This is a genomic window from Alpinimonas psychrophila (assembly GCF_014137865.1).
GTDB lineage: Bacteria > Actinomycetota > Actinomycetes > Actinomycetales > Microbacteriaceae > Alpinimonas > Alpinimonas psychrophila.
Map to the genome: position 1 here is coordinate 1 of NZ_JACGWU010000005.1, position 57,671 is coordinate 57,671.

53 protein-coding genes and 3 tRNA genes (1 of these 56 running past the window's edge) are annotated in these 57,671 nt (G+C 58.9%); 16 read left to right on the forward strand and 40 right to left on the reverse strand.

Annotation, left to right across the window (positions count from 1 at the left end):
• Positions 1–1,001: 1,001 nt before the first annotated feature.
• From FB555_RS07680 to FB555_RS07690, 3 genes are all read left to right on the forward strand, one after another.
• The gene (locus FB555_RS07680; protein ID WP_182484900.1) at positions 1,002–1,307 is read left to right on the forward strand and encodes a hypothetical protein; all 306 of its coding nucleotides are present in this window, start codon (positions 1,002–1,004) and stop codon (positions 1,305–1,307) included.
• Positions 1,308–1,878: 571 nt separating this feature from the next.
• Positions 1,879–2,169 (forward strand): antibiotic biosynthesis monooxygenase family protein, encoded by a 291-nt coding sequence (locus FB555_RS07685; protein ID WP_182484901.1) that lies wholly within the window; start codon positions 1,879–1,881, stop codon positions 2,167–2,169.
• 187 nt (positions 2,170–2,356) lie between these two features.
• Positions 2,357–2,893: an NAD(P)H-dependent oxidoreductase gene (locus FB555_RS07690; protein WP_220475908.1), complete on the forward strand. Its 537-nt coding sequence runs from the start codon at positions 2,357–2,359 to the stop codon at positions 2,891–2,893.
• A 308-nt stretch (positions 2,894–3,201) separates the two neighbouring features.
• On the opposite strand, the gene FB555_RS07695 is transcribed toward FB555_RS07690, so the two are convergent.
• Positions 3,202–3,360, reverse strand: coding sequence for a hypothetical protein (locus tag FB555_RS07695; protein ID WP_182484902.1), 159 nt, complete (start codon positions 3,358–3,360; stop codon positions 3,202–3,204).
• 106 nt (positions 3,361–3,466) lie between these two features.
• Between FB555_RS07695 and FB555_RS07700 the strand changes: the two genes are divergently transcribed.
• Entirely contained in the window at positions 3,467–4,420 is a 954-nt protein-coding gene (locus FB555_RS07700; protein WP_182484903.1) for a GlxA family transcriptional regulator, read from the forward strand.
• 318 nt (positions 4,421–4,738) lie between these two features.
• On the opposite strand, the gene FB555_RS07705 is transcribed toward FB555_RS07700, so the two are convergent.
• From FB555_RS07705 to FB555_RS07740, 8 genes are all read right to left on the reverse strand, one after another.
• Positions 4,739–5,674: an EamA family transporter gene (locus FB555_RS07705; RefSeq protein ID WP_182484904.1), complete on the reverse strand. Its 936-nt coding sequence runs from the start codon at positions 5,672–5,674 to the stop codon at positions 4,739–4,741.
• A gap of 269 nt (positions 5,675–5,943) precedes the next feature.
• Positions 5,944–6,522, reverse strand: a complete 579-nt coding sequence (locus FB555_RS07710) for a hypothetical protein (protein WP_182484905.1) — start codon at positions 6,520–6,522, stop codon at positions 5,944–5,946.
• Positions 6,523–6,524: 2 nt separating this feature from the next.
• Entirely contained in the window at positions 6,525–7,100 is a 576-nt protein-coding gene (locus tag FB555_RS07715; RefSeq protein ID WP_182484906.1) for a helix-turn-helix domain-containing protein, read from the reverse strand.
• Positions 7,101–7,298: 198 nt separating this feature from the next.
• Positions 7,299–7,372: transfer RNA gene (locus FB555_RS07720), tRNA-Met, on the reverse strand.
• A 37-nt stretch (positions 7,373–7,409) separates the two neighbouring features.
• Positions 7,410–7,481 (reverse strand) — tRNA-Thr (locus tag FB555_RS07725).
• 95 nt (positions 7,482–7,576) lie between these two features.
• On the reverse strand, positions 7,577–8,785 hold the full coding sequence (locus tag FB555_RS11105) for a peptidoglycan DD-metalloendopeptidase family protein (protein WP_182484907.1): 1,209 nt from the start codon (positions 8,783–8,785) through the stop codon (positions 7,577–7,579).
• Positions 8,786–8,879: 94 nt separating this feature from the next.
• On the reverse strand, positions 8,880–9,740 hold the full coding sequence (locus tag FB555_RS07735; protein WP_182484908.1) for an inositol monophosphatase family protein: 861 nt from the start codon (positions 9,738–9,740) through the stop codon (positions 8,880–8,882).
• A 34-nt stretch (positions 9,741–9,774) separates the two neighbouring features.
• Positions 9,775–10,701 carry an N-acetylglucosamine kinase gene (locus FB555_RS07740; protein WP_246323661.1) on the reverse strand — a complete coding sequence of 309 codons (927 nt, stop codon included), beginning with the start codon at positions 10,699–10,701 and terminating at the stop codon, positions 9,775–9,777.
• A gap of 104 nt (positions 10,702–10,805) precedes the next feature.
• Between FB555_RS07740 and FB555_RS07745 the strand changes: the two genes are divergently transcribed.
• Complete coding sequence (locus FB555_RS07745) at positions 10,806–11,780, forward strand: aldo/keto reductase (protein ID WP_182484909.1); 975 nt, start codon at positions 10,806–10,808, stop codon at positions 11,778–11,780.
• 79 nt (positions 11,781–11,859) lie between these two features.
• Entirely contained in the window at positions 11,860–12,654 is a 795-nt protein-coding gene (locus FB555_RS07750; protein ID WP_182484910.1) for a DUF1932 domain-containing protein, read from the forward strand.
• Here FB555_RS07750 and FB555_RS11110 read toward each other — a convergent pair.
• From FB555_RS11110 to FB555_RS11115, 8 genes are all read right to left on the reverse strand, one after another.
• The gene (locus tag FB555_RS11110) at positions 12,651–13,628 is read right to left on the reverse strand and encodes a Gfo/Idh/MocA family oxidoreductase (protein ID WP_182484911.1); all 978 of its coding nucleotides are present in this window, start codon (positions 13,626–13,628) and stop codon (positions 12,651–12,653) included. The two genes, FB555_RS07750 and FB555_RS11110, sit on opposite strands and share 4 nt — an antisense overlap.
• A gap of 2 nt (positions 13,629–13,630) precedes the next feature.
• Positions 13,631–14,479 (reverse strand): class III extradiol dioxygenase subunit beta, encoded by an 849-nt coding sequence (locus FB555_RS07760; RefSeq protein ID WP_182484912.1) that lies wholly within the window; start codon positions 14,477–14,479, stop codon positions 13,631–13,633.
• Positions 14,479–14,877, reverse strand: coding sequence for a protocatechuate 4,5-dioxygenase subunit alpha (gene ligA / locus FB555_RS10985; RefSeq protein ID WP_182484913.1), 399 nt, complete (start codon positions 14,875–14,877; stop codon positions 14,479–14,481). The genes FB555_RS07760 and ligA overlap by 1 nt, the downstream gene beginning before the upstream one ends.
• Before the next feature lie 2 nt (positions 14,878–14,879).
• The gene (locus FB555_RS07770) at positions 14,880–15,770 is read right to left on the reverse strand and encodes an amidohydrolase family protein (RefSeq protein WP_182484914.1); all 891 of its coding nucleotides are present in this window, start codon (positions 15,768–15,770) and stop codon (positions 14,880–14,882) included.
• On the reverse strand, positions 15,767–16,798 hold the full coding sequence (locus tag FB555_RS07775; protein WP_182484915.1) for an amidohydrolase family protein: 1,032 nt from the start codon (positions 16,796–16,798) through the stop codon (positions 15,767–15,769). The genes FB555_RS07770 and FB555_RS07775 overlap by 4 nt, the downstream gene beginning before the upstream one ends.
• Positions 16,795–17,895 (reverse strand): 4-oxalomesaconate tautomerase, encoded by a 1,101-nt coding sequence (locus FB555_RS07780; protein ID WP_182484916.1) that lies wholly within the window; start codon positions 17,893–17,895, stop codon positions 16,795–16,797. Before FB555_RS07780 ends, FB555_RS07775 begins: the two co-directional genes overlap by 4 nt.
• On the reverse strand, positions 17,892–18,590 hold the full coding sequence (locus FB555_RS07785) for a 4-carboxy-4-hydroxy-2-oxoadipate aldolase/oxaloacetate decarboxylase (RefSeq protein ID WP_182484917.1): 699 nt from the start codon (positions 18,588–18,590) through the stop codon (positions 17,892–17,894). Before FB555_RS07785 ends, FB555_RS07780 begins: the two co-directional genes overlap by 4 nt.
• A 91-nt stretch (positions 18,591–18,681) precedes the next feature.
• Positions 18,682–19,452: an IclR family transcriptional regulator domain-containing protein gene (locus FB555_RS11115; RefSeq protein WP_182484918.1), complete on the reverse strand. Its 771-nt coding sequence runs from the start codon at positions 19,450–19,452 to the stop codon at positions 18,682–18,684.
• 151 nt (positions 19,453–19,603) lie between these two features.
• Here FB555_RS11115 and FB555_RS07795 point away from each other — a divergent pair, with 151 nt between their 5' ends.
• Positions 19,604–21,316 carry an ABC-F family ATP-binding cassette domain-containing protein gene (locus FB555_RS07795; protein ID WP_182484919.1) on the forward strand — a complete coding sequence of 571 codons (1,713 nt, stop codon included), beginning with the start codon at positions 19,604–19,606 and terminating at the stop codon, positions 21,314–21,316.
• Between the two features lie 66 nt (positions 21,317–21,382).
• On the opposite strand, the gene FB555_RS07800 is transcribed toward FB555_RS07795, so the two are convergent.
• From FB555_RS07800 to FB555_RS07820, 5 genes are all read right to left on the reverse strand, one after another.
• On the reverse strand, positions 21,383–23,119 hold the full coding sequence (locus FB555_RS07800; RefSeq protein WP_182484920.1) for an amidohydrolase family protein: 1,737 nt from the start codon (positions 23,117–23,119) through the stop codon (positions 21,383–21,385).
• Between the two features lie 109 nt (positions 23,120–23,228).
• Complete coding sequence (locus tag FB555_RS07805; protein ID WP_182484921.1) at positions 23,229–23,936, reverse strand: FUSC family protein; 708 nt, start codon at positions 23,934–23,936, stop codon at positions 23,229–23,231.
• Between the two features lie 9 nt (positions 23,937–23,945).
• Positions 23,946–24,785: an ABC transporter permease gene (locus FB555_RS07810; protein ID WP_182484922.1), complete on the reverse strand. Its 840-nt coding sequence runs from the start codon at positions 24,783–24,785 to the stop codon at positions 23,946–23,948.
• Positions 24,782–25,762: an ATP-binding cassette domain-containing protein gene (locus FB555_RS07815; protein WP_182484923.1), complete on the reverse strand. Its 981-nt coding sequence runs from the start codon at positions 25,760–25,762 to the stop codon at positions 24,782–24,784. The genes FB555_RS07810 and FB555_RS07815 overlap by 4 nt, the downstream gene beginning before the upstream one ends.
• A 231-nt stretch (positions 25,763–25,993) precedes the next feature.
• Positions 25,994–27,397 (reverse strand): MFS transporter, encoded by a 1,404-nt coding sequence (locus tag FB555_RS07820; protein WP_182484924.1) that lies wholly within the window; start codon positions 27,395–27,397, stop codon positions 25,994–25,996.
• A 440-nt stretch (positions 27,398–27,837) separates the two neighbouring features.
• On the opposite strand from FB555_RS07820, the gene FB555_RS07825 reads away from it, so the two are divergent.
• Both FB555_RS07825 and FB555_RS07830 read left to right on the forward strand, forming a co-directional pair.
• A complete protein-coding gene (locus FB555_RS07825) occupies positions 27,838–29,217 on the forward strand; it encodes a GmrSD restriction endonuclease domain-containing protein (RefSeq protein ID WP_182484925.1) in 1,380 nt (459 codons plus the stop codon).
• Between the two features lie 1,705 nt (positions 29,218–30,922).
• Complete coding sequence (locus tag FB555_RS07830; protein ID WP_182484926.1) at positions 30,923–31,843, forward strand: Abi family protein; 921 nt, start codon at positions 30,923–30,925, stop codon at positions 31,841–31,843.
• A gap of 366 nt (positions 31,844–32,209) precedes the next feature.
• On the opposite strand, the gene FB555_RS07835 is transcribed toward FB555_RS07830, so the two are convergent.
• From FB555_RS07835 to FB555_RS07855, 5 genes are all read right to left on the reverse strand, one after another.
• Positions 32,210–32,875: a hypothetical protein gene (locus FB555_RS07835; RefSeq protein WP_182484927.1), complete on the reverse strand. Its 666-nt coding sequence runs from the start codon at positions 32,873–32,875 to the stop codon at positions 32,210–32,212.
• Between the two features lie 94 nt (positions 32,876–32,969).
• On the reverse strand, positions 32,970–33,188 hold the full coding sequence (locus FB555_RS07840) for a helix-turn-helix domain-containing protein (protein ID WP_182484928.1): 219 nt from the start codon (positions 33,186–33,188) through the stop codon (positions 32,970–32,972).
• A 704-nt stretch (positions 33,189–33,892) separates the two neighbouring features.
• The gene (locus FB555_RS07845; RefSeq protein WP_182484929.1) at positions 33,893–35,026 is read right to left on the reverse strand and encodes a tyrosine-type recombinase/integrase; all 1,134 of its coding nucleotides are present in this window, start codon (positions 35,024–35,026) and stop codon (positions 33,893–33,895) included.
• A gap of 153 nt (positions 35,027–35,179) precedes the next feature.
• Positions 35,180–35,261 (reverse strand) — tRNA-Tyr (locus FB555_RS07850).
• A 91-nt stretch (positions 35,262–35,352) separates the two neighbouring features.
• Positions 35,353–36,117: a lysozyme family protein gene (locus FB555_RS07855; RefSeq protein WP_182484930.1), complete on the reverse strand. Its 765-nt coding sequence runs from the start codon at positions 36,115–36,117 to the stop codon at positions 35,353–35,355.
• A gap of 85 nt (positions 36,118–36,202) precedes the next feature.
• On the opposite strand from FB555_RS07855, the gene FB555_RS07860 reads away from it, so the two are divergent.
• Positions 36,203–36,691 (forward strand): YajQ family cyclic di-GMP-binding protein, encoded by a 489-nt coding sequence (locus tag FB555_RS07860; RefSeq protein ID WP_182484931.1) that lies wholly within the window; start codon positions 36,203–36,205, stop codon positions 36,689–36,691.
• A gap of 81 nt (positions 36,692–36,772) precedes the next feature.
• On the forward strand, positions 36,773–38,224 hold the full coding sequence (locus tag FB555_RS07865; protein WP_220475909.1) for an MFS transporter: 1,452 nt from the start codon (positions 36,773–36,775) through the stop codon (positions 38,222–38,224).
• 66 nt (positions 38,225–38,290) lie between these two features.
• Here the strand turns inward: FB555_RS07865 and FB555_RS07870 are convergent, their stop codons facing one another.
• The 4 genes from FB555_RS07870 to FB555_RS07885 form a co-directional block, all read right to left on the reverse strand.
• Complete coding sequence (locus tag FB555_RS07870) at positions 38,291–39,850, reverse strand: carboxylesterase/lipase family protein (protein ID WP_182484932.1); 1,560 nt, start codon at positions 39,848–39,850, stop codon at positions 38,291–38,293.
• Positions 39,851–39,919: 69 nt separating this feature from the next.
• Positions 39,920–40,804 (reverse strand): SDR family oxidoreductase, encoded by an 885-nt coding sequence (locus tag FB555_RS07875; protein ID WP_246323662.1) that lies wholly within the window; start codon positions 40,802–40,804, stop codon positions 39,920–39,922.
• A complete protein-coding gene (locus tag FB555_RS07880; RefSeq protein ID WP_182484933.1) occupies positions 40,801–41,820 on the reverse strand; it encodes an alpha/beta hydrolase in 1,020 nt (339 codons plus the stop codon). Before FB555_RS07880 ends, FB555_RS07875 begins: the two co-directional genes overlap by 4 nt.
• Positions 41,817–42,509, reverse strand: coding sequence for a TetR/AcrR family transcriptional regulator (locus tag FB555_RS07885; protein ID WP_182484934.1), 693 nt, complete (start codon positions 42,507–42,509; stop codon positions 41,817–41,819). The genes FB555_RS07880 and FB555_RS07885 overlap by 4 nt, the downstream gene beginning before the upstream one ends.
• A 74-nt stretch (positions 42,510–42,583) precedes the next feature.
• On the opposite strand from FB555_RS07885, the gene FB555_RS07890 reads away from it, so the two are divergent.
• A complete protein-coding gene (locus FB555_RS07890) occupies positions 42,584–44,230 on the forward strand; it encodes an amidohydrolase (protein ID WP_182484935.1) in 1,647 nt (548 codons plus the stop codon).
• 71 nt (positions 44,231–44,301) lie between these two features.
• Positions 44,302–45,681, forward strand: coding sequence for an APC family permease (locus FB555_RS07895; protein ID WP_182484936.1), 1,380 nt, complete (start codon positions 44,302–44,304; stop codon positions 45,679–45,681).
• 10 nt (positions 45,682–45,691) lie between these two features.
• Here the strand turns inward: FB555_RS07895 and FB555_RS07900 are convergent, their stop codons facing one another.
• From FB555_RS07900 to ubiE, 3 genes are all read right to left on the reverse strand, one after another.
• The gene (locus FB555_RS07900) at positions 45,692–47,047 is read right to left on the reverse strand and encodes an FAD-dependent oxidoreductase (RefSeq protein WP_182484937.1); all 1,356 of its coding nucleotides are present in this window, start codon (positions 47,045–47,047) and stop codon (positions 45,692–45,694) included.
• An 11-nt stretch (positions 47,048–47,058) separates the two neighbouring features.
• Positions 47,059–48,120 carry a polyprenyl synthetase family protein gene (locus FB555_RS07905; protein ID WP_182484938.1) on the reverse strand — a complete coding sequence of 354 codons (1,062 nt, stop codon included), beginning with the start codon at positions 48,118–48,120 and terminating at the stop codon, positions 47,059–47,061.
• 72 nt (positions 48,121–48,192) lie between these two features.
• Positions 48,193–48,903: a bifunctional demethylmenaquinone methyltransferase/2-methoxy-6-polyprenyl-1,4-benzoquinol methylase UbiE gene (gene ubiE, locus FB555_RS07910; RefSeq protein WP_182484939.1), complete on the reverse strand. Its 711-nt coding sequence runs from the start codon at positions 48,901–48,903 to the stop codon at positions 48,193–48,195.
• A gap of 37 nt (positions 48,904–48,940) precedes the next feature.
• Between ubiE and FB555_RS07915 the strand changes: the two genes are divergently transcribed.
• Positions 48,941–50,260, forward strand: coding sequence for an isochorismate synthase (locus FB555_RS07915; RefSeq protein WP_343046432.1), 1,320 nt, complete (start codon positions 48,941–48,943; stop codon positions 50,258–50,260).
• Positions 50,261–50,281: 21 nt separating this feature from the next.
• On the opposite strand, the gene menD is transcribed toward FB555_RS07915, so the two are convergent.
• On the reverse strand, positions 50,282–52,042 hold the full coding sequence (gene menD / locus FB555_RS07920; protein ID WP_182485022.1) for a 2-succinyl-5-enolpyruvyl-6-hydroxy-3-cyclohexene-1-carboxylic-acid synthase: 1,761 nt from the start codon (positions 52,040–52,042) through the stop codon (positions 50,282–50,284).
• A complete protein-coding gene (locus FB555_RS07925; RefSeq protein ID WP_182484941.1) occupies positions 52,020–52,388 on the reverse strand; it encodes a PLD nuclease N-terminal domain-containing protein in 369 nt (122 codons plus the stop codon). The genes menD and FB555_RS07925 overlap by 23 nt, the downstream gene beginning before the upstream one ends.
• A 45-nt stretch (positions 52,389–52,433) precedes the next feature.
• Between FB555_RS07925 and FB555_RS07930 the strand changes: the two genes are divergently transcribed.
• On the forward strand, positions 52,434–52,706 hold the full coding sequence (locus FB555_RS07930) for a DUF4229 domain-containing protein (protein WP_182484942.1): 273 nt from the start codon (positions 52,434–52,436) through the stop codon (positions 52,704–52,706).
• Between the two features lie 9 nt (positions 52,707–52,715).
• On the opposite strand, the gene FB555_RS07935 is transcribed toward FB555_RS07930, so the two are convergent.
• The 3 genes from FB555_RS07935 to FB555_RS07945 are packed head-to-tail and all read right to left on the reverse strand — an operon-like array spanning position 52,716 to position 55,751.
• Positions 52,716–53,627 carry a 1,4-dihydroxy-2-naphthoate polyprenyltransferase gene (locus tag FB555_RS07935; protein WP_343046434.1) on the reverse strand — a complete coding sequence of 304 codons (912 nt, stop codon included), beginning with the start codon at positions 53,625–53,627 and terminating at the stop codon, positions 52,716–52,718.
• Between the two features lie 10 nt (positions 53,628–53,637).
• Positions 53,638–54,858 carry an AMP-binding protein gene (locus FB555_RS07940; RefSeq protein ID WP_182484943.1) on the reverse strand — a complete coding sequence of 407 codons (1,221 nt, stop codon included), beginning with the start codon at positions 54,856–54,858 and terminating at the stop codon, positions 53,638–53,640.
• Between the two features lie 2 nt (positions 54,859–54,860).
• A complete protein-coding gene (locus tag FB555_RS07945; RefSeq protein ID WP_182484944.1) occupies positions 54,861–55,751 on the reverse strand; it encodes a 1,4-dihydroxy-2-naphthoyl-CoA synthase in 891 nt (296 codons plus the stop codon).
• Positions 55,752–55,795: 44 nt separating this feature from the next.
• On the opposite strand from FB555_RS07945, the gene FB555_RS07950 reads away from it, so the two are divergent.
• Positions 55,796–56,788, forward strand: coding sequence for an o-succinylbenzoate synthase (locus FB555_RS07950; RefSeq protein ID WP_182484945.1), 993 nt, complete (start codon positions 55,796–55,798; stop codon positions 56,786–56,788).
• 139 nt (positions 56,789–56,927) lie between these two features.
• Here the strand turns inward: FB555_RS07950 and ccsB are convergent, their stop codons facing one another.
• Positions 56,928–57,671, reverse strand: partial view of a c-type cytochrome biogenesis protein CcsB gene (gene ccsB, locus FB555_RS07955; RefSeq protein ID WP_425485608.1) — the 3' portion only. The gene runs 261 nt beyond the window's last position; only the last 744 of its 1,005 coding nucleotides appear in the window; the start codon falls outside the window, past its right edge — the gene reads right to left on this strand; it ends in the stop codon at positions 56,928–56,930.

Here is a 57,671-nt window from a genome sequence, read left to right on the forward strand (position 1 = left end):
CGTGTCCGTCGGCCTCATCGTCGCAGCCTCGGCGGTGTTGCTCGTCAAGATCCTGACCCGACGCAAACGATAGAAAGCGACTGACAGAACAGCCCACCGGTCATTACGCCGGCCGGGACCGTTCTTCACACCTCCGGCGCGCCGTTGGCTGCTGTCTCAACCGACCTGTCAATGCCCCTGGGGGCATGCCGATGACCATCGCTGGAAATTCACCACCACTATGTGCCGCCTTCTCGCACCAGCAAGTCTGAAAGAAGCGACAGCCTGGAACGGGTGGTCCGATCCCAAATTCGGCGAGTGCAACTCTCGGCAAGACACTAACCGAGCCGCAGCGCCTCGAAAAACTAAAGCTTTCCGAGGCACGCGAACCCTCCCAGTGCCCATTTTGCATGGTCTCTATTCCCGAAAACCCGGTAAATATAAGGGTTTTTGGCCTTTTTTTGATTTGTGCGACGTGGCACGATTTCAGAAAAGTGTGTTCATTTTGTGTTCAGTTTTTCAAATCCATCTGCCCGAAAATGTGCTGTCTCTTCAAGCGGCGGAGTACTTGAACTTCTCGATTCGAACACACTTCCTGACATAAGAAGCTTCATAACTCCTCAGTAAATCAATGGACTTGGCCGCGCACGTGGTTCTGAGATGAAGTCTAAAACACGCGGCGACGTTGCAACTAGCGCATGGTTTGGCAAATGAGCGTTGACGGAGAATTGCAATCCACCGGCAAGTAAATTTCCTCGGCGGGGCACGAGCGTTGAACATCAAGCTAGAGTCCAGCCATGGGTATAGGTTTCGGATTCGGGCTCGGTCCGCTGAGGTTCCACATACCGTTGCTCTCAAATCGGTCTCGAAAGGCGAGAGTTTGGCGACATAGAGGTTGCGATACAAATCACCAAACTAAAGCGGCAGCCGATAGGTGTCCCCGAGGTAGGGAAGCGCTACCACTGGACACGTCCAGGATTCCAGCTTCGTCGGCAGAACTATCGAACGATTACTTGTCGGCAATGAGAGACTTTGAAGCTTCAAAAATTGCTGTGGCTGCCGCTCAAAAGGATGTCGCCGCGGCACGCGATGAGCGCATCGCTGCCGAAGCGGAATTGAAGGACGCCCTCGCGGACTGGCAAGTGGCACGAGCTGAGAACGAAGCCGCGATCGCAGAAGTAGCAGAAGCGCAGGAGGAGGTCTCCGCTGCGCGGGCAGGGTTAGCTGCAGCACTTGCCGAAGTCGCCGCTGCCGAGGCCGAAGTCGCCGTGGAACGCCAGGAGGAACTTCGACGCGAAGAACTTGGCATCTCAAAGGAGAGCTCCTAACGCGTTCTGTGTCTTGCCGAAATTGCTGGCAGGCTCGTCAGGTGTCCCGCCCCTGAGCCACGATCCCGCGAGCTCACGATTATGAGTCGTGACCGGATGCCATTCGTACGATGCCCCCGACTCACATGACCTTTGTTTGATTGAAAAGTGGATGCTGTTCAATCACGGTGATACTCATCAATTCGCGTCAATTGTGGGTAAAATGTGGGCACGGAATCTGGCTGCTGCGCTGGGTCTTCCGATGTGATTCAGGGCATTGACCTAACGGGAAAGCGAAGGCATTACGTTTCGAAGAGGGGCTGATGACTCTGGGTCACATAGCCTGTCATCGGATACCAGTAATGACGTCTTCGGGCGTCTGTGCATCAGGTCTGCTTTCCACAGCAGAATCGATGCTCGATAAGCGATCTGCGCGCGGCCGCGTTGCAGCGCAGTTCTCGCTGGTGAGGCTTTGAGCGACCTTGACTCCGCATGTTCTAAAGAGGCTAGTGGAGGCGGATTAAGTGAACAGGTTGAGGTCTTCGGTCGGGTGATCAACGCAGGACGGTGTGTTTCCTGTCAGGATTACGAGATGATCACTGAGCACGCGTTGTTACCGATAATCCACGGACGAGAAGATGAGTTCGAGACCGCATTCCGTGAGGCACGATTCATCATCAGCGCGATTCCCGGCTTCCGGAACCTCTCGCTTTCCCGGTCGGTCGAGTCCCCCAATATCTACCTACTCCTCGTCGAATGGGAGCGCTTGGAGGACCACACTGTTAGATTCCGCCAGTCGCCCGACTACGACCGATGGAGAGAATTACTGCACCACTTCTACGAACCGTTCCCAGTCGTAGAGCACTATCAGGCCGTCCTGTAGCAGAACGATTTACAGGTGATTGCGCGCATCTCTTGATGTGAGATCCAAAAACGCCGATTGAATGTGCTCGGTATCAGATCACCCTTGTGAAATTCGAGCTGCCGATGAAACTCTCGAGTTGGCAGATGATGAAGAACCTCCGAACCGAGAAACTTAACCCTGGGGCAGGGCAGGATAGGTTTGGCTGGTGGTCAGCATTTTGATGATTAGCGGTAGCGTGCGGCGCGGGTCGGTGAACTCGGCGGTGATTGCGACGGCGGCCGAGTTGTTGCCAGCCGATATGACGCCGGTTATTTACTCGGGTCTCGCTGATCTGCCACATTTCAATCCTGATCTGGATCGGGAGCCATTGCCACACAAGGTTGCTGAGCTTCGGCGAATGATCGGGGAGTCCTCCGCTCTCTTCTTTAGCTCACCTGAGTACGCCGGCGCGATGCCCGGTGCATTGAAGAATCTGTTGGAGTGGACGGTCGGCGGGACAGAAATAACCAACAAACCGATCGGCTGGGTCAACCCGTCAACTATGCCGAACCGCGCCGCAGAAACATACGCGTCCCTGCGGATCGTGTTGAGCTACACCGACGCGAACCCCGTCGATCAGGCGTGCGTCGATGTGCCAATACCGCGGTCACTTATCGGCGAAGACGGGATCGTGCGCGACGAAGCGATTCGCTCCGCAATCTCTCACGCAATGATCGCGCTGGTATCGGCCGTCCGACTGTGAAATTCCGTATCTCGAAAAACATCGTGTGGTACAGAACGGATCCCCCGAGCCTCAGGAGGTCTCGGTTTGCAAATGACCTGCCTTACAGTTTGCTTACCCATATTGCTTTGAGGATTGGGTCTTCCCTGTAAGGCTCTTGTTACGCCCAGACCAATACCTGTCGAGTTTCGAAGACGAGCTGTCGCTCTTGGCTGAGGCGTGCAAGGGGAAGAAGCCTGACGAGTTGGTGTAACCCGAGCACGGCGGTCCGATGGACCGCAACCGGCGCCGTCAGTAAGGGCCAAGACCCCGCATGGGGTCTTCCGTTTTCATTCGCGCAGGACTTGGAGAGGTGCGCCGGGCACCGCCTCTACGGTGGGTGGCTTCGCGTCGGGCACACTGCCGTAGCCGTCCCGGGCAACAAGAACAATGGTTCCCACAACAGCCCAGATGACTAGAACGATGAATGCGCTCACAATAACTACCATGGCAGTAAATCTATGAGTGGTAATTTAGTGACAACAGTGGCAGGATTGACAGCAATAGTACTATTGCTGCCAAAGTCGTTCTCGTGGTAACAATTTCGGAGGCTCCATGCTCAATACAGTCGTCCTACTGGCTATTCCGGGAGTGGCGCCGTTCGAGTTCGGGGTGATCTGCGAGGTCTTCGGCATTGACCGCAGTGCAATGGGCGGTCCCCGGTTCGATTTCACGATCGTCACCGCCGACCCCGGGCCCGTCGAGACGAACCTGGGATTTGACATGATCATCTCTGCCGGGTTGGAGGCCGCGGCGTCTGCAGACCTAATCGCCGTGGCAGCGCATCGCATCGGCGACGTGGACGAAAGATATCTCGAGGTAATCCGCGCGGCGGAGGCCAGAGGTGCCTGGGTTCTGAGTGTGTGCAGCGGGGCATTCACACTGGCACAGGCCGGGATCCTTGATGGCAGGCGAGCCACCACGCACTGGATGCACACCGATCAGTTGGCCGCAGAGTATCCGGGGATCACGGTCGATCCCAACGTACTCTTCGTCGAGGACGGCTCCGTGGTGACGAGCGCGGGTACCGCGGCAGGAATCGATGCTGCACTTCATATTGTGCGCTGCGAGCTCGGCGCATCGATGGCGAACGTAATCGCCCGGCGCATGGTGGTGCCACCGCAGCGCGATGGGGGGCAGTCGCAGTACATCGAGTCACCGGTAAGACCGGACTGTGCAGACTCGTTCGCCCAGGTGACTGAGTGGATGCTCGCGAACCTCGGCGATGACCTCACCGTCGACCAGCTCGCGCGGCGGGCACTCATGTCAAGCAGGACCTTCGCTCGGCGTTTCCGCGCGGACATGGGCACGACGCCGTCAGCCTGGTTGAATCGGCAACGCATGATCCGCGCGCGGCAATTGCTCGAAGAATCGGATGCCCCGCTGGAGAAGGTCGCTCAGGACACCGGCTTCAAAACGGCGTCGGTAATGCGCCACCATTTCGTCAGGGCGCTGCAGACGACACCAACCGCATATCGTCGCACCTTTTCTCTCCGCACCGCGAGTTAGCACTTACGGCACTGTTCCGTCCGCACGCGTGGAACTCTGCGAAATGTGCCCGGCCCGTATTGCAATCAATCAAAGCGTCGATATCACGCTGAAGCGCACTGAAAACGGTCAATAATGGATCGTCGACCTGACTGATTGACTGATTGACTGAAACACTCGTCGCAACATTCACGATGTCGATTCACCTATCTCGAATATCAGGATTACGGGCGTGCGTGTTCCCTGGGCGGTCGTTAGCGGACCACCCCAATCACGGAAGACCAAGCCGTGAACCTTGGTCGCATGTCGGCTATTGTCCGTCGCTCTGTTCTGTCGCGGTCAGCGGCCCCGGTGTGTTCCGCCACCAACCAGGTCGTCGGGCGGCGGGAGCATCGACCCCGGTGGGGCGAATGACGCGATCACCACCCCGACGAGAGCGATCGCGCCACCGAGGGCGGTGAACGTGTCAGGCTGCTCGCCGAGCAGCAGGGCGAAAAGATAGCCAAGTGCAGGAATGGCAGCCGTCAGAACACCAGTGATAGCGGCGGGCAACCGTTCGGCACCATAGTTGAAGAGCACGAGTGTCGGTGCTGTGATAACGACGCCAAGGAAAGGAAGGCCACCGAGACCCACCCATCCGCTCGGCAGGGATGAGGTGCCCGTCACCGCTTCGAATCCGAGCCAAGGCAACATGATCGCTGTGCCCCAGATGGCGGTGGCTGTGGCTAAGACAAGAGGCTCAACGCGCCATGATGTGTGCCGACCGGCCGTTGCGCCGCGTCCCCATGACGGTGGGGACGCGGATGCCGTGATGCTGTCTTTGCGGAGAAGTACCGTGTACAGCGCATAGCAGGCGAGACCGACTAGGCAGAGGATCACGCCGATGTCGACGCTCAGCCCTGACCCAGCCACGATGATGACACCTACGGTCGCTCTGCCCAAACCGACAATCGTACGGACAGCGAGTCGCTCCCGGAGAACGAGCAGACCTAGGAGCGCGGTAAACGCGGGCAACGCGGCGTTACTGAGTGCGGCAGTGCCCGCGCTAGTGAACACGAGGCCGACGTTAGTCAACGAATAGTAAAGAGCCGCTCCCAAGAGGCCGAGGATGATTGTGCGCGGTCGCCGCAGGGTCCGTGTGAAGCCAGGCCGACGGGCTGCCAACGGCACGAGGACGAGCAGTCCGATCATGAATCGTCCGACCGACAACATCGCTGGCGACGCCGTCTGCAGGACTTCGGCGCTGATTCCGAAGCTCATTGACCACAAGAGCACGACGATCCCCACTGCCACCAAGGAGGATCATCGAAAAAGAGCGGGGCTAATCGTAGACCTCAGCCTATGGTCAGCCCCGCCAACGTGAATGCACTTGCCATTTATAGGCCACCGGTCCGGGGGCAATCCGCCAAATAGCGTTGCAAGTTCCCCACCTTAGCGGGGTCGCCTTTTCCTAATCCGGGCCGACATTGCACGCCTCGAGGCTCCGGCCGTCGGCTCGTCCTCTCCCGTCTGCGAGATCGAGTAGATCTGGGACCCGCGCTGCGTCACAAGGCAAGGGGTTCGGGTGCGTCCGGCGCATCAGGTGGCCCGTCGGCGAGAATCGCGGTCACGATGCTCACCGCGCGTTGAGTGAGAACATCGCCGGGATAGAACTCTTCATAGAGGTCTTCGGCTCCCTCGAGTGTGCTGATGTGACAGAGACCGAGAAGCAGGCGGATGTCGCGGGTGTCGCGGCCGGGCCGGTTGGCCCGCAGCTTCATCGCGAGCAGGGCCTCCTTGGAGGCTATCTCGATGACGATGCCATCCTGGTCGTAGATCGACTCCCATTCGACTGGGCGCCCGAGCGTCGGGAGGGCGTCGGCTTTAGTGACTTCGAAGTTCAGCCAGGCCGGGTCCCAGTCGTGACGCCGAGCGACTCTCGCGGCGGCAGCCGCCACTGCCTCATCGCTTCCCGGGCGAACATGGAGTGAGTCGAGATCCTGAGTTGTCCCACGGTCGAAGTAGCACAGAGCCAAGGCAGCACCGCCGACGAGTCGGATGCCCGCCACCTGATCGGCCGCGCGAAGCTCGGCGATGAGTTCGCGAAGCCCGGTGATGATGTCGTCGCGGTTCAACGCAGTCACGGTCAGACGCTCGCGAAGGTGTCTCGCCAGGCGAGCACGCCACGCTTCGCGAACTCCGGAGGCACCTCGGAGATCGGCGGAACCGGGTCCGCGGGATCGACATCGAGGCCACGCGGGCCATGCACGAAGCGGCTTCGCGCATTGACCCATTCGGGTGAAGGGAGGTTGTCTTCGCCGAGGCGCCATGCGACGATTGCAGCAAGTGCCGCGTCCCATACCAAGTCTTTGGTCGTCTCTGGTTCGGCGAGTCCAAGGACGCCGCGGACGAGGCCTCGCTCTGCTACGAGATTGTCGCTCAGCTGGATAAGAGCACGCAGCGCCCGATCCTTGTCGCCGACACGAAGCCGCTCACGTATTTCGGCTGCGATTGTCGCGGCGTCGTCGCGGCGAGTGGGCGCCGAATAGAGGCGATGACCGGCCCCAGCTAGCAAGCGATCGACGGTGTTGAACTCAGCGTCACGCCCACGCTCTGAACGAGAAACCGTGGCCTGGTCAATGCCTGCACGATCAGCCAACTGCGCCTGAGTGAGCTGCTGGCTTTTGCGTGCTGCGCGCACGAGCGTCGATGCGACTGCCACCGGAACCTCCTTCTGAATATGACTCGGAAATCATATTGTATCTGGATCAGCGGAGTTGCGCCACAGCTCACGAGCAATTCCCGGGCTTACCTTGGCACGAGCCACACGCTGCCGTCAATTGAGACGACTGCGCGGTAAGCCCTCGACACGGGCACACAGAATGACAAAAACTCCTGTCTGAACAGGGGTTTTATCTTGTAGCTGGAGCGGGGTACGATCCCGCGACCTCACGATTATGAGTCGTGCGCTCTAACCAACTGAGCTACCCAGCCACGAACATCCGTCGTGAATAATCACTGTGAACGATCGAGCCCCGAGTCAGGCTTGAACTGACGACCTTCTCCTTACCATGGAGATGCTCTACCACTGAGCTATCGGGGCGTTGAGCCATACTGACGATCAGTAAATTGGCACCGTACGAGATTAGCATCTCCGCGGGGGTGTGTTTGTTCGCTGGGGACTAAGTTACGCCCTGCTTACCACTCTTTGGAGTGTGACCGGAGGAACGCAAGGGGGTCAATGGCATTGCCGCTGACGTGAATTTCCAGGTGGAGATGTGGGCCTGTCGCCATGCCGGTTTGGCCTACGTTGCCGATGATGGTTCCAGCCATGATGCTCTGGCCAACCGAGACGCCGGGGCTCCCGTAAATCATGTGGCAATACTCACTGTCAAACTTTGTGTTATTGACGTTGTGAGAAATGACAACAGCGGTTCCACAGAGACTCGGGCTGACTTCGGTGACAATTCCGTCAGCGATGGCCCGGATAGGGGTACCGTAACCGGGGTCAAAGTCTTGCCCCGAATGGAAGTTTCCGGTGTAGCCGCCGTACGTCCACATTCCCGCGCGCGGCCCAAAGCTGTCCGTCAGTGGCACCGCCGAAGGGAATGGCCACAGGATCGGGTTCGTGGAATTCGGAACGATCGGTGTAATGCGGTTGGAGGAAACGTCGGTGTAGGCCTTGACGGGCTCCGCCCCTGAAACAGAAACTCCATCTCGACCGGCGACAACGTTTTCTCCGGAAGCCTCGATTGTTTGGCCGTTTCGCAGCACGGGAGCTGCTGCCACCGTCTGCGCACCATTAAGGGCGTCAACCTCTTTCGCCGTTAGCAGGGCGTTTGCGGGAACCGACGTGGCGACGGCAATCGCCGCCACGAACACCATGGCCGTCACGGAAAAGAACCGCGTGGTACGGCGGTGCTTGCGGTGCGGGCGTGTGTCATGGGAGATGACACCGCGGGGAGGGCCTGCCGGGCCTTGAGGGGCCTGTGCTCGACGCGAGGATTTGCGCCGGGTTCGAGAGGTTTTCTTCTTGAGTGCGGGACTGGTCTTCGCTTCAGCCTTCGCCTCGGCACTAGACGTCGCGCGTTCTGAAGTTATGGGTTCTGCGGCTGAGGGTTCTGCGGCTGAGGGAAGCGTCGCGCGAAGCTGCGCTCGTTGGCGACGAGGAGCGATGACCGGTTCCGTTGCCGGCACGACAAGAATGGCAATTTCGGGGGTAGCAGCCTCCACAGTCGCCGACCCTGCAGTAGATGCCCCGCCAAGAGCTGCCGTTTCGGAGATCGATTGGTCCATTGCTTCAGCGGCACGAATCTCACGACGTGTCAGTGGGACAGGGGCAATAAGAGTTCTCACGTCGGAAAGCGGCGACGCAACAGCGTCTGTACTCTCTTCGTGACTACCCACTGAAAATTCCTCAGGGCTAAGGCGGGGGAATAAACGCACCCTAAGTGAAATGTAACGGAACGATTACAGGCTAACTCGTGAAGCTGGATAAAAGCTAATTAGATGTGGCTAAATGCTCTTCAGTCAGCACTTTTTCGAGCTCTGCAAATCGTGCCGGATGGGCGGCGATAACATACTCTTGTCCCTCGCGTTCCCCGTTAACGCCACCAACGTGCGCGCCCGCCTCGCGCGCAATCAACGCGCCAGCAGCGTGATCCCACGGCTTGGTATCGCGCTCGTAGTACGCGTCAAGCTGCCCGGCTGCCACAGCGCAGAGGTCGAGCGAGGCTGCCCCCGCGCGACGGATATCCCGGACAGCAGGCAACAGGCGTGTGAGAACCTGGGCTTGCTGGGAACGGAGCTGCGAACTATAGGCAAAGCCAGTCCCCACGAGGGCAAGTGACAGCTCCGTAACCGGGTTGATGCTGAGGCGTCGGGCTTGAGAATCTTTCGAACCCTCTGATCCATGATCGAGACAGCCGACCTCCAAGAATGCACCGCTTCCCCGTGCCGCCGTGTACAGGTCGCCATTGGCGGGGTTGATAACCGCGCCGGCGAGTGCCGTCCACGTTGCCGGGTTTGGCGCGCCCTGTACAGCGGCGATGCTCACGGCGTATTGCGGGATTCCGTAGAGGTAGTTGACGGTTCCATCGATCGGATCGACAACCCAGGTGAGGCCACTGGTTCCTGTGTCGGCTCCTCCTTCTTCTCCGAAGAATCCATCTTCAGGGCGAAGTTCACGCAGACGTCCCCGGATGAATTCTTCGCACTGCCGGTCGGCAAACGTCACGACATCTTCAGCGCTGGACTTTGAGGCGGCAATTTCCACGCCCTCAGACCGCAGGCGCACAATCAACTCTCCCGCTTCCAGCGCAATGCGACGGGCAATAACCAACAATTCTGCGGGAGATGACATGTCTTAACCCTAGGCGGCCAGGTTCAGGATGGAATCAAGCCGGGGACCTCGCGACATAAATGGCGGAGCGAAGGGGATTATCTTCCGTGAGTGAGGGAAGGAGGGCGACTCCGTCCAAAGGAAGGCCCAGCGGAGGCGTGATGACGACGCCAGGCGCGAGCTTCCACAAGGCCGCCTCGAATTGTGTGTGCAAGCGCACTCCCGTCAGAAGCGAGCCAGCCCAACTCACGCGAGGGGCTTTCTCATCCAAGAGGCCTGCTCTGCCCAAAGCCGTGACGATCGAGAGCGCGAGCTCGACCCCGGCCCGTCGAATAATGTGGCGGGCAACGTCGTCAGATTCGGCGTGCGCGGCGACCTGCTTAGCGAAGGAGGCGACGAGGCGAACACGATCCGGATTCGTTTGAAGTTCAACGTAGGCCGCCTCGGGTGAGCTGAAATTGTCCTTCAGGAGCGCGGTCAGCGTCGTCGCTTCACCGCGTCCGTCCAAGGCTCGAAGCGCTGCTTCAAGGGCCGAGCGACCAATCCAATACCCGCCGCCCGCGTCACCGATAATGTGGCCCCAACCGTCGACGCGCGCAATCCCCGCCGGGCCGACGCCCAGAGTGACGACGCCTGTTCCCGCCGCGACGACGGCACCTTCGTGGGGACCTAGGCTCCCTAGGAATCCCGTAATCGAGTCGTGGGCCAAGAAGGCGGCCGTGACTCCGAGGTGGCGAACACCGTCAAGCAACGCATCGGCGCGAGCCTCGTCCGCTGTCAATCCTGATGCACCGGCGGCAACCGTTTCCACGGCGAGACGGGTTTCGGCACAGAACTGCTCGACGACGTCAACGAGCTGGGGCACGATGTCGAGGTCGGTCCGGATTCCGGCGTAGTCACGAATTCTTGAGCCGTCGTGGCGCACGCGGATGCCGGTCTGCCCCGCATCGATGGCAAGAGTGTTGTGTTCAATAGGCATCATGATGCCTTTACCCTATGTGGTCGGCGTAGACATGGCGGAAAACTGAGCGGGCTTGGTACCGTTCCTGATCTGGTCATTCGACGGTCTGTTGTAGATTTAAGAGCATGAAATACACTCACCTTCGTGACTTGACCGTCTCCCGCATTGGCCTTGGCTGCATGGGAATGTCCCACATCTACACCGGCCGCGATCAGTCAGAAGAAGAGTCAATCCGCACCCTTCACCACGCCCTCGACCTCGGCGTGACGCACTTTGACACAGCCGAGATGTATGGACCGTTTCTGAACGAAGCGCTCGTCGGCAAGGCTCTGAAGGGTCGCCGCGACCAGGTCACGCTCGCGTCCAAGTTTGGGCTCATGTCGCACGTCGGCAACCCCAGTGCAACCGATAGCTCGGCAACCAACATCCGGATCGCTATTGAAGGATCGCTCAAGCGTCTCGATACTGATTACATCGATCTCTATTACCAGCACCGGGTCGATAAGACGGTCCCCATTGAGGATGTCATCGGTACGCTTTCGGAGCTTGTTGCCGAAGGAAAAATCCGCTACATCGGCTTGTCCGAGGCGGGGCAGGGCACAATTCGTCGCGCGAATGCGGTTCATCCCATAACGGCTCTCCAATCCGAATATTCACTGTGGTCTCGGGATGCTGACGACGGCACACTTGATATCTTGCGTGAATTGGGAATCGGATTCGTTCCTTACTCCCCTCTGGGGCGCGGCATCTTGAGCGGCAAAATTCAGTCGCGTGATCAGTTGGATTCCGATGACTGGCGCCTGACAAATCCTCGCTTCCTGGAGGGATCACTCCAGACAAATCTCCAGCGACTGGCCGATGTTCAGGCCGTTGCTGATGAGGTTGGAGTGAGCCTCGCGCAGGTTTCGCTCGCGTGGCTGCTCGCCAAGGGTGACGACTGGTCGCCCATTCCCGGAACCATTCGGATCCCTCACCTCGAAGAAGACATGGCTGCCGCCGACGTCGTCCTGACTGCGTCCCAGGTCTTGGCGCTCGACACCGTAACGCAACCCGAGGGCGGTCACCACACACCAGCTCAGAGCCTCTCCTTCGACCGCTAGGAGCCTTGGATCACGGCGAGCGCTCGTTATCGCTGCCTCGGCCGTGTGTGCAACTTCGTTCCTGCGGGAGAATAGCGTCATGACGAAAAACATCAAGGTTGCCATCATCGGTCACGGTGAAGCCGGATCCCTCATTGCCGGTGGGTTGGCGGCCGCCGGGCTTGAGGTCGTCGGTTTCGATCCTGCAACGCCAGCGAATCCCACGGTGCCCTTGACCGATACGATCGAGGAGGCCGTTGCGGGGGCAGACCTTGTACTCTCTATCAACTCCTCACGTGTTGCCGCCACAATTGCCGAACAGGTCGCTCCTTTGCTGGGCCCCGGTGCCCTCTTTGCCGACCTCAACACGGGAACCCCCGCGATCAAGAAGCGAATGGCGGCGGTTTTTCCCGACGGTGTCTTCGTGGATGTCGCCATCATGCGCCCCGTTCCCGGGCTCGCCGAGAAAGTACCGCTGGGGGTGGCCGGTACCGGGGCAAAGAAATTCATCGAGCTCCTGACGCCGTTCGGTCTCGACCTCGAATATGTGTCGGAGGTTCCCGGTGAGGCTGCCGCACGCAAGCTGATCCGCAGCATTCTGGCCAAGGGAATGGCCGGCGTGATCATCGACACCCTGTGGGCCGCCGAAAGCATGGGGCTTCAGGATTGGGCGTACGAAGAAATTCTGCGCGAGTTCGATTCCAGCTCGGCGGCAACCGCCAAGCGGTACCTTTCCGGCACTGCGCAGCATGTCAAGCGCCGCCAAATCGAGATGCTCGACGTGGTCGAGATGCTAAACGAGAGCGGCTACGAGAGCACCATGATTGGGCCCATCGAGTTCAATTACGGCCGCATCCTGCACGGCAAGAAGATCCCCTTCAGCAAGCTTCCTTAGTAGTCGAGCTGCTGCTGCAGGGCATCCAAAACGATGTAGCACGGCAAAACCTGTGCGACCGAGGAGTTGGGCTCGCGGTTCTCACGGATGGCCGAAACGAACTCGCGATCCTGAAGCTCGATACCGTTCATCGACACGTCAACCTTCGACACATCAATGGGCTCTTCCTTGCCCGTGAACAGGTCGTCGTAGCGAGCAATGTATGTTCCCGTGTCGCCGATGTACCGAAAGAAGGTGCCGAGCGGGCCGTCGTTGTTGAACGAGAGGGAGAGCGTACAGATCTTGCCGGTCTCCGTTCGAAGCTGAATCGACATGTCCATGGCAATGCCGAGCTCAGGGTGCTTCGGTCCTTGAATGGCGTTGGCCTGAACGATCTTTTCACCCGTCTGGTACTGGAAGAGGTCGACGGTGTGTGCGGCATGGTGCCAGAGCAGGTGGTCGGCCCACGAGCGGGGCTGGCCGAGCGCGTTCATGTTGGTGCGACGGAAGAAGTACGTCTGAACATCCATTTGTTGGATGTTAAACTCTCCGGCCGTGATCTTGTGGTGCACGTATTGGTGCGACGGGTTGAAGCGGCGGGTGTGGCCGCCCATCGCGATGAGGCCTGTCTCCTGCTGAACGTCGACAATCTCCTGAACGCCCGAAAGGTTATCGGCCATCGGAATCTCGACCATGACGTGCTTCCCCGCACGCAGAGCCTGGATCGTCTGATCGTGGTGCATGTGGGTCGGTGTGGCCAAAATGACGGCATCGAGGTCTGGCTGCGCGAGCAGTGCGGCGAAGTCGTCGAAGGCCGCAATTGTCGGGGCGGTTGCCGACGTGACACCATACTTGGCGGCCATCTCCTCGGCAATGCCGATTCGGCTGTGACCAACCGAGTGGATGTTGGCGTCATCGATCAGGGCAAGTGCGTCGAGGTGCTTCTGCCCGAAGGCTCCAAGACCGACGACGGCAACATTCACGGGAGTACTCACTGTTATGCGTTTTCCTTTGGCGTCAAAATGAGGTGACCGACCGAGGTGTTTGAGGCGGGCACGTGGTTGAAACGGTAGACCTCGTCAACGTGGTCTCCGAGGGCTCCTCGCATGACGAGCCACATGATGAGTTCGACGCCTTCGGAACCCGCCTCAATCATGTACTCAAGGTGAGGCTTGTACTGCAGCACCTCGGGCTGGTTAACGAGGTCATCCATGAATTTGCGGTCGAACGGCAGGTTGATGAGACCAGCGCGAGCACCCTGAATCTGGTGGCTCATGCCACCGGTTCCCCACACCTGAACGTTGAGGTCTTCGTCGAATTGCTCCACGGCGTCGCGAATTGCCTTCCCCAAGGCGAGACACCGCTCGCCCGAGGGCTGCGGGTACATGACCACGTTGACGGCCAACGGAATAACCTTGGTGGGCCACTTGTCGGGGGTGCCAAACATGAGGGACATCGGAACGGTGAGGCCGTGGTCGACCTCGAGCACGTTGAGAACCGTCATGTCGAAGTCATCCAGAATCAAGGATGCGGCCAGGTGCGTTGCCAACTCGGGAGCACCCTGAACGACAGGAACGGGACGGGGACCATAGCCCTCGTCGCAGATCGCGAACGACTCGGCAATGCCCATGGCAAAGGTGGGGATGATGTCCATGCCAAAGTACGAGGCGTGGTCGTTGTAGACGATGATCGCAACGTCGGGGTTGTTATCTTTCATCCACGTTTTGGAAAACTCGTAGCCCGCGAACATGGGCTTCCAGTAGTCCTCTTCGGTGCGTCCCATGTCGATGGCGGCACCAACGGCGGGCACGTGACTGGTGGCAATTCCTGCGGTGATGCGTGCCATTAGGCTTCTCCTCGTTCTTTTTTGGAGCGCCAGCCTTCGATGTTGCGGCCGCCGGCCACCATCATCGCGGTGTACTCTTCCACGTTCATATCGGTCATGGTGCTCACGGCCTGCACATAGGACAGTCCGTCGGAGGCGAAGAGTTTCGCCAAGAAGTAGACGTTGCCGCCGTTATCCAGCATTTTCTGGAAGTCGCGGTCGAGAACGGCCTGCTTCTGCTCTTCGGTCATCGCCCACTCGTCGAGATAAGTGCGCTGGTCGGCCAAGAATCGCACGCGGTTCTCCGCCGTGCGCAGGCTCATGCAGAATTCATTGAGGTGGTAACCCTGACGCGTCTTTTCAATGGTGAAGATCGTGGTGCCGGGGATGTCCTTGAACTGCTCAAAATTGGGCTTCATTGTTAGCTCCAGTAGAGGTTGTTGGGGTTGGTCACAAGTAGTTTCACTTGCAGCGACGGGGTCGTCGCAATAGAAGGGACGTAGTCAACGAGGATGCCGTCATCCGGCATCTCCTTTTTCATGTTCGGGTGAGGCCAGTCGGTTCCCCACAGCACGCGGTCGGAGAACTTTTCGACGATGGTCTTGGCAAACGGCACGACATCGGCATACAGCGGTGCGCCAGTGACGGTGATGCGGTCGGGGCAGCTGACCTTCGACCACACGTTCGAGTTCTCTTGCATGAATTGTAAGAACTCGGCGAACTCCGGGCCATCCACGTCTTTGGTGACGTCGGGGCGACCCATATGGTCGATGACAATGGGGATGTTCAGCGACGTAAAGAAGTCCCACTTTTCGGTCAGATCGGCGGGCTCAAAGTACAGCACGACGTGCCAGCCGAGCGGGCGGATCTTCTCGATGATCTCGCGGTAGTAGTCATCCGGTTTGGGATCAACGAGGCGCTTCACGTAATTGAAACGAACGCCGCGAACCCCGAGTTCGTGCATGCGCGCGAGCTCTTCGTGCGTGACGTTCGGGGTCACCGTAACGACGCCACGAGCCTTGTCATTGGCGTGCTCGAGCACGTCGAGCAGCGCCGAGTTGTCGGAACCGTGGCAGGTCGCCTGCACGACGACATTCTTCTCGAAGCCAAGAAAATCACGCAGGGCAAAGAGCTGTTCGCGGCTGGCATCGCACGGGGTGTACTTGCGCTCGGGAGCAAACGGGAAGATATCGCCGGGACCAAAGACGTGGCAGTGCGCGTCAACGGAACCCGCGGGAACCACAAACTTTGGCTTGCTGGGGTTGGGGTGCCAGTCCAGCCAATCGGCGTCTTTGACGAAGGCGGTGCTCATGCGCTCTGCCCTGTGGAAGACGCCACTAACTGGGCATCGAGGCGCGGAAAGACCGCGCGCGCGTTGCTGGCGAAGATACTGGTGCGTTCCGCATCCGTAATCTTGGCCGCATCAATGTAGCGCTTGGTGTCATCAAAGTAGAAGCCGGTGGTCTCATCGATACCGCGAACGGCACCAATCATCTCCGAGCCAAACAGGATGTTCTTGTTATCGATGACATCGACGAGAAGGTCGATTCCGGGCTGGTGATAGACGCACGTGTCGAAGAACACGTTGTTCATGAGATGCGTGGAGAGGTTGGGCTGCTTCAACATGTCGGCCAGTCCACGGTAACGACCCCAGTGGTAAGGAACAGCTCCGCCACCGTGAGGAATGATGAACTTCAGCGTGGGGAAGTCCGCGAACAGGTTGCCCTGAAGAAGCTGCATGAAAGCTGTGGTGTCGGCGTTCATGTAGTGGGCGCCGGTGGCGTGGAAGTTGGCGTTGCACGATGCCGACACGTGAATCATGGCGGGAACATCCAGTTCTACCATCTTCGCGTAGAGCGGGTACCAGAATTTGTCCGTGAGGGGAACCGTGTTCCACATGCCGCCGCTGGGGTCTGGGTTCAGATTGACTCCGATGAAGCCCAGCTCGTTGACGCACCGTTCGAGTTCTTTGATGGTCTGGGTCAGGTCGGAACCGGGTGACTGCGGCAGTTGGCCGACACCGATGAAGACCCCCGGGAAGAGATCGACGACGCGCTTGATCAGGTTGTTGCACGCAATGGTCCACTCGAGACTGATGCGCTGATCGCCCTCATGATGTCCCATAGCGGAGGCGCGGGGAGAGAAGATGGTGAGGTCCGTGCCTCGGTCGTTGATGAGCCGCAACTGGTTGGACTCAATGGACTCGATGATGATTGCGTCGGAGATCTCGGGGTAAGCAGGGCTGGGCTGGCCAGCCTTGTAGGCAGCGAGCTGGTCGATGCGCCACTGGTTGTGGAGTTCGGGAGCCGTTGTGTAGTGGCCGTGGCAATCGATGATCATGCGTTCTCCCAAGCGGATTCAAGGACATAGATGGAGCCCGACATGAGCATGCGAGCCGTGCGGAGCAATGCGGATTTGGTCACGACCGGCGTGCCGGAAGAGTTGTCGACTTCCATCTGAACCGTGAAGAAACCACTGGGGTGTTCGACCTCCACCTCAAGGCTGGAGCCAATAGTGGTGAGGCCGGCGATCTGAGCCGCAACGCTACCGTCGAGCATGCAGGCGGTGGCCACTGAGACAGCACCGAGCACCCCGATCGATTCGTGCACGCGATGCGGGATGAACGTGCGGGTGCTGAGCAGTCCGCCATCCTTGGCCGGTGACAAGAGACTCATCTTGGGCACGGTCTTGTTCGTGACGTCGCCCAGATTCATCATGGGGCCCACGGCCAAGCGAATCTCCTCGACCCGGGCCTTCAGCTCGGGGTTCGCCTCAAGCTCTGCGGGCGTCTCGTAGCCGGTGATGCCGAAGTCGGAGGCGTTCAGGCACACCACGGGCATGCCGTTATCGATGCACGTGACCTCCACTCCGTTGACAACGTCGACCACGTTGCCGGTGGGCAGGAGGGAGCCGCAGCTGGAGCCCGCGACATCCTCGAAGTTAATGTTGATCGGCGCGTGCGTTCCGGGGACACCGTCAATGCGCGCATCTCCGGCGTAGTTGACGATGTAGTCGGGTGTCTCAACAAAGGCCGTGGCCTTTGAATCCGTGTTCACCATATAGATGGCCACAGGAGTGATGCCATCTTGAGGCTCGATGAGACCCTTTTCGATGGCGAAGGGGCCGATGCCGGCCAGAATGTTGCCGCAGTTCTGCTGATCGCTGACTTCTGCGCGGTCGGGCCATACCTGCAGAAAGAGGTAGTCCACATCGATGCCGGGGCGTGTCGACTTGTTCACGACCGCCACCTTGGAGGTGAGTGGATGTCCGCCCCCCATGCCATCGATCTCGCGCACGTCGGGCGAACCCATGGCCGCCAGCAAGAAAGTATCGCGGGCCGCGCGATTGCTCGGCAGATCCTCAGCCAAGAAATACAGGCCCTTGGAGGTTCCACCGCGCATGACCGAGCAGGGAATTGCTACCTGAGAATTTTTCATTCGGCGTGATTCTCAGAGGCCGCGTAATCCTCGTAGACCAATCCCTTGGCGGCGAGCGCCTCGCGCATGCCGTAAATGTCGAGGCCGAGTTCACCGGATGCGAGACGCGCACGCTTGGCGGTCTCGTTGGCCTCGCGCTCGCGACCCTTTTTCAGGACATCGGCGGCATCTTCGCGGCGAACCACAACGACGCCGTCGATGTCGGCGACGATGACATCACCGGGGCGAACAAGCTGGTTCGCAATGACAATGGGCACCTGAACGTTACCGATGGTTTGCTTGACCGTTCCTTGGGCACCGATGCTCTTTGACCAGACAGGGAAGCCCATCTCGGTGAGCGTGTCCACATCGCGCACGCCGGCATCGATAACGAGACCACGAACGCCGTGGGCCATCAGGCTCTCGGCGAGCAGATCACCGAGGTAACCGTCATCGCACGGGCTGGTCGGAGTGACGACCAAAATGTCACCGGGCTGAGCTTGCTCCACGGCAACGTGAATCGACCAGTTGTCCCCGGGAGCGACCTCGCAGGTCAAAGCATTGCCAGCGATCTTGGCAGAGAAAATGGGGCGAAGGCGAATGTCGAGCAGGCCAATGCGCCCTTGCGACTCGTGCACCGTCGCGACGCCCAATTCGGCTAGGCCATCGACGATTTCCACTGGGGTACGAGGCGTACCTCGAACTACACGTGCCATGATTCTCCTTCGAATGCCCGCGCTGAGCGTATCTTCCAAGACAACTGCATTTCGCTGACAATAACCAAGGTGCATTCCGAATACCGGAAGGCTAATACCCGCTCTCGGCCAGCTTCTTCGACAGTGCGGAAGCCGTGACTTGCAGCACGGGAAGCATGCGCGAAATATCGCGAACATCGTCGCTCGGCGCCACGATTCCCAGAGCCGCAATCACCTTGCCCCCCTTGCCGCCCTTGCCCCACAGCGGGACGGCGATGGAGGTGGCTCCGGCCGCGAGCTCTTCGTTCGTTTTGGCAAACCCGTGGGCCTTGATAGTCAGCAATTGGGAACGGAGCTTGGTGGCATCCGTGATTGTGGTGTCGGTGTAGCGGTCGAGAGAATTAAGCACAGCATCCTGAAGCTCAGGCGGGCCGAACGCCATCAGTACTTTGCCCACGCCCGTGGCGTGCAGCGGCAAACGTGAACCGGGCTTGCTCATCACCGACATGGTTCGGGAGCCAGCGATGCGCTCCACCACCAGACAGCGAAGGCCGTCAACCACAGCAATCTGCACGGCATCATTGCTGAGCTCGTACACGTCCTCCATATAGGGGAGTGCGACCTCCCGAAGGTCGGCATGAACGGATGCCAGCAGGCCGATGCGCCACATCTTGCTGCCAATTTCGTAGTCTCCGTCGGAGCCCCGGGCCAGGGCATCATTCTTCTCGAGCTCGTGAACGAGCCGATGCACTGTCGTCAACGGCAGGTTCGAGCGGCGCGCAATCGCGGCCAACGACTGACGGCGATGTTTCATATCGAAAGTCTCGAGCACGGCGAGCGCGCGGGCAGTGACCGATCGGTTCGTTGCGTGCTGATCTGCCACGGTTTGAGTCTACTTTTTGTCGGCAGCCTCGGCTGAAGATGCCACGGAACCCTCGAGGTCAAAAATGGCCTGGGTCAGGTCACTGACATCCAGCAGGGGCAAGATCTGCAAGGACGCGGGTGCTCTTGTCTAGGAGTGCGAAAATAGGGGGATGAGCGCAACTCTCGTGGCCAAGAGCCTTACCGGCGGCCACGCCCATCGCATTTTGTTCAACTCCCTCGATCTGACGGTAGCCGCGGGTGATGTCATCGGTGTCGTCGGCGTGAACGGTGCCGGGAAGTCCACGTTGTTGCGCGTTCTGGCGGGGCTTGATGAGCCCCAAGCGGGCTCAGTTTCTCTCGCGCCCACCGATGCCTTCGTGGGTTTTTTGCCGCAGGAGCACGAGCGCATCGTCGGGGAATGCATCGCGGCCTATATCGGTCGCCGCACAGGGTGCACCGAAGCGACAGCGGCGATGGATGCTGCGGCAATCGCCCTGGGCAACACCGCGCCGCCGGCTCCCGGCAACGTCGAACACGCCCCTGACCCCGCCGAGGTATATTCGGCAGCATTCGACCATTGGATGGCGTGTGGTGCCGCCGACCTCGACGACCGCCTTCCTGCCGTCCTTGCCGACCTTGGGCTGTCGCTCGGGGATTATGTGCCCGATAACTCAGCGCGCGAACAGTCCACCCTGTCGGCAGATTCCCTGATGACATCGCTCTCCGGCGGGCAGGCAGCCCGGGTCGGCCTCGCGGCCCTGCTCCTCTCACGGTTCGACATCGCGCTGCTGGATGAGCCCACCAACGACCTCGACCTCGACGGCCTAGAACGACTCGAGACTTTCGTTCGGGGCTTGCGCGGGGGCGTTGTGCTCGTCAGCCACGACCGCGAGTTTCTGGCCCGCTCGGTGACCAAGGTGCTCGAGCTTGACCTTGCTCAAGGCTCCAACCGGCTCTTCGGTGGCGGCTACGACTCGTTTCTCGAGGAGCGTGCCGTCGCCAAACGTCACGCTCGCGAGAACTACGAGGAGTTCGCCGACAAGAAAGCGGATCTCATCGGCCGCGCCCAAACGCAACGGGAGTGGTCGAGCCAGGGTGTGCGCAACGCGATGAAGAAGGCGCCCGACAACGACAAGATTCGCCGCAAGGCTTCGGCCGAGTCCAGCGAGAAGCAGGCCCAGAAGGTGCGCCAAATGGAGAGCCGCATCGCGCGCCTCGACGAGGTGGAGGAGCCCCGCAAGGAGTGGCAACTCGAGTTCACGATTGGCTCGGCCCCGCGCTCGAGCTCCGTCGTCTCGACGCTCTCGGCAGTCGTAATCCATCAGGGAGTGTTCACCCTCGGGCCCGTCTCCCTTCAGGTCAACGCCGGCGAGCGCATTGGCATCACCGGCCCGAACGGCGCGGGCAAGAGCACCCTCCTGCGCGCGCTCCTCGGGCGGCACAAACCCGACGAGGGCCAGGCGAGCCTCGGCAGCAGCGTCTCCATTGGCGAGATCGATCAAGCGCGAGCCGTGCTCGCGGGCAGCACGGCGTTGGCCGACAGCTTCGAGAATCAGGTTCCCGAACTCACGTCAGGCGAGGTGCGCACTCTGCTCGCCAAGTTTGGACTCAAGGCGGACCACGTTTTGCGCCCCGTGGATGACCTCTCCCCCGGCGAACGCACCCGCGCCGGCCTCGCGTTACTTCAGGCCCGCGGTGTCAATCTGCTCGTGCTCGACGAGCCCACAAACCACCTCGACCTCGCTGCCATCGAGCAACTCGAAGAAGCACTCGATTTCTATACCGGCACGCTCTTGCTGGTCACGCATGACCGACGAATGCTCGAAAACGTGACCCTCGATCGCCACTGGCACGTAGAAAACGGCACCGTCACGGAGCAGTAGCTCCGCTGCGGTGCCGTTGACGATCGATGCCGCCTTCTTTCGAGCTCATAAGCCCGGTCGAGAGAATTACGCCTGAAAGGCGAGGGTCCCGTCGATGTAGGTCTCGTTGACGGTGATCTTGTCCCAACCGGCGGGGTCACTCGTCCACGGGTTCTCGTTGACAACCGCGTAATCGGCGCGCTTGCCAACTTCGAGGGAACCACGATCATCCGCGTGAATCTGCCAAGCCGCGTTCGTCGTGATGGCCGCGAGCGCCTGATCTACCGTGGCACATTCAGCTGGATTCAACACGCTGCCATCGGCCTGGAGCTGACGCAGAACTGCGGTGCGCGCACTCTGCAGGGGGTGAACCCTGCTGACGTTGTAGTCGGAGTGCAGGCTGGGGCGAAGGCCGGCCTTGTACGCGGAGGCGACGCGGTCGAGTCGCTGCGAGCGAGCCGAACCGAGAATCGTGTCGCGGAAGGCGGCGCCCCAGTAGTAGAGGTGGTTCATCAGGAAGCTCGGCGAAATCCCGGCCGCTGCCATACGCGCCAGCTGATCATCGGTCGTAAATGACGCGTGCTCGAAACGGTGGCGAAGGTCCTTGGCGCCATACCCAGGCAACAGTTCCTCCATGGCTTCGAGACCAAATTCGACGGCGGCGTCACCGTTGGTGTGCACCATGAGCTGCCAGCCGTCATCGAGGCCCGCCTTCAGCGTGGACCGAAGGGTTTCGGGGGTCCAGTTGGCGTGACCACCGTTGTCCTCGCCCAGGTAGGGCTGCAAAAAGTAGCCCGAGCGACCCTGGTTTGAGCCATCCGTGACGACCTTCCAGGCATCCGCTCGCACCATTTCGTCACCGCTGAAGGGCGTGACACCGGCTTCTTTCCATGCGGCCGCAACCTCAAGGGGGGTCTTGCCAGACATCATGGCGAACTGCGCGGTTGACACGCGAACGGGAAGACGCTTGACGCCATTGAGCTGGTGCAACATGGCGAGCTCGCCAATCCCGGCGATAGTTCCGGTCGCGGCTTCACGCAGTGAGGTGACGCCCTGGCTGGCACACGCGTTGAGAATCTCCGTGATCCCTGCCGCCATGTCGGCTGCAGAAGGCCGGGGCATGTTCGCGAGCATCAACATCATTGCTGCAGCTTCACCCACGACACCCGTGAGCTTGCCATCGAAGCGGCCGAACGTGCCGCCGGCGGGGTCTTTCGTCTGGTCATCGATGCCCGCGGCCACGAAAGCGGCGCTATTCACATAGACGTAGTGCATTGACGCATTCATGACCACGACGGGGTTGTTGGGCGCCACCTGGTCGAGAATTGCGCGCGTCAGGTCGGGCTCGCCGGCGTAGAGGCTGGGGTCAAAAAGCTTAGCGAGCACGTACTGGCCGGCGGGCGTCTTCTGGGCGGCCTCCTTGATGGTGGCAACGACGGCGTCGAAGGTGGCACAGGACTCGTGGGAGACATCGGTCCACGTCAAGTTCATCAATGACGTCCAGATATGCATGTGCGGCTCGATGAGGCCGGGAATAACGATGCCCTCGGGCTTCACAATCTGAGTGGAGGCGTTCGCAAGACCCTCGACATCGGACAGCGAACCGATCCCGATAATTTGGCCTCCCGAAATGGCCATGGCCTCGGCTAGGGGTGCCGCGAGATTGCCTGTGGCGATGGTGCCGACAACGAGAGTATCAGCGGATGCGCCTACCGGAGCGCCCGCGGCGTGGTTGGCGGGATCAATGTTTGTGCCCGAAGAACCTAAGGCATCACCCAAGTGAAGTTGATTGACGGGATGAGCAGAACAACAAGAAACGGACACGGTAAAAACTCCCTCGGTTTGTTGCGCTTAATGTAGCACCGCATGCTTGACACAATGCGCTTCAGTCCATTTCTAGTACCGCTCGACGCCAGCCCGCGCTGCAGCATGCTTATAAAAAGGACGTTCCAACCCGAGCACGACGAGACAGATCATCGCGCCAACGAAGGTTGCCAATGGCAAAGAACAGACCGGGCAGCGGGATCGAACCGGCGACCCCCACGGCGATAAAGAAACCCAGCAGAGTACCCCCGGCACGATGCAGTCCTTTCGCCCATGTCGCCTGGAGGGAGGGCTGCACGATGACGGCAATGGTGAGAATCAGCCATGCGCCGAGATGATTGAGTGCGAATTGAAGCGTAAGAAAACTTGTGAGGCCGAGTAGGAGGGTGGGCAACACGGCCGCCCCCGCCGTCACGGCGCCGATAAAGAGGCCGTTGATGAAAACGTTTTGAGTAAGAACCGAGGGTTGCGTCAACGCGAATCCTGCACAAATCGGAACAAAGAGGAAAGCGGCGGAGAGCCCTCTGAAGTTCAGGAGGCCGGTGACGGCACCGATCAGAACGAAGGAAGCCACAGCGAGGAATAGCTCCGAAGCGGTACTCGCGGCAAGGAACACTGCCGCTCCCATCGCGAGCGCCGCCCACGCCGCATTTCGCCGCGTCGTCGAGACGATGGCGATGGCGCCACCAATGGCGCCGAGCGACGCTGCGCTTCCCGCCGCCGGCAACCCGAACATCGTGAGAAGAATGCCCGGGATCATTGTTGCGACCAGAATGACGATGAGGCCGGCGAGCTTCGGAGCGGGGGTGGGGGGCAAGTCAGCTCTCTAACGTGAAATGGTTGCGAATTTGCGAATACACAATGGCACAAAGATCACCAACAGCACGCTGACCCCGATGAGAACGGTGGCGATGGGGTTTTGCGCGGGCCAAGCCTCCCCCACGATCGTGCCCGGGGGAACGTTACCGAAGAGTTCGCGGGCCGACTGCACCAGTGCGGAAACCGGATTCCATTCCGCGAACACCCTCAACGGTGTGGGCAGGTTTTCACTGGGCACGAAGGCGTTAGAGATGAAGGTCAACGGGAAAAGAACCAGAAACGAGGCGTTGTTAATAATCTCGGGACTCTTGACTGACATCCCGAGAAATGCCATCACCCAGGAGAAGGCGTAAGAGAACAACAGCAGGAGCCCGACACCCGCGAGGAACTCCAGTGGAGAAGAATTGACTCTCCAGCCCACGAGCAATCCAGTTCCCATCATGACCAGCATCGACAGGGTATTAATCACGAGGTCACCATTGGTTCGCCCAACCAACACGGCAGCGCCGCTCATCGGCAGGGTGCGGAAACGGTCAATGATTCCGTCTTTGAGGTCTTGGGCCATCGCCGAACCTGAATAGGTGGAGCCAAAGACCACAGTTTGGGCAAAGATTCCCGCCATCAAGAACGAGGTGTAACCGTCGCCCGGGATGTCGATTGCCGCTCCAAAGACGTAGGTGAAGAGCAAAACAAACATAACGGGCTGAATTAGGCTGAAGAGCAGAATCTCTGGCACTCGGATGATCTTCATCAGATTTCGCCAGGTCGTCACCCAGCCGTCGCTCAGAAAGCGCGTGAGAGAGTTACCGGGAATGGGCTGCAGGGTGGTGCTCGTGGAAGTTGTCATGCCGCACTCTCCGTTTCAGCTTCGTCGGTTTGGGCAGAGCGACCAGTCAGCTGAAGGAACACGTCATCGAGGGTAGGTCGTCGCATTCCGGCGTCATGGAGACCGATACCTTCCTCCGCTGCCGCACTGACGATGGCAGCAAGGGCGTGGGGGCCATCCTGAACGGGAACAACCAACGTGCGGCCGGTCAGAATGGCCTGCTCCCCGGAACCAAATCGTGTCAGGAGCGTGCGGGCATTTTCGCTTTGTGACTCGTCAACGAGGGTCACGGCGACCCGAAGGCCTCCGATCGATGCCTTCAACTCATCGGCCGTTCCTTGGGCAATGACTTGGCCGTTGTCAATCACCGAGATGGAATTCGCAAGGCGGTCAGCTTCTTCGAGGTACTGCGTTGTGAGCAATACGGTCGTACCATCGGCCACCAGCCGCTCAATAACCTCCCACAGCCCCAATCGACTTCGGGGGTCGAGTCCCGTGGTTGGTTCATCTAGAAAAAGCACCGGTGGCCGAATCACGAGCGCGCCAGCCAAGTCAATCCGGCGACGCATGCCCCCCGAGTATCCCTTGACCGTTCGATTTTGGGCCTCAACGAGGTCAAAGAGTTCGATGAGTTCGGTCGCACGTTGGCGAGCAACCCGGGTCCCCAAATGGTAGAGCTTTCCCACCATCAAGAGATTCTCAAAGCCGGTCAAATTTTGATCAACCGCGGCATATTGGCCACTGGCACCAATCATTCGCCGAATGGCTTGCGGCTCGGCTACGACGTTCACTCCGTCAATGAATGCGGATCCTGAATCCGGCTGAATCAGCGTGGTCAGTACTTTGACGGTGGTTGTTTTGCCGGCACCGTTGGGGCCGAGCAGTGCGGTGACGCTCCCTTGCTGGACCTCAAGGTTCAGGCCGTCCAGGGCTCTGACTTGGGGAGAGCCCTTCGGAGAATACGTTTTGACGAGATCAATCGCCTCGATGAATGACATAAGGGAATTTTATCGAGCCGACAAAGCCTGCGGCAAAACGTCGTCGTAACTGCGGTCACGATTTCTCCCGGGAGCCCACGATAGTGGCTTCTCCGGATGTCGGGTGGTCTTGAGATTGAAACATCCCCGTGGCCAACGCGACGGGAATTTCTGGAGATGGTTTCGGCGTCAGGAAAGCGGAGCTCGCGCGAAGAGGGTAGGCATCGCCTCGCTCTAGCTGCTCGCGCCTGCCTATCGATCCGCTTGCGTTGGACTCTCCGGGGCGGCAGCGTCGGCCACATCCGCGTCGGCCGCAACCTTCCGGATGCCGATAGCCGAGATGACTGCTCCGACCGCGAGAAGCACGGCACTGAGGGTGAGGGCGCGGTCAAGCCACGCAGCGTCCACAACCGTTCCGACCACGGCGCCGAGCAGGGCGACCGCGATGAGGCTGGCGATACGGGAGATAGCGTTGTTGACGGCGGAAGCGATTCCCGACCGGGCCGGTTCGATCGCACCGAGGACGGCCGAGGTGAGTGGCGCGACCGTGATCGCGAGGCCGAGACCAAAAAGCAGCACCCCGAGGAGGGCTTGCGATACGAAATCGAACGGCACGTCAATCGCGCGCAGCGAGAGGAGACCGGCGGCGGCGATGAGCGGCCCCGCGGTCATAAACCAGCGCGAACCGAAACGCCCCGCGAGACTGCCGAAGACCGACGAGAAGGCAATCAACATGATCGTGAGAGGCAACATAATGAGGCCAGAAACGGTGGCGCTGAGGCCCGCACTCTCCTGAAGGAAGAGCACGATCACAAGGCTAGAGAGCGAGAGTGCCGCGTAGATTGCAAACGTCGCGGCATTGCCCACAGCGAAGTTGCGGTTGCGAAACAGCGAGAGCGGCATCATCGGGACCGTGGCAGTGGCTTGGCGCACCAAAAATCCACCAAGGCACAGCGCGCCGACAACCATTGGCACATAAACGATGGGGGATCCCCAACCGAAGTTGCCTTGCTCGATGAGCCCAAAAACCACACCACCCAAACCGACAGCGCCAAGAGTTGCGCCCCACCAGTCGATGGCGGTGCGCACGGCCGCGGGGTGGTTGCGCATGGGGGCCATGAGAATCATCGTCGCCGCGATCGGCACGATGTTGATGAAGAACACCCAACGCCAACTGATGACGTCGGTGAGCAGTCCTCCGAGAAGCGGGCCGACAATGAACGCCGCTGACGTCCATGCCGTCCAGGCGCCGATCGCCCGCGACTGCGCCGAGCCCTGATGGGTGCCCATGATGAGGGCGAGCGAACTCGGCACCAGCAAAGCGCCGGCCACACCCTGCAGCGCGCGACCTGCAATGAGCAGCTCGGGGGTCGGTGAAAGACCACACGCGATGGATGCCACGCCAAAACCAATCAGCCCGATGCGCAGTACCGCGATCCGACCGAGTACGTCCGAAAGTGAGCCCGCAAGCAGAATCAAGGCGCCCAAAGTGATGAGGTATGAATCCAAGATCCACTGTTGAACGCTGAGCCCTCCGCCAAGTTCTGCGCTGATTGCGGGCAGTGCAACGTTGATGATCGAGCCATCGAGAAACGCGACGAATGCCGCAAGAATCGCCACGACGAGTGCACGTCTGTTGAGGACCGTCTTTGCCATGAGGTCAGTCAAACACTCGCGAGGGCGTTCTTCAATGGTCTTTGCTGTGGTGGCGAGTGGGGGAGCCGTCGGCGCGATGCGCCTCCTCCCGAATCCCCTCATCATTCAGACACAACGAAAAAACGCCCCGGCAAGGGGCGTTCTTTTCGTGGTGGCGAGTGGGGGATTCGAACCCTCGAATGCTGAGCAGTCTGATTTACAGACAGATACCAACGGGGCTAGAACCCTTGCTATTACTGGGGTCTCGTAAGTTAGTAGCCATTTCGTGCCAGATACGTGCCAGATTCAAATGGAAGGCGAGTCTGATTTTACCCCTCACCAGCATCCTTAGAGAGGGTTCCGCCTGCGTGAAACCGATGTTCGTGGATTTGGGACTTCGTGGGTAAAGTAACGCCAATAGGGGTGAGACGCATACATGCGTCAAAAAATGGGGGGCAACAATGTCAATGAACGACGCCAATCCGATAAATGTCGCATATTCGGTTGTTTCAAAAAAGCTTGTTGAGTTATATGCCTTCAATGGTGCGCTCAGCCAGGGCGCGTTTTTGAAGAACTTGTATTTCGTCTTGCCTGCCGCTTTCATCTGTCTTTTTCTTGGCGCGGTGCCTGTTCTTCAGACGATTTTGATTCTGGCCACCCTTGCCAGCCTTGCCTCATCCGTTCTCAGACGAGTGACCGACACCGGGATAAGCCGATGGGTAACCCTAATACTCTTAATTCCCTTCGTCGGTTGGGTCTTCGGGGCGATACTCGTTGCCCTCCCCACAAATGCGGGTGCCGGGAAAACCCTGAAAGATAGGCTTCCTAAGCCCCTGCTTACAGTGGTTGCGGCAGTGACCATCTTCTTCGCACTTTTCGCTCCGATGGCCGCGATAGCTGTGGGCAGCTCCGGGAAGCAAGTATCAACAGTAGCTAGTCCTGAGGACACGAGCCGCTCCGTCGAACCGTCGTCCAGCCCATCTGCCACGGCGAAGAAGACATCCTCACCAACGCCAACTCCGACGACGGCTGCAGCCAGTTACGCCTCGCTACTCACACTCATACCCGTGGCTGACGAGGCCACAAGCGGTTATGACCGCGCACTTTTCGTGCATTGGATTGATGCAGACAAAAACAGCTGCGACACCCGTGAAGAAGTCCTCATTGCTGAATCCTTGACGAAGGTAACGGTGGGAGCTGGTTGTTCCATCTCAGGGGGGAGCTGGGCTTCCGCCTATGACTCAGTGGCATCAACCAACGCTTCATCTTTCGACATCGATCATTTCGTTCCGCTTAAAGAGGCTTGGGATAGTGGTGCGGACAAGTGGGATGCTGCCACGCGCCAAGCCTTTGCAAATGATCTCGGATACGACGGTTCCCTGATTGCAGTTTCTGCTTCGTCCAATCGCTCAAAAAGTGACCGCGACCCAAGCGAGTGGCTCCCCAGTGAAGCAAGCTATAAATGCCAGTACGTCTATACGTGGGTGCAGGTTAAAATTCGTTGGAGCTTGACGATGGACGCCAAAGAAAGAGCTGCAATCGAGAAAGCCTCAAGTGGTTGCGCTGAGAGTGCTCTGGGAAGCACGGAGCAAGCTTTGGTTGCAGTCGTCCAGAAAGAACCTGAACCTGTTGCCCCTGCTCCCGCCGTACCAGTACCTGCTGAACCAGCACCAGCTGCACCTGCCGAACCCGCTCCCGCCGCACCCTCAGGAACAGACCCCCGCTTCGGCACCTGTAAGGAAGCAAATGCAAACGGGTATGGCAACTATCGAAGTGGTGTCGATGAAGAGTACGGCTGGTATCGCGACAGAGACAAAGACGGCGTTGATTGCGAGTTTTAAATAAGGAATCTGCTCGCACCGAGGCCCGTCTCCATCTGACGAGTGATGGGCCTCTTTCTTTTCCCTGCCGCCTTGATATTCAATACACTGGAAGGTGGCTTTGATCGAGGCCGTGCACGCGTCTGGGGATACGACCCCGCGCCTTTGTATCGGTCTGTCTCTGGGGAGTAAACCCTTCTCTACCCACGACGACAACGACCGGGCCATACTCCCCCCAGCCCCCGCTGTGAAAGCCCTCCGGGGCTAGAGCCGATACCTCCCCTAGCTTTTTTCCACGACAACCCCTAGCCCTAGCCCTACCCCCAGCGACACCATGGAGGGGCTGTTACTTTCTCCGCGCCTGAGTCTGGAAGTTTTGACCTTCCGAAAAAAGCACAGAGAAAGCGCATGCAGGAGATGAAGTGCTGCCCAACGACAACGACACAGCATGACAGAGAGCCGCCTCCACACCCTCCCCCTGTAGCTTTGACCCCCGCGGCATTGTCGCGTTTCCCTCCCCCTCGATTGAACAGGTCTAACAGCGGCGCGTGGCGGATTCCGTCACGTCTCCAGCGCTATGTCGAATCGAGTGCGAAAATTCCGCAGTCGGATACTCGCAGCCCTACCCCTCCAGGACGATGATGTCGCACCCTTCACAGCGCCACGACGACCCCCACGGTTCACAGCGCTCTAAGCATGACGGGCAGGTCTTATCTAGTCTCATGTTGTCCACGAGGCGAGGCTAGTAGCGCTCGCCGCTTGCTGGGCTGAGTCGTCCACACCTTCCACGAGGTCGCTCCCGCTTATGCCGTCGCCTGACTCCAGATATACGGGTCTGGGGGTCGTGGGAACTGGGTCTGTTTTTACGACGAGGAAGACGGACACCCCAGCGGTTCCCAGATTTCTCTCCCCCCGGCTCTGGTGTCGGTGGCTGTAGGTACTGTGGGTATCTTTTGCCTGACTATAAGACGATGACCCGCGCAGATACGGCGAGCGCCGCGGTACCTGCGACCCCACCCCAGATACCCCCACCCAGTCGCTCTGTGTGACCACACCGTGTATAGCCTCAGACAATCTGTACGGGTTTACAAGTCGTTTTGAGTATTGGGAGTGCCCCCCATTCACCCCTGATCTGGTGGTCGCCGGGAAGGATGAAAAAGTCTGTGGCGGGTTCAAAATGTTTCACTATAAAGGGGGGTATACGAGTTGAGCCACAACACGTTTCTCTGCTCATACGGGCGTAGCGTTGGAAGTTGCAGAGATGTCGACACCCCTACCCTCGACAGTCTCAAACGGGGCTCGTAAATGTTTGAATTTGACTGGCTAGAGAGGCCGAGCCCGGTACGGGACGCGGGCGGCAACAATGACAGGTGGGTAGGTGGGGGCTGCTATGCACTGCACGCCGTGGCGGATTGTCAGCCGTCACCGGTGCTCTCAGGGCAGGCTTCTCTGGGCAAACTAATAACTCCCAGCTCTGTGGGGGAACATAACTAGGGGCTATTAGCTTTCGTACGAGCTACCTGTAGGCGCTTACGGGACTCCCCCCCCCCTCTCCCCTTTTAGCATGCCCGCTCCGCGTATCGCGTCTGACGGTTTGGACGGGTTTTCATGTCGTTGAATATGAAACTGATCCTGCGTTGAGTTCCACTCATTGACGGGGGAATATAGGAACTTTAGGATTCGCCGTGTAACATCAATTGACAGCGCCCCTCCAAGGCTAGAGCTTATGCTTCCTGAAATCGGAGGGGCCATTTCTTTGTGTTGGGAGCAGGACCCTGTGAAACGATACAAATCGACAGAAGATTTACTCACCTTGCTGAGCAAGGACCGGGAACTTAATATCGGCAACCATGACGGGGCTGTGAGATTCCTCGACCAGACCAATTACTACCGCTTCACTGGTTACTCCAGATACTTCCAAGTAGCACCTCATGAAGGAGATAACTCTTATGTTGAGGGCGCTTCCTTCGAACAGATAGTTGACCTAATGGCAGCGGATGATGAATTGAGAATTCGTCTATTAGTTCCTCTGTCTGAACTGGAATTAACACTTCGAACTCGATTCGCTCGAATCTCTGGCGATATTTGGGGAAATAAGGCCTTTTATCTTGATAGCTCTAACTACATACCTTCTGTCCATGATTTGGACAAACGCATTGAAGCTTTGCGAAGTGAGTTAACAAATAACAAGTCAAAAATGGTTAATAAATATCGAAGTCCAGGCGGAGAGGTTGATAATGTCCCCGTTTGGGTCGCTATCGAAGCACTCAGCTTCGGAAAAATATCTTGGATGCTTGAGTCTCTCAAAAATCAATCTCTCAGAGAACAAATTTCTCATGAATACAGCTACCCGACTAAGACTTTCTCCTCGGTTGTGCAGTCACTTTCAGCATTGAGAAATTTGTGCGCTCACCACGGCCAAATTTGGAACAGGCCACTTAAATCTCAGTGTCCCTCTCCTTTGAATAAAAGAGAAAGGCCGAGAGACATCCAATTCAATCAACTAAGTATTTTCCCCGCATTGTTAGCGCTGGAAAAGCTTGTTTGTGGATCAGCAGGAAAATCTCAACTTGCAACTGTCCGACGTCGTTTAAGCATTTCAAACCAACATACTGACGGTATTTTGCGACCGCAAGCAATCAGATAGATTTCCTCTTCACCTGTCAATTACGCCAACTTGGGATGCTTCACACCATAGATACCTACCCTTGTTCGTGAGGCAGTCCCGAAAGATGGGGAGTTTGGTTTAGTCAAGATGATGCTGTGGGTATCCGTGTGTACGATATCCAAACCTTATTAACGTGAATGCCTCATATCAAACTAATAGCCCCCAGCGATGCAGGGAACACAACTAGGGGCTATCAGATCTAGCGAGACGCGTTTACTGTTTGGTCTTTACACGGCGAGCGCGTTTAGATTTCTCCCGCTTACGTAATACCGCTTTACGCCGGTGTGTAGGAAACAAAATTACGTTAGCCCGTGATTCATTCATTAGAAGGCGTCCCCGTCCTTGTTATGCAGCATGAGACGCTCTGAACACTTGGTGTTGGTCGTCACCCTTACGGCAAAGACCAGAAGCGCGACTAGGTGCAGACGCGAGCTTGTTGTCACAGACTCGACAAGTGTCAAAGTCTGAAGGCGTCGAATTTGGGATTGTGACGACCGGCCATTCAGTAACCAAAGCTGAAGCTACATAGGGCGCTGTAACTATCTCCCCGGTTGCTGTGTTCACTGTTTCTGCTTCTTCAGAACTCTTCACATAACTAGCCCGTCCTGTCCTGTCCATTTCGTTCGACGAATCGTTCAACGGCTTGTTCGACGAATCGTTAGGTGTCTTAAAGACAGGCGTTTGTTCACGGGGCGGCGGTGATGCTTGCCCACCCTTGGCCCGGTTCTCCTTGTTGACCTTCTGCTGATTGATGACAGCTTCTCGAAGGCGCTGATAAGCGGCATGGTGTTGGATCAGGTAATACGCCCCTTGATCAATCCACCATCCACCCGCGAGAAGTTCCCCTATTGCTTCAGGGTTCTTGAATCGTCGAACGTCATCTTTAGGAATTCGCAGGTCAAGAAGTTTCCTGTTCGACCAGACGAGTCCTTCACTGTGCGACCGGTATGCAGCATCTGACAAAGTCCAAGTGTCGTCAGTGAAGTCGTCGCTTAGTTTGGTCCACGTCATGAGGTCACCCCCAGCAACGGGGTTAGGGCAGTCGCTAACTGGCGATCGGGATCTGCCGTGAGAGCAGTTACGCGCTCGCCGTGTTTGGTTTCGTTCAGCGATTCCATACCGAGAACTCACCCCCAACAACGGGAGTGAATAGGGCGTCTAGATCGTTCTTGTCGATCCGGATGATGCGCGAGCCGATACGTGACGCCGGTAGCTGTCCGCTCGCGATTAGATTCCTAATCGTGTTCGCGTGACAACGCGCGACGTTAGCCGCTTGGTTGATTGTGACCCAATACGGATCTGGTTTGGTAGGCGTAAGAGCCATATGGGATATTCCTTAGATACCAGTTCCCGGGTAGGGGGAACGACTGGCACCTAGGCGACCCTTATTTACAGTTGCCGCTGGAACTTTATCCGGGTACGACCTCTAAGAACTAAGAAACATTCAAGGGTGACGACAACAACGCAACCGTAACACTAACGAGTGACAACTGGCGACTACGAATCACTCTCCCGCCCTCCCGTATTCTTTGATCGCGCTCGCACGACGGTTCCCCAAGCCTCCCTAACTAAAATGCCAAGCTCCGGATCGTGAAAGTACTCGTCTAGATTTAACGTCATTGTCCTAAAATTTTGCCCATGGATGAATCGATGTTTGGGGACATTACGCGGCAGATTTTGCATTGTGTAGAGACTCTGAAGGAGGTGGAGAACGAAGTCTCTAAGTTCTGGCAAGGGCATTAGCCGGAAACCGTCCGAGGTTTGGCCGCTAACTGTTACGCCTTGGCTGACAAGCAGATCACAGACTTCTAGACAGATCTCTAGATAATCGAGATTCCCCTCCGCCCACCCAGTGCCACGAACGTATAACCATTCCGGGTGCTCGTTGAGCTGGGCTTTGTAGAAATGGGCTTCCATGACTTTGTCGTGTGGAGACCTCATTTGACTGACCTCGGGGTTTTCCCGCGTCCACACTTTAGTTGCTAGGCGTTGCTTGGCTATAAGCCGCCGTTGTTTGCTACTCATGGCCTAACCCATTCCGCTGAGCAGGTTCATCTCTCGCCCCGTCGTCCTCTGGTAGCGCATAGCTGTTCGAACGTTCCTGTGTCCCAGCCTGTCCATCAGCTCGGCAACCGTCGCGCCTTGCAGCCCGTACTGAGTCGCCGCAAAAGATCTAAGGGAGTGAAAGCTACCCGCGTATCCGGCGAGCGCCCTGGCCCGTTCCCATGGCTTGTTGATCTTCCATTCGCCCCAGTGTTTAGTCCCTTGTGGGTCTGAGCTGAACAGTAACGCGTCTGGGTTTATTGGGATCGTCGCTAGGTGTTTGACCACAACTGAGTTCACCCGCTGGGGTAACGTCACCTTGCGAATGCTCCCGGCTGTCTTAGGGACTCGCACAATAGATTCCGTGTTATCCCAGACAACCCCCCGGCTAATATCCACGACTAGCCACGTAGCGCCGTCTACGTCTCTTACCTGCTCTATGTCTTTGCGACGTAGCTCAAGGATCTCGCCCTTGCGTAATCCACCCCACGCGGCGAGCGCGATTACAGTTCTAAACGGTTCAGCCGTCTCGCTCTCAATGATCTCTATCTGTTGAATATCTGGCACGTTTGGCTGTTGATCTGGCACGTAGACATTAGCGCCCTCGATAGTGCAAGGGTTCTCGCTGAGCCAACGATTCTTTACCGCGTATTTGAATAACGTGTTTAGGTGCTTGTAGGCGGCATTAGCTTGCCGGGGCGCTCGCCGTGATTCAGGTTCCCACCATTTGGCTATCTGCCCGGTAGTGATCTCTCTAATGGGCTTGCTGTTCAGTGGCTCTAGAACGACCCCGACAAGGCGTTGATATTCGGCAAGGGTGTTAGGGCTTAGCGGCTGTCCGCGCCTGTTACGCCGCAGCTGTCGCCAATGGGTGCCCAGCTCCAGGAGGGTCAGAGTCTTAGGGTCTAGATCGCCCTCGTAGATTCCCTGCTGTTCGTTGTAGGTGCCGCCGTCTATCGCCTTGGAGATATTCAATAGGGCACGTTCGGCGAGCGCCTTAGTCCCATACGTTCCAGCGGTCTTAGAGTTCCCGTTCGGGTCTGTGTACCTGAGTTGATATCTGCCAGAAGGTAATGGCCGGATATTGCCTAGCCCTCGTTTGGTTTCTGCCTTGCCCATAATTGCCCCCCGCGTGCCAGATACGTGCCAGATACGTGCCAGATACGTGCCAGATCAGGCTGTTATCTGTTGTTACGCAATGGTACTACCGGGGTACGACAAAGCGCCTACAATCCATATGATTACTGGGCTGTAGGCGCTTATTCGGTGCTGTGGCGAGTGGGGGATTCGAACCCTCGAATGCTGAGCAGTCTGATTTACAGTCAGATCCCTTTGGCCGCTTGGGTAACTCGCCATCGCACGCCCAACCACGTTAAACACAATCGGGCGCGCCTGACAACAATACCGGTGGCAAGGCCTCAACGAAAAATCGTACAGACGTCGATTCAGGAGGTCGACGCCGCCTCGGCATATTCGTCGGCCTTTGCTGCAATATCAATGATGTATTGGGGTGCTTGGTTATAAGCCGTCACGGCCTTGTCCCAGCCGGCGCGCGTGCTCAGATCGCTGCCGGAGAAACAGAGGTAGCCAGCGGCAGCCAGAGTGGAATCGTCAATCTGTTGCCCGTCTTCGGAACCATCAAGGTTGCCATCGACGTGCCAGGCAGCCCACGTTGCCGGAATAATTTGCATGGGACCGACCGCGCGATCGTACTCAGCAGTGCCATCAAAGTTACCATCGTCGAAATCGGGGATGTTCATAAACTGGCCACCGGTGAGGGGCACGCCGTAGATGGGTTTGCTCGCAAAGCCGTCGGGCAATATTTTTCCCCCAAAGATGGTGCCGTGGTGCGACTCCACCCAGCCGATGGCTGCCAGCGTGTTCCAGCTCACCTGACAGGTGGGATCTGTGTTTGACTTACGGAGGGCAACGCCGGCGTAGGCATAAAGCGTGCGCTCCGGAATTCCGGTAGCTGCCGCCGTCTGCACAACCCAGTCTTCGTCGGCGAGAATGTTCACCGGCGTCGGGCGTATCTGCGCCTCGGAGATTCCCGCTGCGAGTTTCGGCAGGGGAGCGGCCACCGGAAAGGGCATCGACGCGTTCGGCGGGGCAATACTCGCCACGGCACAAGAGGCAATCGCCCACACAAACCCCGCAATGATGCCCACAGAGATGAACGTGCGGCGCAGACGCACTTTTCGGGAAGCCATGGTGGTCCTATTCTGCTGGGTAGCGCTGACAATTAGCCGAAGGCGTGAGGTGGGCCACGGCATCCGGTCTCGATATCATGGAGTTATGGCTGACTCTTCTTTTGACATCGTAAGCAAGGTCGACAAGATGGAGGCCGACAACGCCATCAATCAAGCCGCTAAAGAGATTGAGACGCGCTACGACTTCAAAGGTGTCGGCGCCTCGGTGGGCTGGAGCGGCGAGAAGATTCTGATGAAGGCCAGTGCTGAGGAACGCGTCAAGGCCGTGCTCGAAGTCCTTGAGCAAAAAATGATCAAGCGCGGTATTTCTTTGCGTAGCTTGGATGCCGGTGAGCCCTTCGCCAGCGGCAAGGAATACCGCATCGAGGCCACCCTCAAGCAGGGCATCGATCAGGAGCACGCCAAGAAGGTCACCAAGCTCATTCGTGACGAGGCGCCAAAGACGATTAAGACACAAATTCAGGGTGAAGAAGTCCGCGTGACGTCTAAGAGCCGTGACGACTTGCAGACCACGATGGCGCTGCTGAAGGGTGCCGACCTTGAGGTCGACCTCCAGTTCGTCAACTTTCGCTAAAAAATTTCGCTAAAACGATAAACTAGGGTTTTACCCCTTAGCGCGCCACCGTGGTCGAGCTCGTCCAGAGAGTTGTTTTGCGTGCAAAAACGTGTCGTTGTTGTCGTTATTTTGATCGTGGCATCCTTTATGGATTTGCTCGACACCACCGTCGTGAACGTGGCTCTGCCATCGATTCAAAAAGATTTGGATGCCTCAGCGTCTCAGCTCGAATGGATCATCAGCGGCTACGTCCTCGCCTTCGCCGTTCTCCTCATTACGGGCGGGCGCCTGGGTGATATTTTCGGTCGCAAACGCATGTTCCTCATCGGTGTCGCGGGGTTCACGGTGGCCTCGGCCGCGTGCGCCGGAGCAATTACGGGGGACATGCTCGTGATCTCCCGCGTTGTGCAAGGCCTGTTCGCCGCCCTGATGATTCCGCAAGTTCTCTCCGTCATTCAAGTCTTGTTCGCCCCCAAGGAGCGCGCGCCCATCTTTGGTGCCCTCGGGGCAATCTCCGGCCTGGCTGCCGTGGCAGGCCCCCTCATCGGTGGACTGCTTGTCACGGGTAACGTTCTAGATGTCGGATGGCGTTCCATTTTCCTGATCAACATTCCGGTCGGGATCGCGCTGTTCATCATGGCCCTCATCTTTGTTCCGGAGTCGCGTTCCACCCACGCTCTGCGCCTCGACATCCTGGGCGTTGTCCTGGTCTCTGTCGGTCTCTTCCTCGGTGTCTTCGGGTTGATTGAGGGACGCGGCGAAGATTGGGCCGGTTGGATCTGGGCAATGCTCATTGCCAGTCCGATTGTGTTGGCCACCTTCGTTTGGTACCAGGCTCGTCGTGACCGCCTACAGGGCTCGGCGCTGGTTCCCCCGAGCCTTTTTGGCAATCGCGGATACGCCGCCGGCTCGATCGTGCAGTTCACCTTCTCGGCATCCATCGGAGCCTTCTTTCTCGTGCTCGTGCTCTATCTGCAGATTGGGCTCGGCTTCTCGGCAATCGATGCCGCCTTGGCAACGCTTCCCTTTAGCATCGGCGCTCTCGTCGGTAGCGGTGTCGCCGTTCCGCTCGGGCCTCTGCTAGGAAAGTGGCTCATTGCCGCCGGTGCCGCCGCGCAGGTCGGGGGATTCTTCTGGATGACCTCAATCGTTCGCGAAACGGGAAATGCTTTGGCGGGCCCCGATTTGATTCTGCCCATGGCTCTTGCGGGCTTGGGGCTCACGTTGGAAATCGTTCCCCTGCTGGATCTCGCGCTGGCGAACACGGCGACGACGAATGCCGGTGCAGCATCCGGGGTATTCGGCATGATTCAGCAGGTCGGCTCGGCCCTCGGCATCGCCGTGGTCGGCGTGATCTTCTTCGGCATCATCGGCGTGGATTTCTCTCCCGCGACCCTTCGCGAGGCATTCCTCGGCGGCATCTGGGTGCCGATCACAGCACTTTCGCTCTCGATCGTAGCGGCGATGTTCCTGCCCAGCGTCGCCGCCGTCAAGCGTCACAAGGCGGAAGCCGAAGAAGCCGAACAAGAAGTCGACTCGATCCTGATCTAGTCAGAGTGGTTTGCGTTGAGACCGCACGAAATGCGATCAGGGGCGTGATTTCTTCGTCGAGGTCCCTTATTTAAAGCCGATGACGCCCTCGCCCCAGGCGCGACGGATCTCGCCTTCGGGGTCGTTCTCGACGACATCCTTGGTGTTAATGATGAGCGTGGCGCGAGTCGTTTCGTCATAGCGGGGCCACGCACCATCGGGCGTTGACGGGTCGCTACTGCCGACAAAAGCAAGCCAGTGCGCCTGCATACGAGCCGAAATCTCGTGCGCTTCTCTCAAACCACCCAGCTTGAAGCTAATGTCCTTGTTGCGCACCTTGTCGGGAAGGTTGCCAAAAACATAGGGCAGCTCGGTGGCGTGAGAGGCCCCAATGCCCAGCAATTTCATGAGGGGAGTTGCGGTATCAAAGCGGTACATGAAGGTCGGGGCGAAGCGACTGTGCGCCTCGGCCACCCAGATGGAGGGCATGCGAAAACCTGCGTCGCGTGAAATTTCCATGGCACCTTTTTGCTTCGGGTAGTCCTTGTAGACGGCCGTAATCTGGCCCTCCATCTGCGCCAGTTCGGGGCTTTCCGCCGAGACCTGTTCGAACATCTCATGAATCGCAGCCTCGCTGATGGGCATCAGCGGCGACTTCATCATCTTGAAGAGCGACGCCTCGTCGTGATTGGTGCCGATGAGCAAAGGGATGCGTGCAGCACCTCCGGTCCGAAAAATGTTGATGGGATAGTCCGTCACGATGTCGCCGTCGACCACGGGAGCAAAAGCAACCGTGCCCGGTGCCGTGGTCGCAACGTGACTCAAGAGTTTCGCGGTTGACGCGGCGAGAGTCGTGGCATCCATTTCTCGCAAAACCGTCTTGGCCTTGTCGTGCTGCACGACGATGAGGTCGAGATAATCGCCGGCCACGATGGTTGCCCGTTCCGTTCCGTAGACGCTGGATGCCGGGGAACTCTGGGCGATCGCCTTATGAAAGAGACCCGCGGCCTTGGGGCTGGTCATGAGGGTGGTCACGCATCCGCCACCGGCAGATTCGCCAAACAACGTCACATCCTCCGGGTCCCCGCCGAACGCCGCGATGTTGTCCCTCACCCATTCCAGCGCGGCGATAATGTCGCGCAGCCCAAGATTCGAGTCGAAGACATGCGTCTCATCGCCAAAGGAGGAGAAGTCGAGAAACCCGAGGGCGCCGAGCCGGTAGTTAATGGTGACAACAACGACATCCCCATGTTCGGCGAGTGAGCGACCGTCGTACACAGCCTGGGCCGCGAAACCGATGAAGTAGGCCCCGCCGTGAATCCACAGCATGACCGGGCGAGCCCGAGTGTCACCGTCTTCGCGATCAGGCGCCCAAATATTGAGGCTGAGACAATCCTCCGCGATATGGAGGCCGACGGGTAACGGAATAATCTTGCTCGCATGTTGAGGCGCAACGTTTCCAAATTCGAGAGCGTCCCGAACACCATCCCAGGCGGGGTGCGGTTGCGGCGACCTAAGGCGCAACTCGCCTACGGGATCAGCGGCATAGGGAATCCCCAACCAGCGATGTGTCGGCCCATCATGGGCACCGCGAACCGTTCCCGTGGTGGTCTCGATCAGCAGTGATTCGTCTGTAAAAGCGCTCATACGCGCCACTCTACCCAGCAAATCTTGCCGATAACTGAAACCGTCTAAGGCACAACCGTGGCGGAAATTTTAGAGGATGTCTTCGAGCGTGCGCGGTGGGTGCCCGGTGAGCATTTGCACGGTTCCGTTGACGACCGCCAGCTCCCCAGACGCAATCGCGGTGTACGTGCTAACCCACGCATCCAGCTGCCATTGCGGGGCGTTGTAGTGGGCCCGGCTGGCATGCGCTTCCTCAATCGTTTCGTTCACAAATGTCAGGGGCTTTCCCAAAATAACGGATGCCCGGCTCGCCACCTCCGTCAGGGTTAACGCCTCGGGCCCGGTCAGTTCAAGCGTGCGTCCCGCCTGCAACTCGGGTTTGCGCAGTACGGCGACCGCGACATCGGCCACGTCGGCACGTGCCACAGCCGCAACGCGACCCTCGCCGGCCGGCCCGCGAATAACGCCGTTCTCGTCAGCAAATAGCGGCAGAACATCCAGGTAAAAGTTGTCCCGCAGAATCGTGAACGCCATGCCGGAGGCCCGAATAGCCTCCTCGGTCAGCCCGTGATCGCGGCCCAACGTGAAGATTGCTTCGGGTCCCGCTCCCACAAACGAGGTGTACACGATGTGTTTTACGCCAGCTGTGACGGCTGCGGCGATGACAGTGCGGTGCTGGGTCACGCGATCCTCGGCCTCGCTCGCCGAGACCATGAAGAACACGTCCACGCCGGCCAGTGCCTTTTCGCAGGCAGCGGCATCCGCGTAATCGGCCACGCGAATCTCGACGCCGTCCCGCTGGGGTGCCCGCGATGCATCACGAACGAGACCAATGAGGTGGCCATGCTCCCCGATGTTGGCAAGGCGGCGCAACACCGCACCACCGACATGACCGGTTACGCCGCTGATGGCGACGGTCATCGTTTCGGGCGCCATTACCAGCGGGGTGAGCAGGGACTGTGGAGGAGTCGTCATAGGTAGGCCTTCAACCATCGGGTGAGCTCGCGGAATGCCCGTTCGCGGGCAGATTTTTCGGAGAGAAAAACGTCGTGCAGTGCATTGGGAATGCGCGCAACGGTCGTCAGTTTGCCCAGCTGATGCACGCGTGCGGCGACAATGTTGACGTCAATGGCGACATCCGCCTGCATCATGTCCTTGCTCCACCGAGGGGTCAGCAAACTCTTGGTGGAAAGCAGCGTAAAGATGGGAACGTCAATATCCAGCCCGGCAGCGATGCGGGCGTGACCGGCCAGAATGGCGTTCAGCCAGCCCGTACGCACCGTGAACCCGTGTTCAGGGCGCCAGTCGATGTTGAAATCCCACTCGCCCTCCCTTTTATCCCAGATCGAGCGAACGTAGAACCCTCGGTCAATGTTTGCCATGGGAGCCATCGGGTTCATCCGAGCTTGAAACCCCACAACGGGCGCGGCCATCGTGCGCGCCGCCGCTGTGAGCTGATACTCCAACCAGGGGCTGTTTAAGACAACAGCCGACATGCGGCCAGGGTTTCTTGTCGCCCACAGACTTAGAACGAGCCCCCCGGTCGAGTGCCCCATCAGCACGAGCTTGCGTGTCGGAGACTGCCCTTCGCCGTGTCCCATCCGAGTGAGCGCGGCTTCGATGTCCTCGTCATACGTAGCGAGTCTGTCGATGTATCCGGGGGTTTGATGCGGACGTATACTGCGTCCGTACTTGCGCAGATCCAGCGCGTAAAAGCGTGCCCCGAGACTACGCCAGTATTCGGCGAGGTGCGCCTGAAAGAAGTAGTCCGAGTACCCGTGGATGTAAATCACGTCGGTATTGTGCGCAATTGTTCCGTCTGGTGCTGCGAAACCAAGACGCTGCCAGAATCCCCGACGAGACCACGACTCGGGTTGTGGCAGGTAGCGCACCAAAGTTGCCACCACCTCGCCCTCGGAGTCGGACTTCAGCGGCAGGGTGAGTTGCTCAAATCCGTCGCCGAGAGTATCAGCAACCCAATCTTGGCTCATGACTTCTCCGCCTTGATCTGGACCAACCGATTCTCGAGCCCCATGACCAGCGCGCGAAGGCCTTCATTGAATGCGTCGTCGGGGATTTCCGCACCGTGTATCTCATCGCTACGCGCGAGCGTCACGCGTGCCAATTGCGGAAATTGTGTTCGATCTTCTCCTGGGTCCAGCATGTCAAACGGTGCAATCGCATCAAGGGCAGAACCGAGAATAAACGATTCAAGCGCAACAATGACAGACAGCACTTTAGCCTCCGGCCAGCCGCCCGCAATGAACGAGGTGACGACCTGTTCATACATCGCCATGGTTATTCTGGCGTCGCTAATCGGCATAATGGCAAACATTGCAATTGTTGGCGGATGCGCGGCAAACGCCCCCCGGTATGAATATGCCCACCCGATCACAGCTTCATTCCATGGTTTTAGCAGAAATTCAGAGACATCAATTCGATCGCTCACACGTTCCCGAATGCCACTCAGCACGTCTTCTTTTCCACTGACGTGGTTGTAGAGAGCCGATGGCTGAACCCTTAATTCAGCGGCGAGCCTCGCCATGGTGAATCCTTCAATCCCACTTTGGTCCAACAGGCGTAACCCGGCCTCAACAATTCGGGCACGATCAAGAATTGCTACCGTCGGTCTTCCGGCACGTCGTCGATCGCTCTCTACCACCTCTCTATCTTGACGCATATTGCTCCTTGTGTAGCGAGAACTTGACCCCTAGTATCGCAATAACGAACGTTATTCATTTATGACTGGATGAGATGCACACGACAATTTTCACCGGTGGTTGCGTCATTCGTAGCTTCCCACATGGCACCGAATCCAGCGCGCGTAACGCCGCCGGGGATTCTGACGCGCTCGCAATCCGCAACGGCATCATTGTTGCCCTCGGGGTTGACGCCAAAAGATTACTTTCCGACGCCAGGGCTCACGGTGACGAAGCTGTGATTGAAGTTGATCTTGGCGGCGGGGTGCTCATGCCTGCGATTGGTGAAGGCCATGCCCATCCCATACTTGGAGGCCTCGAACAGCTCGGGCCACAAGTTCGAGACTGCACGAGCATCGAAGCGATTGCCCACCGAGTTCAAGACTTTGCCGAAGCGAACCCCAACCAAAAATGGATAGTTGGCGCGAGCTACGATGCCACACTCTCCCCCGGGGGACACTTTGATGCTCGGTGGCTCGACGTCACAGATCGGCCCGTTGTTCTGCGAGCTTGGGACTATCACACGGTATGGGTTAACACGGCTGCACTGGTTGCGGCAGGGATCACGGCCTCCTCGCCGGAGCCGCCGCTGGGGCGCATCATCCGTCGACCGGATGGCTCACCTCTGGGAACCTTGCAGGAGCAAGGGGCGATAGACCTCATTTCCGCGGTGTGTCCACCTCACACTGAAGAGGTGCGTGTGGAGGCGTTGGCGCGTGCCAGTACCCATTACATTCGCGAGGGCGTCACCTGGGTGCAAGACGCGTGGGTCGACATGGTCGATCTGGAAACCTATCTCACCGCCGCACAAACCGGTGTTCTCACCACACGCTTTAACCTAGCCCTCAGGGTCGACCCTCTACAGTGGCCAGCGCAATACAACAGTCTCATCGCCGCCCGGGAACGTGTTCGAGAACTCAACCATCCGCTTCTCACCTGCAATACCGTCAAATTCTTCCTAGACGGAGTCGTTGAAAATCGCACCGCATTCATGCTCGATTCTTTTTCAGATGATGCCTCGAATTCAGGGCTCCCCAATTGGGACCCCGAAGCCCTGGCACAGGCATGTCAGGCTCTGGACGCCGATGGATTCCAACTTCATTTGCACGCCATTGGCGACCGTGCGAATCGTCTGGCTCTCGATTGTGCGGAGGCAACCCGCCAGATGAACGGCGTACGAGATCGGAGGACTGTGATTGCTCATGTACATGTGCTCGCTGCCGAGGACATTGCCAGATTTGCGGAGCTGGATGTGATTGCGAACTTCGAACCTCTCTGGGCACAATCCGATGCCGTCATGCGTGACCTGACACTGCCTGCTCTGGGGCCCATCAGAGAAAGTTGGCAGTATCGAATAGGTGATCTGACCCGTTCTGGGGCGCATGTCTCGTTCGGCAGCGATTGGCCTGTCACCAGTAGCGATTGGCGCCCGGGAGTCGCAACAGCAGTCACGCGACAAACCCCCGACGGGCAGCCCGGCGGTGGCTGGACGCCAGAACAGCGCGTTGTTGCCGACATTGCCCTGGCCGCGTACACCCATGGGGTCGCCTATCAAGCTTTCGCGGATGACCGACACATGCTGGCTGTGGGCCAAACAGCGGATGCCATCTGGCTCAGTCATGATCCCCGAGTCACAGCTCCTCACACCCTTCCCGCAATTGAAATCCTCGGAACGTGGCTTGCCGGAAAACGAGTTCATTAATATCCGTTCTCTCTATTGAACAGCTCCTCCCCCCAACCTGCTCATTACCTCAATCAAAGGAGATTTTGCACATGACAACCAGCGCAATGGAAGCACCGCCCCAGAAACTCAAACGAGCGCTCGGCCTACCTGGTCTTGTACTTTTTGGGCTGACCTACCTCGCCCCTGTAACGGTCTTTACGACCTATGGCCTGGTCACATCAATCACAGAGAATCACCTACCCGCGGCTTACCTTGTTGCACTCATTGCCATGTTGTTCACGGCATCAAGCTACGGAAAAATGGCGCGCGCATTCCCGGTTGCGGGGAGCGCGTACACCTACACACAACAGACCTTCGGTGGCGGTCTCGGCTTTCTGGCGGGCTGGACCCTTATGCTCGATTACCTATTCCTGCCCATGGTCAACTTCATGCTGATTGGCCTCTACGCCAACACCCAATTGCCGGATGTCCCAGCCTGGGTTTTCTTGTTGGGAGCGTTACTGCTCACACTGCTGCTCAACATTGTCGGCATCACACTCGTGAATCGGGTCAACATCGTGATTGTCACGGTGTCTGTTCTCCTAGCTGTTGTATTCGTCGCTCTCTCACTCAATTATTTGGGTACCAATCCATCCTCTGCGGGCTTAATTGAACCGTTCTTACCCGGCGGTGGCCTCGGCGCCGTGTTCTCGGGTGCCGCAATTTTGGCTCTTTCCTTCCTCGGATTTGATGCGGTGTCAACGATGTCCGAAGAGGCGCGAAACCCTCGTCGCGACATCCCGCGAGCAATCCTGCTGACCACTCTCATCGGTGGAGCAATCTTCATCGTCGTCGCCTGGGTTGGTGCACTGGTTTTTCCCGACTGGCAGAGCTTCACAAGCGTTGATACCGCGGGTGTGGAAGTAATGGCGCGTGTTGGCGGTCAGATATTCACCAGCATCTTCGTTGCGGTCTATATTGTTGGAGCATTTGGATCTGGTATGGCCACTCAAATCTCGGTGACGCGGATTATTTACGCGATGGGCCGAGATGGTGTGTTGCCGCGCATCCTGGGCAGGCTATCAGTTCGCTTCCGCACCCCTGTCGTCGCAGCTGTGGTTGTTTCGTTGATTTCGTGCCTTGGTTTTTTCTTAGCTCTTGGTGATGTATTCAACATGATCAGCTTTGGGGCACTCTTCGCCTTTAGCATCGTCAACCTTGCAGTCGTCAAACACTTTCTGTTTCCTCGTGGCGGCCGTATTTCGCCGGCAAACCTCAGAGACTGGATTACCTTCGGCGTGCTTCCCCTGATTGGCTTCGCCTTGACAATCTGGCTGTGGACATCACTGGTCCCATCAGCCTTCGCCGTTGGGCTTATCTGGATGGGCGCGGGCATCATTGTGCTCGCAATTATGACCCGAGGATTCACACGCAAAGCTCCGATTATGGACTTCTCCGAAGCAGAGATTCCTGCAGAAAATACGAGGTAAAGGAACGGAATTACTTCTGGCGAGAGATTGTGATCATCGCGTCACGGTCGACGACCTTGATGCGCGCGCGGCCCTGGGGCTCACCCAGCGCGATTTCGTGCTCATCAAGGGCGACCCATCCATCAATGGTGGTGAACTCGACTCCGCGTGATTCAAGGAGGTCGACAATCGAACCTTCTTCAGGTGAGGCCGGAGCCCACCAGTGTGCCTGGTCGCGCAAGAGGTGTTTGACGGTTTCCATGGCGTCGGACTTGGTGTGGCCAATGAGGCCCACGGGGCCACGCTTGATCCAACCCGTGGCATAAACCCCGGGAACGATCGCGCCGTCATCTCCAACAACCTGACCTTCACGGTTGGGGATGACACCGCGCTTCTCGTCAAAGGGAAGCTCCGGCAAAGGTGAGCCGTAGTAGCCCACGGCGCGGTAAAGCGCCTGGATCGGAAGTTCGCGAATCTCACCTGTGCCCACAATTCCGCCGCCACCATCGGGCTTCGTGCGCTCGTACCGCAGGGCTGAAACATGGCCGTTCTCGTCGCCGACAACCTCAAGCGGTTTGGCATAAAAGTGCAGGTGCAGGCGGCGGGATGCCGCGCCGGTTTCTCGCTCACGCCACGAGTTCATCACCTTGTGCAAAACGAAGACCTGCTTGTTGGTTTCGATGGCAGCCTGGCTGGCGGCATCCAGAATGAAATCTTCGTCGTAGACGATCATGTCGACATCGGCAAGCTCGCCGAGCTCACGCAGCTCCAAAGGGCTGAACTTTGCCTGAGCGGGACCGCGGCGCCCGAAGACATGCACGTCGGTGACGGGATTGGCCGCGAGGCCGTCATAGACGTTGCCCGGTATTTCTGTGGACAGCAGGTTGGCCGCATGTTTGACGAGCATGCGTGCGGTGTCAAGCGCAACGTTGCCGTTACCAATGACGGCGACCGACGTCGCTTTCAGCGGCCAGGTGCGCGGAACATCAGGGTGACCATCGAACCAGCTCACAAATTCGGCAGCGCCGTAGCTACCCTCGAGCTCGACTCCGGGAATGTTCAGCGGGGCATCCTTGATGGCCCCGGTGGAAAAGATGACGGCGTTGTAGTGTCTCTTCAAATCAGCGAGCGTGATAGCCACGCCGTACTCGACGTTGCCAAAGAAACGAATATCGCCACGATCGAGAACTTCGCGCAGGGCCGTGATGATGCCCTTGATGCGGGGGTGGTCTGGGGCAACGCCATAACGAACGAGGCCGTAGGGGGCGGGCAACTGGTCAAATAAGTCGATCGAGACGTCAAAATTTTTCTCGGCTTTGAGAGCAATGTCCGCGGCATAAATGCCCGCAGGGCCAGCGCCGACAATGGCAAGGCGAAGTTTTGTCACGGAATGAGTCCCTACGTCGTGCGGCTGACGATATGTTCAGCAAAAGCGGAGAGCGCCTGCTTCACGGCCCCCGAAGGCAAAATGGAAATGGAAGCCACAGCCTCTGCTGCCCACCGTCGAGCCTCTTCACGGGTGGCTTGCGTGACGGGGTGCGCATAGACCTCACGCACGGCCAGTTCGAAATCAGCTTCGGCCTCGGGCGTTCCCTCCTCGACGTCATGGCGGATGCGCGCGAGCAGTGCCGCGGCGGCCGGGTCGGTCAGTGCCTGACGTTCGAGCAAGAGCGTCGGCAGCGTGGGCACGCCCGCCCGCAAATCTGTTCCGGACTTCTTCCCGGTCTTGTCTTTGGCCGGTGCCAAGTCAATGATGTCGTCGGCCAGCTGGAAGGCGATTCCAATTTTCTCGCCGAACGAAACCACGGCCTCTTCATACTTTTCGGGGGCACCCGAGTAGACAATTCCGACGCGGGCAGCCGCAGCAATGAGCGAGCCAGTCTTGTCGGCAAGGACCTGGATGTAGTGCTCAATGGCGTCTTCGCCCTCTTGGGGGCCGAGAGTCTCGTGCAGTTGCCCCAGACACAAGCGTTCAAACGTGGCGGCCTGAAGGAGAATCGCCCGTTCGCCGAGCCGCGACATGAGGCTGCTCGCTCGCGCAAAAAGAAGGTCGCCCGTGAGGATCGCGGTCGAGTTTCCCCACACGGCGTGAGCGCTGGGGACCCCGCGGCGAATGGGTGCCTCATCCATCACATCGTCGTGGTACAGCGAGGCAAGGTGCGTGATTTCGATGGCCTCGGCGGCCAGCACGACTTCGGGCGTGGCCCCATTGCCGAGTTGCGCCGTTAACAACGTAAGCATTGGTCGAACACGCTTGCCGCCGGCCTCAAAGAGGTAGCGCCCAGTTACGTCGGCCAACGCATCAGCAAAATTGAGATCGGCCTTTATGCCGGCCTCAATCTTTTCAATACCGGCGTCGACAAGATCTGAGAGATGCTTGGTCTCGGGCGAAGAAAAAAGCCGCTGACGCAAGCTGATGCGACCGGTTACTCCGGCTGCTCCGACAGGGCTCGCATTCACTTGTTTAGCCTAGTCCCGCGAGCCTGTGTTTAGACCGGCATGATGGGTCTCGTGGTCGCCGTCAAGAGCTGACTAAACAGGCAGTGGCTTGACGCCGCGGTGTAAGGCCACGACACCGGCGGTGAGGTTTCGGTAGGCAACGTTGACAAAGCCAGCCTCGCGAATCCATGCCGCCAACTTCTGCTGCTGGGGCCAAGCCTCAATCGACTCGGCAAGGTAGGTGTAGGCCTCAGAATTTGTACTGGAAATTGACGCAAAGAGAGGCATCACCCGACGGAGGTAGGCGTTGTACCCCGCACGCACGAGGGCCGTTGTCGGCGTCGAGAATTCGCAAATTACAATGCGGCCTCCCGGTTTTGTCACGCGATATAGCTCGGCGAGCGCCTTTTGGGGTTCGATCACATTCCGTAGACCGAAAGACATTGTGACCGCATCGAACTCATTTTCGACGAAAGGAAGGCCGGTGGCATCCGCTTCAACAAATTCGATGAGCGGGTTATCGCCATGCTTGTCACGGCCCACGGCCAACATGCCGGGCGAGAAATCAGCGGCGACCACATGGGCCCCGCTCCGGGCCAACGAAGCGCTGCTTGTTCCAGTTCCAGCGGCGAGGTCCAGAATCCGCTCGCCTGGCTGAGGATTGACGGCACGCGTTGTGGAGATTCGCCAGAGTCCGGCGTTCCCTCCAGAAAGCAACGTATTGGTGCGGTCGTACCCCTTCGCCACGTCGTCAAACATGGCTGAAACGGCGCCTGGCTGCTTAGACAAATCTGCTTTGCTCACGGGGCCAAGTCTAAGCCTCGGGCGTAGGCTGACAAGAGTGAATACATCGACCCCGCGCGCTCTCGTGGTGGAGACGATTTTGCTGCACGATGTTCCCGAGATCCTGTCCCTCCTCCCCGCCTCGAATCCGCTGCTCTGGTGGCGCAAGGGTGCGGGCATGGTTGGCCTGGGCCACACGCTCTCTCTCGAGTTCACTGGTCCTCAGCGCATTACGGATGCCGCCGCCGCCTGGCACCAGATTGCCGCTGCGGCTGAGGTTACCGATCCGCTCGGTATTCCAGGCACCGGACTGATTGCCTTTGGTGCTTTCACCTTCGCGGCAAGTTCGGCGTTGCCCAGCGTTCTCGTTATTCCTCGCGTGGTCATCGGCCAGCGCGATGGTCAGGGCTGGATAACGCGCATTCGTTTTGCTGATGAGCCCGCCAACACAGGCATGATTGGCGTGATCCGTTCCGGCGTGGCTCCCGGCGCACGATCGGCTGACTCTGTGGCTGGTTCTTCGGCGCACACGCTTCTTCCCACCGTGACCCGCGTGGAGCAGGCGACTTCCGTGACGCTTTCTCCCGGCCAGCAGTCTGAGGCGGGGTTTCTGGTGGCTGTGGATGAGGCTATCTCACGCATCCGTCACAAGGATGTCAGCAAGGTCGTGCTTGCAAGAGACCTTATCGGGCAGCTCGATACCGGAGACGATATTCGCTCGATGATCGTGAACCTCGCCCAGAGCTATCCCGACTGCTGGACCTATTCAGTGGACGGCCTCATTGGCTCTAGCCCCGAGACTCTTGTCAGTGTTCACGACAATCGGATGGAGGCCCGCGTTCTCGCCGGGACGACCAGTCGGGGCGTCGATGCTGTCTCCGATCTTCAGCTCGCGGCATCGCTGGCCTCCAGCACCAAGGATCTCGATGAACACGGGTTCGCGGTGCGTTCCGTCGTCGAAGCCCTGACTCCCTTCACGAGTCACCTGACGAGAAGCGACGGTCCTTTCACGCTTAAGTTACCGAACGTCTGGCACCTCGCCACGGACATTGCGGGCGCCCTCACCCATGGCTCAACTTCGCTTGACCTTGTGCAGGCGCTGCATCCCACGGCCGCCGTTGCCGGCACTCCCACCGCCAAAGCCGTCGCGCTGATCGCGGAACTTGAACCCTTCGACCGTGGTCGCTATGCCGGGCCGGTGGGCTGGATTGCGGCCAACGGTGACGGTGAATGGGCGATTGCCTTGCGCTGTGCGCAGGTTTCTGGTTCCACCATTACGGCGTATGCCGGATGCGGAATAGTGGCTGATTCGGTAGCCGAAACGGAGCTAAATGAGACCCTCATGAAGTTTCGACCCGTGATTGATGCTCTGGCTTAAGGAACCTCGTAGCGCAATGGCCTAACGGGCGAGAATAACCTCGACGAGCGCGGGGCCAACTCCCGCGCCTGTTAGCGCGCGCTCCAGCTCCCCCGCGTTGGTGACCCGAACGTAGTGCCAACCGTAGGCCGCGGCAAGGCTCTCAAAGTTCACGTCGTGGGGAGTAAACAGCACCCGTTCGACCGACTCGGGGGAGGCGCTCTGGGCAACTTCGAGGAGGTCGAAAATTGAGCCACCGCCATCATTGCCAACGATGACCTGAATACGGGGGCGTTCTTCGCCGCGACCAAACAGCATAGAGCCGGCGTCGTGCAGGGTGGCGAGGTCGCCCAGGAGCACGCGGGTCAGGGCCGGGGCCGAGGCAAGAGCAATGCCCACCCCGGTCGAAATTGTGCCGTCTATTCCGGCAAGGCCACGGTTCGCATGAACAGGGACCTTTTTGCCCGGTAACCATCGGTCGGCCACCCGGATAAGGCGGGATGCCCCGAGGACCAGGCGATCGTGAGGCCAACTTGCGCGCCAGACAGCAGTCACCAGCATGTCGCGCGTCACGGTAGCGCGAACGGCGGCCAACTCGGCCTTCACGAACGTCCGCTGGGAGGCCGGGGTCTCAGACCGCGCCGTCGTCAGATCCGGTGCCCGCGTTTCTGGATGAGCCGCCAGCACCGCCGCTTCATGCTCCGCCACAAGGGCGCGGCTCGCCGTCAGCCACGCTCCGAGCCACTTTCGGTCATCGTCACTGTCGCCCGGGTCTTCGGCAGATTTTGGAGCGACGGACACGCCATCCAGCACGCGGGCAACGTTATGGCCGGGGTTATAAACCTCCGGCAGGCTTCCCCGAATGACGATTGTTTCGATGCCACGCTCAGTGTCAGCAACCAGTGCTGGGATCTCACGGCTGAGGGTCGGGTGGCCGAAGATGATGATGCGTTGGATCTGATCGACGAGATCGGTCTGAGCGAGAAGCTCCCGGTATCCCAGCACAAGATTGCGACCATAGCGGGCGCCACTGGCAATTTCGGCAATCAGAGGCCACTCACCCTGGTGGGCAATCTCTTCTGCCTCTGGGCCAGCGCCGGTCCCAGCGATCACAATGGTGCGGGGGCCGCGCAAGATTTCCGTCGGACGTACCGATGGCCTTGGGGCCGGGACAAGCATCTCGGGTTTGGCGGATGACGCGGCCAGGAGACCTTCAAACTCTTCCGGAGTGACGCTGCTCGAGAGCGGATCGCGAAAGGCAAGGTTGAGGTGAACGGGGCCTGGCGCCTGGGCATCCGTCGCTATGGAATAGGCCTTAACGGCCAACGCTAGGCCGCGTTGCTCAACATCAGATTCGGGCATGGGAGAAGCCTCGTCTGTGCTCCAGCGGCTGGCGAAACCGAAGATGTCGGGTTGGTGGGTCGTTTGATTGCTGGCAATTCCACGCAACTCTTCCGGGCGGTCGGCCGTCAGAATCAGCAGAGGTACACCCGAGTGGTGAGCTTCGAGAACGGCGGGGTGCAGGTTGGCAACGGCCGTTCCGGATGTCGTAATCACTACCGTAGGCACGCCCGTTTCAATGCTCAGACCTAAGCCCAAAAACCCCGCGGCACGTTCATCGATCCTCACGTGCAGACGCACGTCGCCAAGCCGGGCCAGCCGCTCCGCAGCCAAGGCCAGCGCTTGAGACCGAGCTCCCGGAGCCAGCACAATGTCGCGCACCCCCTGGCGAATCAGACCACCGAGAAGGGAGAAAGCGAATCGTGTTGACGGTGCGACCTCAGGCACGCGGGAGGGATCCATCATCTCCGTTTCGAGGCTCCCCCGGATGCGGCTCGGTAGGGAACGGTCCGCGAGGGTGAGACTCATTCAACCCGCGCAAAAAATCGATGTCGTCGTCTGGGGCCGTGGGGCCTGTGCGGCTCGGGCCGAAGTACCCCGCCGTTCCACCGGGACCGCTGGGACGGGGGCGTCCACGCCCCACGAAAAACCAGAGAATGCCACCCAGGGGCGTTATGAAGCAGATCGCGACCCAGAGAGCGCGCGGCAATCCACGAATTCTGGCCTTGTCAATCAGGATGGCGTCGATGACGGCATAGACGAGAAAGGCGACAAGAATTGCGACGATGATGATGAGTGCGCGGGCCATAGTGAACTCAGTCTAGGCTCGTCGTCCGAGCGTAGACTGAGTGCTGTGAAAAACTTTCCCGCGTGGTTGCAATACACGCTTCTTCGCCTTGTTTCCTTTATTGTTCCCCTCGCAATTCTTCTGGCCCTCGGCGTCGAAGGATGGATTTCGGCACTGGTTGCTGCCGTCATCGGAATTTGCGTCTCGTACATCTTTTTTGCGCGTTCGCGAAATGCCGTCGCCCTACAGATTCACACAGCGCGCACACGCAAGACGCCCTTCGTGGGGGCTGACGATGCGGCCGAGGACGCTGCCGTGGACGCCACCAACGAGCGCTAGTTTCTTGAGCTAAAAGAAAAAACCTACCGTGAGGCCGGCTCCGAACAAGAGGCCAACAAAGCTGGCCAGCTTGAGCGAAAGCACATATTCGCCGGGGGTTTTGGCCGTGCCGGCGATGACGCACGCGGGCAGGGCAACCAGCAGCCCAAACTGCACGAGCCAGACGAGTGGATACAGCATGGCAAGCACCGCTGCCAGCGCAAAAGGAACCAGAAGAAGCGCGCAGAACGCAACGATAGAGGCTCTTCGACCCATCCGCACCGCGAGTGTTTTCTTGCCTGCTTTCGTGTCGGTGGCAATATCGCGAATGTTGTTGACCATCAGAACCGCACACGCGATCAGTCCCGCACCGACTCCGCCGAACCAACTCTCGACGTTGATGACCCCGGCCTGAACGAAGGTCGTTCCCACCGTGGCGACCAAGCCAAAGAAGATGAAAACAAAGAGCTCGCCAAGACCGCTATAGCCATACGGTCGCTTGCCCCCGGTGTAGAACCACGCGGCGATAACAGCGGCAATCCCAATCGCGGTCAACCACCAGTAACCGGTAATCAGGATGACGGAGACACCGGCGATTGCAGCGAGAACAAAGAAGGCACCAGCGACGGCCAGGACGCGCTTGGGTTCCGCCTTTCCCGATCCCGTCAGGCGCGGTGGGCCGACTCGAAATTCATCAGTTCCCCGAATGCCGTCGGAGTAATCGTTCGAATAGTTAACGGCGATTTGCAGAGACAACGAGACGACGAGACAGAGCAGCGCGAGCACGGGATCGAATCGGTCAACGAGTGAAGCGGCTCCCGACCCAATGGCAACCGGTGCGACGGCGAGCGGGAGTGTGCGCAAACGCGCGCCCGAAACCCAGTCGGAACGCGACGCCGGAACGTTCTTGCGATTTCCGTTTGTCCTGGATTTAGTGGCCACGATCGTGAGTCTACTCGTCGCTATCGCACAAGATTTGAGACACCGCGATCAAATCAACTTTGCCATTCGCCAGACGTGGCAAGGCCTCCACGTGGTGAATGACCCGGGGCGCAGCTAAGCGGCCGAGTGCTGCCACCACAGCCTCGTAGAGCCGATCGTCAAGATCATCCCGTTCACGCGAAGCGACCAATCCCGGGACGATCAGAGCCGGACATTGACCCCATTCCGAATTTGGAATACTGACCGCCACCACAGTTTCACAGCCTTCCACCGTTCGCGCCGCGCTTTCCACGGCATCCAAAGAAATCTTGAGTCCGCCCGAAATAATGACCCGATCGAGGCGGCCAGTTACGGTGAGAATTCCCGCCGTAACGTCTCCCGCATCGCCGGTGCGGTACCAGCGAGTGTTATCACGGGTGACGAAGTGTTCCGAAGTTTGCGCATCATCACCAAGGTAACCTTCGGCAAGAACAGGTCCACTGATCCACACTTCGCGCGTCGCCGGATCGCCGATCTTAACCATCACTCCGTGCAGCGCCACACCTCCGTAGACGCAACCTCCCGCTGTTTCGCTCGAACCGTAGGTAGGCACAATGCTCCATCCGAGCGCCTGGGCACGGATTGCCAACGAAGGTTCCATGGCTTGACCGCCGATAAGCAGAGCATCGAGGCGAGCGATGATGCCCCCCGCGGATGTGCTGCCGTCAGCCTCATCACTCGTTTTTTGGGCATCCCCCGCCTCATCCTCGGCGTAGTCGACGAGGCGGGCCAGCTGCACGGGAACCAGCGACGTGTATCGTCGCGAGCCCTTCATCTGAGCAACGTGCTCCACAAAAGACTGCGCGTCAAAGTGACCGGCGGGGAGAACCACGGGCTCCTGACCACTCATGATGGAACGAACCAGCACGGAGATTCCGGCAATGTACGTCAGCGGCAGTGCCAGAAGCCACTGGCCTGCCCCCCCGAGATTCTCATGGGCGGCCGCGCCGCTCGCCAGAAGGGCATTGGCCGAGAGGGCCACGCGCTTGGGAGTTCCACTGGAACCGGAGGTTTCGATGACGAGAGCCATAGATTCTGGAACCGTGGAAATTTGAGCGTCGTCCTGCAACGACCCTCCCCGCACCGCGCGCAGATCTTTCGGCAGCAGCGCTGGTCCGCCCTCGAGCGCGGACCGAAGTACCAGCATCACCGCGTCAACATCGGCGGCATCGACCATGCGAAGTTCGTGCATGGCTAAAACTGCCAGGGGTAGGGCGACCAGTCGGGATCGCGCTTCTGAAGGAATGAATCCCGACCTTCCACTGCTTCGTCAGTGCCATACGCGAGACGCGTGGCCTCCCCTGCAAAGACTTGCTGTCCCACCATTCCGTCATCAACGGCATTGAATGCAAATTTCAGCATACGAATGGCGGTGGGTGATTTCGTCATGATGGTGTGCGCCCACGCGAGTGCCGAAGACTCCAGCTCGGAGTGCGGCACGACCTTGTTGACGGCACCCATCTCATACGCCCGATCAGCGCTGTATTCCTCCGCGAGAAAGAAGACTTCGCGCGCAAACTTTTGGCCGACCTGGCGGGCGAAGTACGCACTGCCGTAACCGGCGTCAAAGGAACCGACGTCGGCATCCGTTTGCTTGAAATGCGCGTGCTCGCGGCTCGCAATGGTGAGGTCACACACGACATGCAGGGAGTGGCCGCCGCCGGCCGCCCATCCGGGAACCACAGCAATGACGACCTTGGGCATGAAGCGAATCATGCGCTGAACCTCAAGAATGTGCAGACGCCCGGTCGACAGCGAACCGTCGGCATACTGGTAACCGTCACGGCCCCGGATGCGTTGGTCGCCTCCGCTGCAAAATGCCCAGCCGCCATCTTTGGGGCTTGGGCCGTTGCCGGTCAACAGCACGACGCCGATCTTCGAATTCTGACGGGCATCATCCAACGCTCGGTACAATTCGTCTACCGTTTGAGGCCTAAAGGCGTTGCGAACCTCGGGACGATTGAACGCTACGCGAGCGATCTGCCCCGAAATATGGAGGTGATAGGTGATGTCGGTGAAGTCCTCGGACCCGGGAGCTGTGACCCACTGCGTGGCATCAAAAATTTCTGAAACTGGTGCGATCATGCCTCCAGCCTACGCATCGTGGCCAAGAGTGAAAGACTGTGCTCATGCTTCCTCGCCTCGCTGAAATCCTGTCGACCACCCGCGTTGTCGCGTTGCCCCTGAACGCGCGCTTCCGCGGACTGTGGGAGCGCGAGGCTGTGCTGTTCGAAGGTCCGCAGGGCTGGACCGAATTTAGCCCTTTCACGGAGTACTACGACACCGAGGCCAGTGTCTGGCTCGCCGCCGCAATCGACTTCGGCTACAACGAGACCCCTGCGCTTCACCGCACGCATGTCCCCGTGAACGCCACTGTTCCTGCGGTTGACGTCAGCGAGGTGTCGCTGGTTCTCTCGGCCTTTAACGGATGCCGCACCGCCAAAGTGAAGGTCGCCGAAGCCGGCCAGACCCTCGCCGAGGACGTCGCGCGGGTGCGCGCCGTGCGCGAGGTTCTGGGTGTCGAAGGGCGCATACGTATCGATGCCAACGGCGGCTGGAACGTGGATGAGGCCGAGCGTGCCGTTCACGCCCTGGCCGATTTCGATCTCGAGTACGTCGAGCAGCCGTGTGCCACGGTCGAGGAGCTGGCCGAGCTGCGCAAACGTATCAAGTACAAGGGCATTCCTGTTGCGGCGGACGAGAGCGTGCGCCGCGCCGAGGACCCGCTGGCGGTTGCCCGGTCGGGGGCGGCGAACATCCTCGTTATTAAGGCTCAGCCTCTTGGCGGTATCCACCGCGCGCTCGACCTCGTTGCCGAGGCCGGCTTGCCTGTCGTCGTCTCGAGTGCTCTCGACACCAGCGTTGGGCTGTCGATGGGGCTGCACCTCGCGGGCGCCCTCGCCGAGCTGAACTATGATTGCGGACTCGGGACCGGCGCGCTGCTGTCGAATGATGTGAGTGAGGACCCCCTCGTGCCCGTCAACGGCATGATCGAGATCCGCCGGCCTGCCGTCTCTGAAGCGTTGCTGAAGGCGCACGCCGCCGAGAAGGATCGCGCCAACTGGTGGCGCAACCGCCTCACCCGTGCCTACAAGGTTCTGACGGCCGCCGAGCGGGCCTAGGAATCCGCGGCTAGCCACATAGGCTTCCGCTCTCGCGCCCTTCCAGATCGACTCGGCCGGGCGAAACCATGGCCGAGGAAACGGCCGAGGCAAGAGCCTGCCAATCGGGAGGAACGGTCTTTGCGGGGTCGGCTTCGATTTAGAGACCTGAGTAGGCGTGCAAGCCCTTGAAGAAGATATTCACGATCGTGAAGTTGAACATGACCGCGGCGAATCCAATCATGGCCAGCCACGCGGACCGCGTTCCGCGCCAGCCACGCGTTGACCGCGCGTGAATGTACCCCGCGTAAATCGTCCAGATGATGAAGGTCCAGACCTCTTTGGTATCCCAGCCCCAGTATCGACCCCAGGCCTTCTCCGCCCAGACGGCACCCGCGATGAGGGTGAAGGTCCAGAAGATGAAGCCGATGATGATGAGGCGATACGCGTAGTTCTCGAGCTGAATCGAGTCGGGCAGGCGCTTGAGAAACTCGAGGCGCGAGCGACGTGCCGACTTAGCCGGCGCGGTGGCGGATGGAGTGGCAGTGGCGGAAGAGTCCGATGCGGATGCGGAAACAGGCGCAGCAACAGGCGCCGAAACAGTCGCAGAAACGGGGGCGACGACGTGAGCAGCCGCGTTCGTTAGTTCGCGCCGGTGCTGCAGGAGCTGTGCGAGCGAGAGGGCAAAGCCGAGCGCGAAGAAACCGGTTCCGAGCGACGCCACGAAGACATGAATCACGAGCCAGTACGACTGCAGCGCGGGGGGAAGAGGAACGACCTCAACGTAGTAACGCGTGCTGGCCAGCCCAAGAAACAGGAGTGCGAAGCCCGTGACAAAGGTGCCGATGAAGCGCAGATCCCACTTGATATTGACCGCAAGGAATACACCCACAATGATCAAAGT

What these genes read in the sequence shown, in the direction of transcription:
- FB555_RS07925 (WP_182484941.1), bottom strand. Translation starts at nt 52,388, where the DNA reads ATGGCCCGCGCACTCATCATCATCGTCGCAATTCTTGTCGCCTTTCTC.
- FB555_RS07885 (WP_182484934.1), bottom strand. Translation starts at nt 42,509, where the DNA reads ATGCGTCAAGATAGAGAGGTGGTAGAGAGCGATCGACGACGTGCCGGA.
- FB555_RS07835 (WP_182484927.1), bottom strand. Translation starts at nt 32,875, where the DNA reads ATGACGTGGACCAAACTAAGCGACGACTTCACTGACGACACTTGGACT.
- FB555_RS07700 (WP_182484903.1), top strand. Translation starts at nt 3,467, where the DNA reads ATGCTCAATACAGTCGTCCTACTGGCTATTCCGGGAGTGGCGCCGTTC.
- FB555_RS07890 (WP_182484935.1), top strand. Translation starts at nt 42,584, where the DNA reads ATGCACACGACAATTTTCACCGGTGGTTGCGTCATTCGTAGCTTCCCA.
- FB555_RS07945 (WP_182484944.1), bottom strand. Translation starts at nt 55,751, where the DNA reads ATGATCGCACCAGTTTCAGAAATTTTTGATGCCACGCAGTGGGTCACA.
- FB555_RS07795 (WP_182484919.1), top strand. Translation starts at nt 19,604, where the DNA reads ATGAGCGCAACTCTCGTGGCCAAGAGCCTTACCGGCGGCCACGCCCAT.
- FB555_RS07770 (WP_182484914.1), bottom strand. Translation starts at nt 15,770, where the DNA reads ATGAGCACCGCCTTCGTCAAAGACGCCGATTGGCTGGACTGGCACCCC.
- FB555_RS07855 (WP_182484930.1), bottom strand. Translation starts at nt 36,117, where the DNA reads ATGGCTTCCCGAAAAGTGCGTCTGCGCCGCACGTTCATCTCTGTGGGC.
- menD (WP_182485022.1), bottom strand. Translation starts at nt 52,042, where the DNA reads ATGGATCCCTCCCGCGTGCCTGAGGTCGCACCGTCAACACGATTCGCT.
- FB555_RS07875 (WP_246323662.1), bottom strand. Translation starts at nt 40,804, where the DNA reads ATGACGACTCCTCCACAGTCCCTGCTCACCCCGCTGGTAATGGCGCCC.
- FB555_RS07810 (WP_182484922.1), bottom strand. Translation starts at nt 24,785, where the DNA reads ATGACAACTTCCACGAGCACCACCCTGCAGCCCATTCCCGGTAACTCT.
- FB555_RS07785 (WP_182484917.1), bottom strand. Translation starts at nt 18,590, where the DNA reads ATGGCACGTGTAGTTCGAGGTACGCCTCGTACCCCAGTGGAAATCGTC.
- FB555_RS07685 (WP_182484901.1), top strand. Translation starts at nt 1,879, where the DNA reads ATGATCACTGAGCACGCGTTGTTACCGATAATCCACGGACGAGAAGAT.
- FB555_RS07860 (WP_182484931.1), top strand. Translation starts at nt 36,203, where the DNA reads ATGGCTGACTCTTCTTTTGACATCGTAAGCAAGGTCGACAAGATGGAG.
- FB555_RS07680 (WP_182484900.1), top strand. Translation starts at nt 1,002, where the DNA reads ATGAGAGACTTTGAAGCTTCAAAAATTGCTGTGGCTGCCGCTCAAAAG.
- FB555_RS07830 (WP_182484926.1), top strand. Translation starts at nt 30,923, where the DNA reads ATGCTTCCTGAAATCGGAGGGGCCATTTCTTTGTGTTGGGAGCAGGAC.
- FB555_RS07845 (WP_182484929.1), bottom strand. Translation starts at nt 35,026, where the DNA reads ATGGGCAAGGCAGAAACCAAACGAGGGCTAGGCAATATCCGGCCATTA.
- FB555_RS07940 (WP_182484943.1), bottom strand. Translation starts at nt 54,858, where the DNA reads ATGCACGAACTTCGCATGGTCGATGCCGCCGATGTTGACGCGGTGATG.
- FB555_RS07780 (WP_182484916.1), bottom strand. Translation starts at nt 17,895, where the DNA reads ATGAAAAATTCTCAGGTAGCAATTCCCTGCTCGGTCATGCGCGGTGGA.
- ligA (WP_182484913.1), bottom strand. Translation starts at nt 14,877, where the DNA reads ATGAAGCCCAATTTTGAGCAGTTCAAGGACATCCCCGGCACCACGATC.
- FB555_RS07775 (WP_182484915.1), bottom strand. Translation starts at nt 16,798, where the DNA reads ATGATCATCGATTGCCACGGCCACTACACAACGGCTCCCGAACTCCAC.
- FB555_RS07840 (WP_182484928.1), bottom strand. Translation starts at nt 33,188, where the DNA reads ATGGCTCTTACGCCTACCAAACCAGATCCGTATTGGGTCACAATCAAC.
- FB555_RS07760 (WP_182484912.1), bottom strand. Translation starts at nt 14,479, where the DNA reads ATGGCACGCATCACCGCAGGAATTGCCACCAGTCACGTGCCCGCCGTT.
- FB555_RS07745 (WP_182484909.1), top strand. Translation starts at nt 10,806, where the DNA reads ATGAAATACACTCACCTTCGTGACTTGACCGTCTCCCGCATTGGCCTT.
- FB555_RS07740 (WP_246323661.1), bottom strand. Translation starts at nt 10,701, where the DNA reads ATGATGCCTATTGAACACAACACTCTTGCCATCGATGCGGGGCAGACC.
- FB555_RS07750 (WP_182484910.1), top strand. Translation starts at nt 11,860, where the DNA reads ATGACGAAAAACATCAAGGTTGCCATCATCGGTCACGGTGAAGCCGGA.
- FB555_RS07735 (WP_182484908.1), bottom strand. Translation starts at nt 9,740, where the DNA reads ATGTCATCTCCCGCAGAATTGTTGGTTATTGCCCGTCGCATTGCGCTG.
- FB555_RS07870 (WP_182484932.1), bottom strand. Translation starts at nt 39,850, where the DNA reads ATGAGCGCTTTTACAGACGAATCACTGCTGATCGAGACCACCACGGGA.
- FB555_RS07895 (WP_182484936.1), top strand. Translation starts at nt 44,302, where the DNA reads ATGACAACCAGCGCAATGGAAGCACCGCCCCAGAAACTCAAACGAGCG.
- FB555_RS07825 (WP_182484925.1), top strand. Translation starts at nt 27,838, where the DNA reads ATGTCAATGAACGACGCCAATCCGATAAATGTCGCATATTCGGTTGTT.
- FB555_RS07695 (WP_182484902.1), bottom strand. Translation starts at nt 3,360, where the DNA reads ATGGTAGTTATTGTGAGCGCATTCATCGTTCTAGTCATCTGGGCTGTT.
- FB555_RS07950 (WP_182484945.1), top strand. Translation starts at nt 55,796, where the DNA reads ATGCTTCCTCGCCTCGCTGAAATCCTGTCGACCACCCGCGTTGTCGCG.
- FB555_RS07815 (WP_182484923.1), bottom strand. Translation starts at nt 25,762, where the DNA reads ATGTCATTCATCGAGGCGATTGATCTCGTCAAAACGTATTCTCCGAAG.
- FB555_RS07820 (WP_182484924.1), bottom strand. Translation starts at nt 27,397, where the DNA reads ATGGCAAAGACGGTCCTCAACAGACGTGCACTCGTCGTGGCGATTCTT.
- FB555_RS07880 (WP_182484933.1), bottom strand. Translation starts at nt 41,820, where the DNA reads ATGAGCCAAGATTGGGTTGCTGATACTCTCGGCGACGGATTTGAGCAA.